The 57,671-nt window shown below is 29.3% G+C and carries 48 protein-coding genes, 2 riboswitches and 3 other annotated features (1 of these 53 running past the window's edge); of the genes, 38 read left to right on the top strand and 10 right to left on the bottom strand.

The annotated features are described in order from the left end of the window. Positions 1–2,119 carry the 3' portion of a DEAD/DEAH box helicase gene (locus CLTEP_RS02325; RefSeq protein ID WP_066822038.1) on the top strand. The gene continues 1,121 nt to the left of window position 1, outside the view, so the window shows 2,119 of its 3,240 coding nt (coding positions 1,122–3,240); its start codon lies beyond the left edge, outside the window; the stop codon is at positions 2,117–2,119. 201 nt (positions 2,120–2,320) lie between these two features. On the opposite strand, the gene CLTEP_RS02320 is transcribed toward CLTEP_RS02325, so the two are convergent. The 6 genes from CLTEP_RS02320 to CLTEP_RS02295 all read right to left on the bottom strand — a co-directional run bounded on the left by CLTEP_RS02320 (position 2,321) and on the right by CLTEP_RS02295 (position 7,643). After that, positions 2,321–3,109, bottom strand: coding sequence for a hypothetical protein (locus CLTEP_RS02320; RefSeq protein WP_066822035.1), 789 nt, complete (start codon positions 3,107–3,109; stop codon positions 2,321–2,323). Between the two features lie 14 nt (positions 3,110–3,123). Continuing rightward, positions 3,124–3,822 carry an ABC transporter ATP-binding protein gene (locus CLTEP_RS02315; protein ID WP_066822032.1) on the bottom strand — a complete coding sequence of 233 codons (699 nt, stop codon included), beginning with the start codon at positions 3,820–3,822 and terminating at the stop codon, positions 3,124–3,126. A gap of 2 nt (positions 3,823–3,824) precedes the next feature. Then, a complete protein-coding gene (locus CLTEP_RS02310; protein WP_066822030.1) occupies positions 3,825–4,193 on the bottom strand; it encodes a GntR family transcriptional regulator in 369 nt (122 codons plus the stop codon). Between the two features lie 139 nt (positions 4,194–4,332). Continuing rightward, positions 4,333–5,556: a hypothetical protein gene (locus CLTEP_RS02305; RefSeq protein ID WP_066822029.1), complete on the bottom strand. Its 1,224-nt coding sequence runs from the start codon at positions 5,554–5,556 to the stop codon at positions 4,333–4,335. Further along, on the bottom strand, positions 5,553–6,674 hold the full coding sequence (locus CLTEP_RS02300; RefSeq protein ID WP_066822027.1) for a DUF58 domain-containing protein: 1,122 nt from the start codon (positions 6,672–6,674) through the stop codon (positions 5,553–5,555). The genes CLTEP_RS02305 and CLTEP_RS02300 overlap by 4 nt, the downstream gene beginning before the upstream one ends. A gap of 12 nt (positions 6,675–6,686) precedes the next feature. Continuing rightward, positions 6,687–7,643 (bottom strand): AAA family ATPase, encoded by a 957-nt coding sequence (locus CLTEP_RS02295; protein WP_084364562.1) that lies wholly within the window; start codon positions 7,641–7,643, stop codon positions 6,687–6,689. A gap of 225 nt (positions 7,644–7,868) precedes the next feature. On the opposite strand from CLTEP_RS02295, the gene CLTEP_RS02290 reads away from it, so the two are divergent. From CLTEP_RS02290 to CLTEP_RS02280, 3 genes are all read left to right on the top strand, one after another. Next, on the top strand, positions 7,869–8,810 hold the full coding sequence (locus CLTEP_RS02290; RefSeq protein ID WP_066822025.1) for an ABC transporter permease: 942 nt from the start codon (positions 7,869–7,871) through the stop codon (positions 8,808–8,810). Between the two features lie 169 nt (positions 8,811–8,979). Beyond that, positions 8,980–10,056 carry a M24 family metallopeptidase gene (locus tag CLTEP_RS02285; protein WP_066822020.1) on the top strand — a complete coding sequence of 359 codons (1,077 nt, stop codon included), beginning with the start codon at positions 8,980–8,982 and terminating at the stop codon, positions 10,054–10,056. A gap of 104 nt (positions 10,057–10,160) precedes the next feature. Continuing rightward, the gene (locus CLTEP_RS02280; protein ID WP_066822018.1) at positions 10,161–11,834 is read left to right on the top strand and encodes a methyl-accepting chemotaxis protein; all 1,674 of its coding nucleotides are present in this window, start codon (positions 10,161–10,163) and stop codon (positions 11,832–11,834) included. Positions 11,835–12,428: 594 nt separating this feature from the next. On the opposite strand, the gene hflC is transcribed toward CLTEP_RS02280, so the two are convergent. Together hflC and hflK are read right to left on the bottom strand one after the other, a co-directional pair. Then, positions 12,429–13,490 (bottom strand): protease modulator HflC, encoded by a 1,062-nt coding sequence (gene hflC, locus CLTEP_RS02275; protein ID WP_084364558.1) that lies wholly within the window; start codon positions 13,488–13,490, stop codon positions 12,429–12,431. A gap of 1 nt (position 13,491) precedes the next feature. After that, the gene (gene hflK, locus CLTEP_RS02270; protein ID WP_161938342.1) at positions 13,492–14,520 is read right to left on the bottom strand and encodes an FtsH protease activity modulator HflK; all 1,029 of its coding nucleotides are present in this window, start codon (positions 14,518–14,520) and stop codon (positions 13,492–13,494) included. 509 nt (positions 14,521–15,029) lie between these two features. Here hflK and CLTEP_RS02265 point away from each other — a divergent pair. The 23 genes from CLTEP_RS02265 to CLTEP_RS02150 all read left to right on the top strand — a co-directional run bounded on the left by CLTEP_RS02265 (position 15,030) and on the right by CLTEP_RS02150 (position 41,595). Then, positions 15,030–16,370 (top strand): MATE family efflux transporter, encoded by a 1,341-nt coding sequence (locus CLTEP_RS02265; RefSeq protein ID WP_066822016.1) that lies wholly within the window; start codon positions 15,030–15,032, stop codon positions 16,368–16,370. A gap of 129 nt (positions 16,371–16,499) precedes the next feature. Further along, positions 16,500–17,174, top strand: a complete 675-nt coding sequence (locus CLTEP_RS02260) for an HAD family hydrolase (RefSeq protein ID WP_161938341.1) — start codon at positions 16,500–16,502, stop codon at positions 17,172–17,174. A 434-nt stretch (positions 17,175–17,608) separates the two neighbouring features. Continuing rightward, positions 17,609–18,217, top strand: a complete 609-nt coding sequence (locus CLTEP_RS14605; RefSeq protein ID WP_066822014.1) for a hypothetical protein — start codon at positions 17,609–17,611, stop codon at positions 18,215–18,217. A gap of 226 nt (positions 18,218–18,443) precedes the next feature. After that, entirely contained in the window at positions 18,444–19,160 is a 717-nt protein-coding gene (locus CLTEP_RS02250; RefSeq protein WP_066822012.1) for a zinc dependent phospholipase C family protein, read from the top strand. Next, complete coding sequence (locus CLTEP_RS02245) at positions 19,129–19,980, top strand: MBL fold metallo-hydrolase (protein ID WP_066822010.1); 852 nt, start codon at positions 19,129–19,131, stop codon at positions 19,978–19,980. The genes CLTEP_RS02250 and CLTEP_RS02245 overlap by 32 nt, the downstream gene beginning before the upstream one ends. Before the next feature lie 206 nt (positions 19,981–20,186). Then, positions 20,187–20,597 carry an arsenate reductase ArsC gene (locus CLTEP_RS02240; protein ID WP_066822007.1) on the top strand — a complete coding sequence of 137 codons (411 nt, stop codon included), beginning with the start codon at positions 20,187–20,189 and terminating at the stop codon, positions 20,595–20,597. Between the two features lie 190 nt (positions 20,598–20,787). Further along, positions 20,788–20,974: riboswitch (cobalamin riboswitch) on the top strand. A gap of 558 nt (positions 20,975–21,532) precedes the next feature. Beyond that, positions 21,533–22,498 carry a FecCD family ABC transporter permease gene (locus CLTEP_RS02235; protein WP_161938340.1) on the top strand — a complete coding sequence of 322 codons (966 nt, stop codon included), beginning with the start codon at positions 21,533–21,535 and terminating at the stop codon, positions 22,496–22,498. Between the two features lie 248 nt (positions 22,499–22,746). After that, positions 22,747–23,496 (top strand): ABC transporter ATP-binding protein, encoded by a 750-nt coding sequence (locus tag CLTEP_RS02230; RefSeq protein ID WP_066822001.1) that lies wholly within the window; start codon positions 22,747–22,749, stop codon positions 23,494–23,496. A gap of 348 nt (positions 23,497–23,844) precedes the next feature. Continuing rightward, positions 23,845–24,858, top strand: a complete 1,014-nt coding sequence (locus CLTEP_RS02225; RefSeq protein ID WP_066821999.1) for an ABC transporter substrate-binding protein — start codon at positions 23,845–23,847, stop codon at positions 24,856–24,858. A 288-nt stretch (positions 24,859–25,146) separates the two neighbouring features. After that, positions 25,147–26,664 (top strand): cobyric acid synthase, encoded by a 1,518-nt coding sequence (locus CLTEP_RS02220; protein WP_066821996.1) that lies wholly within the window; start codon positions 25,147–25,149, stop codon positions 26,662–26,664. 259 nt (positions 26,665–26,923) lie between these two features. Continuing rightward, positions 26,924–27,892, top strand: coding sequence for an adenosylcobinamide-phosphate synthase CbiB (gene cbiB / locus CLTEP_RS02215; RefSeq protein ID WP_066821993.1), 969 nt, complete (start codon positions 26,924–26,926; stop codon positions 27,890–27,892). Positions 27,893–28,009: 117 nt separating this feature from the next. Then, on the top strand, positions 28,010–29,080 hold the full coding sequence (locus CLTEP_RS02210; RefSeq protein WP_066821990.1) for a pyridoxal phosphate-dependent aminotransferase: 1,071 nt from the start codon (positions 28,010–28,012) through the stop codon (positions 29,078–29,080). A 254-nt stretch (positions 29,081–29,334) separates the two neighbouring features. Further along, positions 29,335–30,696 (top strand): cobyrinic acid a,c-diamide synthase CobB, encoded by a 1,362-nt coding sequence (locus tag CLTEP_RS02205; protein WP_066821987.1) that lies wholly within the window; start codon positions 29,335–29,337, stop codon positions 30,694–30,696. A 437-nt stretch (positions 30,697–31,133) separates the two neighbouring features. Beyond that, positions 31,134–31,757, top strand: a complete 624-nt coding sequence (locus CLTEP_RS02200; RefSeq protein ID WP_066821985.1) for a precorrin-8X methylmutase — start codon at positions 31,134–31,136, stop codon at positions 31,755–31,757. A gap of 22 nt (positions 31,758–31,779) precedes the next feature. After that, a complete protein-coding gene (gene cbiD, locus CLTEP_RS02195; RefSeq protein ID WP_066821983.1) occupies positions 31,780–32,859 on the top strand; it encodes a cobalt-precorrin-5B (C(1))-methyltransferase CbiD in 1,080 nt (359 codons plus the stop codon). 221 nt (positions 32,860–33,080) lie between these two features. After that, positions 33,081–33,716 carry a precorrin-6y C5,15-methyltransferase (decarboxylating) subunit CbiE gene (gene cbiE / locus CLTEP_RS02190; protein ID WP_066821980.1) on the top strand — a complete coding sequence of 212 codons (636 nt, stop codon included), beginning with the start codon at positions 33,081–33,083 and terminating at the stop codon, positions 33,714–33,716. Between the two features lie 14 nt (positions 33,717–33,730). Further along, positions 33,731–34,294, top strand: coding sequence for a precorrin-6Y C5,15-methyltransferase (decarboxylating) subunit CbiT (cbiT, locus tag CLTEP_RS02185; RefSeq protein WP_066821977.1), 564 nt, complete (start codon positions 33,731–33,733; stop codon positions 34,292–34,294). 218 nt (positions 34,295–34,512) lie between these two features. Continuing rightward, positions 34,513–35,184: a cobalt-factor II C(20)-methyltransferase gene (locus CLTEP_RS02180; RefSeq protein ID WP_066821974.1), complete on the top strand. Its 672-nt coding sequence runs from the start codon at positions 34,513–34,515 to the stop codon at positions 35,182–35,184. Between the two features lie 3 nt (positions 35,185–35,187). After that, the gene (cobM, locus tag CLTEP_RS02175; protein ID WP_066821971.1) at positions 35,188–35,958 is read left to right on the top strand and encodes a precorrin-4 C(11)-methyltransferase; all 771 of its coding nucleotides are present in this window, start codon (positions 35,188–35,190) and stop codon (positions 35,956–35,958) included. Between the two features lie 487 nt (positions 35,959–36,445). After that, a complete protein-coding gene (gene cbiG / locus CLTEP_RS02170) occupies positions 36,446–37,693 on the top strand; it encodes a cobalt-precorrin 5A hydrolase (RefSeq protein ID WP_066821968.1) in 1,248 nt (415 codons plus the stop codon). Between the two features lie 116 nt (positions 37,694–37,809). Continuing rightward, the gene (gene cobJ, locus CLTEP_RS02165; protein WP_066821964.1) at positions 37,810–38,547 is read left to right on the top strand and encodes a precorrin-3B C(17)-methyltransferase; all 738 of its coding nucleotides are present in this window, start codon (positions 37,810–37,812) and stop codon (positions 38,545–38,547) included. A 384-nt stretch (positions 38,548–38,931) separates the two neighbouring features. Beyond that, a complete protein-coding gene (locus CLTEP_RS02160; protein WP_066821962.1) occupies positions 38,932–39,714 on the top strand; it encodes a cobalt-precorrin-6A reductase in 783 nt (260 codons plus the stop codon). 302 nt (positions 39,715–40,016) lie between these two features. Then, positions 40,017–40,240: riboswitch (cobalamin riboswitch) on the top strand. Between the two features lie 404 nt (positions 40,241–40,644). Next, positions 40,645–41,595 carry a sirohydrochlorin cobaltochelatase gene (locus tag CLTEP_RS02150; protein ID WP_242863852.1) on the top strand — a complete coding sequence of 317 codons (951 nt, stop codon included), beginning with the start codon at positions 40,645–40,647 and terminating at the stop codon, positions 41,593–41,595. Between the two features lie 244 nt (positions 41,596–41,839). On the opposite strand, the gene CLTEP_RS02145 is transcribed toward CLTEP_RS02150, so the two are convergent. After that, entirely contained in the window at positions 41,840–42,421 is a 582-nt protein-coding gene (locus tag CLTEP_RS02145; protein WP_066821958.1) for a hypothetical protein, read from the bottom strand. Between the two features lie 149 nt (positions 42,422–42,570). Here CLTEP_RS02145 and CLTEP_RS02140 point away from each other — a divergent pair, with 149 nt between their 5' ends. After that, on the top strand, positions 42,571–44,607 hold the full coding sequence (locus CLTEP_RS02140; RefSeq protein WP_066821949.1) for a methyl-accepting chemotaxis protein: 2,037 nt from the start codon (positions 42,571–42,573) through the stop codon (positions 44,605–44,607). Positions 44,608–44,921: 314 nt separating this feature from the next. Here the strand turns inward: CLTEP_RS02140 and CLTEP_RS02135 are convergent, their stop codons facing one another. After that, positions 44,922–45,620 carry a DUF6873 family GME fold protein gene (locus CLTEP_RS02135; RefSeq protein ID WP_066821946.1) on the bottom strand — a complete coding sequence of 233 codons (699 nt, stop codon included), beginning with the start codon at positions 45,618–45,620 and terminating at the stop codon, positions 44,922–44,924. Between the two features lie 128 nt (positions 45,621–45,748). Between CLTEP_RS02135 and ytxC the strand changes: the two genes are divergently transcribed. The 10 genes from ytxC to pheT all read left to right on the top strand — a co-directional run bounded on the left by ytxC (position 45,749) and on the right by pheT (position 57,478). Next, a complete protein-coding gene (gene ytxC, locus CLTEP_RS02130; protein WP_066821943.1) occupies positions 45,749–46,897 on the top strand; it encodes a putative sporulation protein YtxC in 1,149 nt (382 codons plus the stop codon). Positions 46,898–46,929: 32 nt separating this feature from the next. Next, positions 46,930–47,164: a binding site (T-box leader), on the top strand. Between the two features lie 222 nt (positions 47,165–47,386). Further along, a complete protein-coding gene (gene thrS / locus CLTEP_RS02125) occupies positions 47,387–49,300 on the top strand; it encodes a threonine--tRNA ligase (RefSeq protein WP_066821940.1) in 1,914 nt (637 codons plus the stop codon). A gap of 64 nt (positions 49,301–49,364) precedes the next feature. Then, positions 49,365–49,489, top strand: a sequence feature (ribosomal protein L20 leader region). A gap of 20 nt (positions 49,490–49,509) precedes the next feature. After that, a complete protein-coding gene (infC, locus tag CLTEP_RS02120; protein WP_084364550.1) occupies positions 49,510–50,037 on the top strand; it encodes a translation initiation factor IF-3 in 528 nt (175 codons plus the stop codon). A gap of 18 nt (positions 50,038–50,055) precedes the next feature. Continuing rightward, a complete protein-coding gene (gene rpmI / locus CLTEP_RS02115; RefSeq protein WP_066821937.1) occupies positions 50,056–50,253 on the top strand; it encodes a 50S ribosomal protein L35 in 198 nt (65 codons plus the stop codon). Between the two features lie 29 nt (positions 50,254–50,282). Continuing rightward, entirely contained in the window at positions 50,283–50,645 is a 363-nt protein-coding gene (gene rplT, locus CLTEP_RS02110; protein WP_066821934.1) for a 50S ribosomal protein L20, read from the top strand. 107 nt (positions 50,646–50,752) lie between these two features. Continuing rightward, positions 50,753–52,102: a TrkH family potassium uptake protein gene (locus tag CLTEP_RS02105; RefSeq protein WP_066821931.1), complete on the top strand. Its 1,350-nt coding sequence runs from the start codon at positions 50,753–50,755 to the stop codon at positions 52,100–52,102. Between the two features lie 11 nt (positions 52,103–52,113). Beyond that, complete coding sequence (locus CLTEP_RS02100) at positions 52,114–52,773, top strand: potassium channel family protein (protein ID WP_066821929.1); 660 nt, start codon at positions 52,114–52,116, stop codon at positions 52,771–52,773. An 18-nt stretch (positions 52,774–52,791) separates the two neighbouring features. Next, on the top strand, positions 52,792–53,577 hold the full coding sequence (locus CLTEP_RS02095) for a TrmH family RNA methyltransferase (protein ID WP_066821927.1): 786 nt from the start codon (positions 52,792–52,794) through the stop codon (positions 53,575–53,577). A gap of 83 nt (positions 53,578–53,660) precedes the next feature. Further along, positions 53,661–53,880: a binding site (T-box leader), on the top strand. A gap of 142 nt (positions 53,881–54,022) precedes the next feature. Then, positions 54,023–55,042, top strand: a complete 1,020-nt coding sequence (pheS, locus tag CLTEP_RS02090) for a phenylalanine--tRNA ligase subunit alpha (RefSeq protein ID WP_066821925.1) — start codon at positions 54,023–54,025, stop codon at positions 55,040–55,042. A 57-nt stretch (positions 55,043–55,099) separates the two neighbouring features. Continuing rightward, the gene (gene pheT, locus CLTEP_RS02085; protein WP_066821923.1) at positions 55,100–57,478 is read left to right on the top strand and encodes a phenylalanine--tRNA ligase subunit beta; all 2,379 of its coding nucleotides are present in this window, start codon (positions 55,100–55,102) and stop codon (positions 57,476–57,478) included. The last annotated feature ends 193 nt before the right edge of the window (positions 57,479–57,671 follow it).

The raw sequence follows: 57,671 nt of genomic DNA, 5'->3' as shown, positions 1-57,671 counted from the left end.
TTTAAAACGAGAGATTTATTTTGATATGGAAAATGATAATTTAGTAGCAAAAGTCAAATTTGTATATGGAGATATAATGATAAATCCATTTTTACATGATGAGAAAAATGTTACTGGAGATGAAAGAATATTAGTAAGAGATATGGAGGGAGAAGCCAAACTTCTTAAAATAATAGAAGAAGTTGGATTTAAAGTTTTAAATGGTCATATATATCTTGAAAATGATGATTATATATTTGATTTTTTGTATTATACACTACCTAAAATTCAAAATTGTGCGGATGTATTTTATTCTGATACTTTTAAAAATACTAAAATTAAGGATGCATCATCATTTAAAAGTGGAATTAGGTTGAATAAAGAAAATGATATGTTAGAATTTAGTTTTAGTATAGATGGAATTTCTGATGATGAAATCAAGGAAGTATTAATGTCTTTTAAAGAGAAAAAAAGGTATTTGAAGCTTAAGGATGGAACATTTATACCTTTTGATGTTCCTGAGATGAGGGCAATAAGTGACATAATTGAAGGATTAGATATAAATGTTGAAGATTTTGAAGATAAAGTTGCAAATATACCTAAATATAAAGCATTATATTTAGATGAAAAAATAAAGAATACAGGTAAAATGAATATTAAGAGGAATCTTCAATTTAAGGAATTGGTTCAAAACATTAGAGAGCCTGGAGATATTGATTATTCTGTTCCAGAAGAATTAAATGCTACTCTTAGAGATTATCAAAAATTTGGATTTAAATGGCTTAAAACATTATCTTGCTACGGTTTTGGTGGTATTTTAGCAGATGACATGGGTCTTGGAAAAACATTACAAGTATTGACGTTTATTCTTTCTGAAAAGAATGAAAAAGGTTGTGCACCAAGCCTTATTGTAGTACCAACTTCATTAGTATACAATTGGTATGCTGAAGTTGAGAAATTTACACCTCAGCTTAGTGCACTTATGATTTCAGGAAACAAGAATGAAAGGATTGAAGCGTTAAATCATGTTAACGATTATGACTTGGTAATAACGTCATATCCATTAATAAGAAGAGATATAGATTATTATAAGGATATTAATTTTAGATTTTGCATCTTGGATGAAGCACAGTACATAAAGAATCCTCAATCGCAAAATGCTAAATCTGTAAAAAAGATAAATGCAAAGGGGCGATTTGCTTTAACAGGCACTCCTATAGAAAATTCACTCACGGAACTTTGGTCTATATTTGATTTTTTGATGGAAGGTTATCTTTCAAATCATAAGAAATTTGTTTCAAAGTTTGAAAAACCTATTGTGAAAGATCAGGATAATAAAGCGGCTGAAGAATTAAGGAGGTTTATACGTCCATTTATTCTTAGAAGATTTAAAAAAGATGTATTAAAGGAATTGCCTAATAAAATAGAACATAAATTGATGGCAGAACTTACTAAAGAACAGAAAAAAATATATGTTGCATATTTAAATAAAATAAGAGGCGAATTAGAACAGGAGATAGCAGAAAAAGGGTTTGAAAAAAGTCAAATTAAGATTTTAGCAGCATTGACAAGGCTTAGGCAACTTTGTTGTCATCCTTCGTTATTTATTGATGAATATGATGGAGAAAGTGGAAAATTAAATCTTTTATCTGAAATTATTGATGAGTCATTAGAAAGTGGTCACAGAATACTCTTATTTTCTCAATTCACAGGTATGTTATCTATAATAAAGGATATGCTTTTAGAGAAAAATATTGATTTTATGTATTTAGATGGTTCAACAAAATCTAAAGATAGAGGCAAACTTGTAGAGGATTTTAATAAGGGAAAGGGAAGCATATTTTTGATATCACTAAAAGCTGGAGGTACAGGGCTTAACCTTACTGGAGCTGATGTTGTAATACATTTTGATCCATGGTGGAATCCAGCAGTTGAGGAACAGGCAACAGATAGGGCTTATAGAATAGGGCAAAAGAATGTTGTACAGGTAATGAAGATTATTACAAAAGGAACAATAGAGGAGAAGATTTTTGAACTCCAGCAGAAAAAGAAGAAAATAATTGATGCTGTAATTAAACAAAATGAAACATTGATAACAAAAATGAGTGAAAAAGATATTATGGAACTTCTAAAAATGTAATTGGGTATATGAAAATTAAGGCATTTGAAAGAAAATAACAAGTCAAAGATGCAATATAAAGGGGGTTACTATTTACTTGAATGAGTTTTAAGTGAATATATGTTAATAATGTAAGAGCCATTGTTAACATAATCGTATTTATTAACATACGCTTTAAGTAAATATATGATAATAATGCACCCTGTTTGGGTGCATTAATTTTTACAAATCTATTTTATTTTCAATCAAATAAGAAGTTGCAATGAACATACCTACAAAAATTAATATACTGAATATAGTTCCAGCAATATTCAGTTGCACCACTCCATGACTAATTGAAATAAGAGAATTATTGTTAAATGAAATACTAAATACTGAACCAGACAACATTTGCAAACTATCAGATTTAAATGATAAACTATAAGGTGAAATATTTATGATGAACATTTGCAATCGAATTATAATGAAGTTCAATATTAAAAATGCTATAAATGCCACAAAACCGCTTAATTTACCAGATTTTAAGCCAATTCTTGTTATTGTAATAGAAAAATATATCATTAGAATAAAAGTGAATATATGTAACAAACTTGAAAATATTGATACAATCATAAATGATTTAGAATAAAGTAAATTTTTTAGTAGCGATAGTATGTTCTGTGATAATGAATTTTTAGCTATCATATCAATAGAAATTATAGATAATATATAACAAAATGCAAACCATACAAAAGCAACAATCATCTTGCTTGCTAAAAATTTTCTACCACTAACAGGGAGTGTGAATGTTAGGTATCCTCTTTCTTCATAAAGCTCATTTTTAAAACTACTTATACTGAATATTAAAAGTATTACATATACTGCAAACCAAATCAATATTCCAAGGCTGAATCTTAATTCACCATTATCAACTCCAACTAGTAATGCAAGACATAATAATATTGCTGAAATAAAAACACCAAAAAAAAGTTTGAAATTTCCTTTAAATTCGTATTTGAGAAGCTTACCCATTATATTTCCCCCTTTTACTCTGCAAATATTTCTCTGTATATTTCATCTATAGATTTATTATTTTGAATTCTGAGTTCTTCTGCATTTCCCTCTTTAATAATGCGTCCATAGGATATGAATGCAACATCATCAAAAATTCTTTCAATATCTTTAACCAAATGAGTTGTTATTATCATAGAGCTGTTTTCAGCATAATTGTTTATTATAGCATCTAATATTTTTTCCCTTGCAACAGGATCTACCCCTGCGATAGGTTCATCTAATACATAAAGCTTTGCTCGTCTAGATAAAACCAAGCTTAGATTTAACTTCTCAGTCATTCCTTTTGATAATGATGTTACTTTCATATTTTTATCAAGTTTCATGAATTTAAGAAGTTCATTCATTTTGTTTTCATCAAAATCATCATAGAAATCCTTAAATAATTGTACTGCATCCTCTATTTTCATCCATTTGTATATATAATTTTTATCAGGAAGGTATGAAACGATTTTTTTGCTTTCAACACCAGGTTTCATTCCAGATACTAAAATTTGTCCACTAGATTCTCTTAATAGACCTGTTATTATCTTTATCAATGTTGTTTTGCCACTACCATTTGGACCTAGCAATCCTAATATTTTCCCTTTTTCTAATTTTAAATTTAGTTTAGTAAGTGCTATTTTTTTACCGTAATTTTTACATAAATCCCTTGTTTGCAATACGTAATCCATTTTTATCCCTCCTGCTTATATTCATTAGAAATCATTTCAAGTATTTCATTTTTGTCAAAGCCTAAATGTTTCATTTCTTTAATAAAATTAGAAAGAATATCTTTACCCATATCTATTTTTAATGATTTTATTGCATTTTCATCTTTAGTAACAAACTTACCCATTCCTCTTTGAGTGTAGGTTAATCCTTCTCTTTCTAGTTCTGCATATGCCCTTTGTATAGTATTGGGATTAACCTTTATTTTAAGAGAAAGTTCTCTTACAGATGGCAATTTATCTCCTCCTTTGATTTTGTTTGAAGCTATTTGTCCCTTAATGTAATTAACTATTTGAATATAAATAGGTTCTATATTGTTAAATTCAATGTTCAATTTATCACCTCTCTTGATGTATTAGTGTACTATACATATAGTACACTAATACATTGGTAATGTCAACAGTTTTTTTGGTATTATAAGTAAGATATTAAATATTTTGATTCATGTGGAATAGGGCTCCGCATTGAAGAGTTCAGTTGTTTGATTTCCTATTAACATGAAGTTTATTATATTGGTCAATGAATTTGGCAACATCAGTATCAGTTACAGCAGAATTCGTATATCTGATTTTTATATAAATTTTTCTCATGCTGTCAATTACATTTAAGTCAAAAATATTTTTAGATTTTTTATTTATATCATAAGATGTATCACTTTTATTTAAACAAATATTTTCTTTTATACACTTTTTCATATATTTATAATAATAATGTCTAATTTTATTGCGATTATTTTTAGGAAAAATATTCTTTTTGAGAGTATTAATTAAATTATTCTTATGTTTAAGAATATCTAAATTAAAAATGAACTCAGAGGTTTCAATATACTCTTCTGGTGAATTGCTTAAAATATGATTTTTTTGTAGATTCTTGATTATTTTAATTATTTTTATTATCAAAAATATTATCAATATAATAGCAATAGTTAATAAAATATAGTTGAAAATAACTGTGTTGTGATGATTCTGTATGATTTTATTATGTTTAAAACCGGTGTGGTAATCAGCCTTATAAGTTTTCGAGTCGAATTTTGGATAGAATTTGTCTAAATGCAATAATTTTAATATGAGCAACACAATATATATGAGTAAATACTCTAATAGTGAAATAAATTTACTTATCATAAGGAAGAGAGTTTTCCTTACGCTGTTTATGCTTAAAATGAACACTATTGATAAAACACACAAAGAAGATACAATATTAATTATTCTATTTTTATTGGTTAAAACAGTGTTTCTTGTGTTTTTTGCTAAAATTATTGATGATACTAAATAAACTAAAAAGTAGGGGAGTAAAACATTTTCGAATCTTGTAATATCATAGGCAAAATGAGAAAATAAAAATATTATAAATACGACGAATATACCTTTAGATAGCCTAGTTTTTGATGAATAATAAATTGCTTTGTATCTATCTTTTAAAATAAAAACAATAGAAAATATGCTTATAATTGCAACCAGAATTATATCATTTATTTTAGTCATAAATAATGCTGGAATACACATTAGTACCAATGGTAGAATAAAAAAATTTGTTTTTTTGTCTTTGAGAAGGCATGAAGTAAAAACCAGTAATATAAACCACAAGAAAAGAAGTAAACTTAGCACGAAATTATTACCAGTAAAAATTAAATAATTAGAAATTCCAAACAAAAATGAATATTTACTTAATATTTTTAAGAAATATCTTTCTTTCATAGCATATTACCACCTTCGACATATGTTAATATATTATTTGATATATAATTGATATTTTTATCACTGAGAGTTATTAATATTACTTTATTTTCTAGGTTAGATAGATTATTTATATAATTTATGTCTTCTTCAAATATAATGGGTGTTATGATTACATATGTTCCACAATTGCAATAACTATTTATAATATTATCTAATAATTCGTTAAAGGAGATTTCAACATTGTATACTATTTTACCTAAACTTTTTAATATTGTATTATGGTGTTGAGGATTTGAACATATATAGGCTTCTTTTGATATGTCTTTGTTATTTTCTGATTGAGCATTTGTTATGAAACCATAAGGAATATTTTCATCTTCAAAATCATCTATAATTGTTCTAGCTAGTGAAATACATTTTTCGATTTTATTTGAGTCTATTTTTAGCCAAAGAGGTCTATATGTTTCTATGTTTAGAATAATCATTGCAGAATTATCAGAAGTATAATCAAATTGTTTTACCATTAACTTGCCAGATTTTAATGATGATGGCCAGTGAATGTTCTTTTGGGGTTCAAAACCGGTATATTCTCTTATTCCAACAATTAATGTTGGGTCATCCATAATCCATCTTTTAACTGAAATATCACCATTAGTACTACCACGTGGTTCTATGAGTTTATTTAATGCTATTTTTTTTGGAAGAACAATAATTTCATTATCAAATTTGATTTTTTTACTAAATGTTTTGAAGCCAAGGAAATCACCTGCTTTTAAATCGACGTCATTCATAAAATATCTACCTCGTTTTGTGAAGTATACTCTATATTTCCTTTGTACCCTTTGAAAAGGTAATACTGATAATGTTGATGTGTGGTAAATTTCCTCTGAGGCATTAGTAATGTTAGCTTTTAATTTATAAACAATATCTTTAGGGAATTTTTCGACAAATTGCACAAATGTAACAGGAAGTATTTTGTTATTTTCTAAAGTTACAATAATGTCGAATTCATCCCCAATTTCCACTAAATTTTTTGTTATTATCCTGTTTGAATTTAAATTATAAAGGGCAAATTTTTGCGATAATCTGTCGAATATTAAAGCTACAACAATCAAAAAAAGAACAAAATATGACACACAAGCACCCCCTTAGATATCTTCTACTGGTGCATTGACAGTATTTAAAAGTTCATGAATACTAGAATATATATTGCCTAATTTATTATATTTTTTATTTATTACTCTATGATTCAGTACATATAATGCCATTTTTTTAACATCTTCAGGTATAATGTAATCCCTTCCATTTATAGCAGCACATGCTTGACTGGCTTTAAATAATGCAAGTGTTCCTCTTGGGCTGACACCTAATTCGAATAATTGAGTATTTCTTGTTGCTTCAACTATATCCATAATGTATTGAAGAATATCTTGAGAAGCATTTACCTTACAGAAATTATATTTAACATATTTTATTTCATCTTCTGTTACAATGCTTTTTAAGTGTTCTACAGGATTTCCTTCTTTAAATCTTTGAATTATGGCTATTTCTTCACTGCGAGTAGGATACCCAATGCTTATTCTCATAAAGAATCTATCTAGTTGTGCTTCAGGGAGAGGAAAAGTACCGAAGGATTCTACTGGATTTTGAGTAGCTAATACCATAAAAGGTTCTGATAATTTTCTTGTTTCTCCATCAACTGTTATTTGCTTTTCTTCCATAGCTTCTAGTAAACTTGATTGTGTTCTTGGAGTGGCTCTGTTGATTTCATCTGCTAGAACAATATTTGAGAAAAGAGGACCTTTCCTGAATTCAAAATTTAAACTTTTTTGATTATAGAAGTTAATTCCTGTTAAATCCGACGGTAAAAGATCAGGTGTAAACTGTATTCTTTTAAAGTTACATCCTAAAGTATTTGAAAATGATTTTACAAGAAGTGTTTTACCCAGTCCAGGAACATCTTCGAGGAGAACATGTCCACCACATATGAAGCTTATTGTTATCAAATCAATTATATTTTCTTTTCCTATAATGACCTCTGATACACTTTTATTTATTTTATCTTTTAAGTTTACAAATTTATTAATATCAATACTAATATCCATATTTATCACCTCATGTATGATTATAACATATTTGAAATTGGTAATGATTATTTTATCTTGTAAATTATAATTACGTTTTTGTAAGGTGTGTCTTACAAAAATGTAATATGTATCTTACAGAATATTCAATGTAAATTTAATGAAATATGGTAAAATATAAGGAGATATGTTTCTATAATGTATTTTGTAATGTATTTTGTAATGTATTTTGAGGAGATGATTTGTATGAAATCTTATTTACTAAAGAGAACTTTAAGTTTGATACCGATTTTTTTTGGAATATTGTTGATATTGGGAATAATGTTTGCTGCTCTTCCAGGTGATTGTTTGAGTGCTAGTATAGGAATGGATCCCAAAGTAAAACATCAGTTAAGAGAACAGCTTCACCTCAATGATCCAAAGATAGTTCAATTTGGATATTGGCTAAAGAGTACCATTAATGGTGAATTTGGACATGATGCATGGGGAAATGATTATAAACCTATGTTAAAAAGAGCCATAAAGAATTCTTTAATATCATATTCAGCTGCATTTTTATTAAGCTTTATTATTTCCATTCCTTTAGGAATGATAGCTGCATGTCATGTGAATGGAATATTTGATAGAATTATAAGAGTGTTTATTTCTATATTTTCATGTATACCTGAGTTTATGGCTGCATTGCTAATTGGATTGTTTGTAAATTATGGTGCTAAAATTTCTCAGGTATATTCTGATACTGCTTATTTAACACCTATACCTAAAACAAAATTCACTATGTACTTAGCTATGGTTACTACACTGGTTTTAGTAACTTGTTCTGGATCGTTAAGATATGTTAGGACGAGCATAATTGATATAATAAATAAAGATTATATAAGAACTGCTAGATCAAAGGGTCTAAAAGAAAAAATTGTTTTGTATAGGCATGGACTTAGGAATGCTCTTATTCCAATAATTACACATATGGGTAATACTCTTATAGTAATGATATCATCATCTATAACTATGGAAATTGTTTTAGGATATTGGGGTATTGGATATGCAATGTATATTGTAATTTTGAGAAGACAATATTGGTTAATGCTATCTCTTACATTTTTTGTTGTGATTTTTACACTTTTAATTAATTATTTTATTGATATTTTGTATGCGATAATCGATCCTAGAGTTAGATATAACAGATAAATTTGTATCTAAAAATTATTTTAAAAATAAAGAGGAAATAATATAAGCGTGCAGAATAGAATAAGAATAGATAGCTGAAGAAGCTGAAGATATATTGATTTTAAACACATATGGACAAGTATTGCTAATAAAAGTAATGAACTGTCCCCAAGAAGGAGTGACTTATTTTATGAATAGACAAAGATTAAATAAAGTATTAAAAGAGATGGAAAGAAAGAATATACCTCAAATGTTGATTTCTGATCCATCGGCGATATTTTATCTTACTGGAAAGTGGATTCATTCAGGGGAAAGGATGTTGGCACTTTATATTACATCATATGGAGAACATAAATTATTTATAAATGAATTGTTCCCTGTACATGAGGACTTAGGTGTTGAAAAAATATGGTTTGATGATACACAAGATGCTGTGGAAATAGTTTCAAGATATGTAAATAAGGGAAAGTCAATGGGAATCGATAAAAATTGGCCAGCACGTTTTCTGCTAAGACTTATGGAACTAAAAGGTGGAAGTACATTTGTTAATGCTTCTGAAATAATAGATAGAGTCAGAATGTGTAAGGATAGTGAAGAGAGAGAATTAATGAAGGAAGCATCTAGAGTTAATGATACTGCAATGGGCAAAATTATCGATTTGATTCCTCAAAAATACACTGAAAAGAAAATGGGACAGATTTTATTGGGTGTATATGAGGAATTAGGAGCAGAAGGATATTCTTTTGATCCAATAATAGCATATGGAGCAAATGGGGCAGATCCTCATCATGAATCAGACAATTCAGTAGTTAAAGAGGGAGATAGTATAATTATAGATATTGGATGCAGAAAAAATTCATACTGTTCAGATATGACTAGAACTGTATTTTATAAATCTGTTTCGGATAAATCCAGAGAAGTGTACAATACTGTCTTAGAAGCAAATAAAAGAGCTATCAGTATTGTAAAACCAGGAGTAAGATTCTGCGATATTGATGCTGCTGCTAGAGAGTATATTGAAAATGCTGGATATGGAAAGTACTTTACTCATAGGACTGGACATTCTATAGGAATTGAATGTCATGAATTTGGGGATGTTTCTTCGGCAAATACTAAAACTGTTGAGCAAGGAATGATATTTTCTGTTGAGCCAGGCATATATATACCTGGAGAAGTTGGTGTTAGAATAGAAGATTTAGTTCTAGTAACTGATGATGGCTGTGAAGTATTAAATAAGTATAATAAAGAATTAACTGTAATTGAGTAATTAAGGCATCTTCAATAAAATAACTAGTCAGTATGTTACTTTCTTTCATATGTCTAGTTTGATAAAAATTGAGAAAAATTAAGGCTTGGGTGGTGGATGTATATATGTTAAATTCAATTAATAAGAAGATTGCAATGTTACTTTTCTTGGTTTTTTCAGTTTTCATTGTTACTATGTGTCAACTTTTATATACATTTAATTCTTTAAACGATGATGGGGTAGCTATTAATTTATCAGGTAGTCAAAGAATGAGGACAATGCTTTTAAGTAACTATTCTTTGCTGTATAAAGATGCAAGTAATGGGAATATTAGTTCGGATATTAAAGATATTAAAAATACTCTCACAAAAGAGCTGGCTATGTTTAAAAAAATTAACAGTGCTCTTATAAGTGGAGATGATAGTTTAAATATCTCAGAAAACAAAAATATGACTATTGTAACGGAGCTGAAAAGAATTCAACAAAATATAGAAAAGTATGAAACTAGTGTTGATAATGTAATAAATAATGTTGATGTAGATACGAATGTGGAATATATTTATAATAATGCTTTAGAATTAAAAGGTATGTTTAATACTATTGTTTTGATGTACCAAAAACAATATGATAATAAAATTTCAAGATTTAAGATTATGCTATACGTATATCTTATGATAGGAATAATTATTTTATTTATTGGAATTGGAATAGCTAAGAAGACAATAGTCATTCCAATTAAAAAGATAACTGAAAAACTTGGCGAGATTGCGTCTGGTAGCGGAGATTTGACCAAAGAAATTGATATTAAGAGCAATGATGAAATTGGTGTTCTTGCACAAAACTTCAATGCATTCTTAAAGGATATACGAGAAATGGTAGCTACTATAGATTCAAGTTCGAAAGAAATATTTGAATCCATAGATGTGCTTGTTTCTTCAACTAATGAAGTTGCAGTTACTTCGAATAAGCTTTCGGTTGCAACTAATGAAATTGCTGTTGGCTCTAATGAACAAGCACAGGATGTTTCTGCAACTGCTGAAAATATTATAGATTTAGGTAATGAAATTAATTCAATTAGAAATTTATCGCAAAACATGAAAGAATATTCCGAGAAGATTAGGACATTAAATGAAAACAATAAAAATAATATGGATATGTTATATAAACATAATCAAGAAAACTTTGCAGCTGCAACAGATATTTATCAAGCCATTGAAAAACTTTATGAGAATACACTTAATATAAGTACAATTACTGAGGTTATTACAAATATTGCAAATCAGACTAATATGTTGGCACTAAATGCTTCTATTGAAGCTGCAAGAGCAGGTGAACACGGTAGAGGTTTTGCTATAGTGGCAAATGAAGTAAGTAATTTGGCTGATCAGTCTGAACAATCTATTAGTCAGATAGCTGAATTGATTTCAGTGATTCAGGAAGATGTTAAAAACACAAAGATACTTATGGAAAAAATAATGAAGCTTACTAAAGAACAATCAAAAGCTGTTGAGGTAACTAAACAAGACTTTGAAGTTATTACAGATTCATTAGGACGTATTATTGATAAGATTGATGATGTGACAGATAAAGTAACAATTGTTGATAAGAATAAAAATAATATCATTGAAACTATTGAGAATATTTCAGCTGTATCAGAAGAAACAGCTGCATCAACGGAAGAGTTTGCTGCATTTTCAGATAAGTTTAATGTTTCTGTTAGAGAGATAAATAATATTACAATTGCTCTTAAACATGCAAGTAAAAATCTTTCAGATTTAATAGGACAATTTAAATATTGATTATTTGGAAATTAATTGTATGTAAATAAATTTTGAGCCTGTAAATATTTTAGTGCGATTCTCAAGCATAGTCTAGTACAGGAAAACAGTAAAATTCAGTATTACAAATTGAGTTGTCAAGTCATTTGTAACTTATTGTAATGATTTTTGCTCATTTAAAGTATTTATAATATATGTTTATCATAGCTATTTATCATATATAGTACAATGAAAAAATGCAGCATGTAGAGATTTTCACAGTGAACATTGATGCAAAATATATGTACATTAAATATAAATATTGCATATTACGAATTGAAGTAAGTTATTTGTAAGTTATTGTGATAATTTTTGCTCGTTTGCAATATAGTAATAGAACTAGACAGTAGTAGCAAGGGGGAAGTTACTATTGTCTAGTTCTATTATTTTGTAATATGCTTGTTGAACAAAATTGTATAAACAAAACTTTCATTAAAAAGGAGTTTACTTATTGAGCAAGTGTTTAACAAATACTATTATTTTATTCATTTTACCACCGATAAGAATGGTTTACTTACTGAGTAGGTATTTAGCAAATCAAACTTACTTGCTATTATTACTGCTGCTCTAGTGAGTTTACTTACCGAGTAGGTATTTAGCAAATGGTGAATTTGAATCTATTATGATTTTGGTGTTGTTTTTCAATGTTTTTTTGTAAGTTTGCAATGTTTTATAGAATTCATAGAATTCAGGATCTTTATTGTAGGCCTCATTATAAATTCTTGTAGCTTCAGCATCGCCTTCACCTTTTATTTTTTCAGCTTCAGCGTAGGCTTTTGCTTCAATTATTTTTGCTTGTTTATCAGCTTCAGATTTTATTTTTTGAGCTTCTTCTAGACCTTCGGATCTATATTGCTTAGCTTTCTGTTCTCTTTCAGTTTTCATCCTATTAAATATATTTTTACTGTTTTCTGATGGTAGATCGGTTCTTTTTATTCTAATATCAATAACTTTAATACCATAATCTTTAACAGATTTATTTACTTCTTTTATTATTGTGTCAAGCATTTCATTTGTGTATGCTTTATCAGAGATAAGCATATGTGCTTCTGTTTGTCCAATTTTTTCATTCATTTTTGAAAACATAATATCATCAAGTCGTGTATGAGCAGTTTGTTCATTTCTCATTGCTGTGTGAAACAAAAGAGGGTTTTCTATTATCCATTGAGCATTATTATCTAAAATAAGCTTTTTCTTGTCTTTTGTGATTACTTCTCTAGGATCGGTATCATAGGTAAGCAATCTATTATCGTATTTTTTTACATTGTCCAAGAAAGGTACTTTAAAAAACAAGCCTTTTCCTTCAAGTATTTTTACATTTTTAAATTTGGTTCTTTTTACAGTTGATTCTATATCATGAGTTTTTTCATCTACTATTATTTTTGTAACTTCACCAAATCTTGTTACAACAGCTTGTTCAGTTTCGCTAACTGTAAATGTAAATGATGGAATAAATATAAGTGTTGCTAGAAGTATAACGATACCAATAATTGTTTTTTTAAACGCTTTTATTTCTTTATTGCTATTGCTGTTTGGACTTGTTTGGGTATTTTTAAAATTATTCATTGTATTATTCGATTTATCAATTTGTGATTGATTTGTAATATTGAAAGTAATATTCGAATTATTATTATCCATATTACTTGTCCTCCTTGCTCGATAAGTTCAATTTGTTATTTAGATTTAAAATATTTAATGTATTGCCATCTTCGCTCAATATATATTTATCCATATTTGGTAGTATTTCTTCTAAAACTTCTAAATACATACGTGTTTTAGTTACTGTTTTACCATCTTTATATTTTTCAAGTATTTGAACGAAATTTGCTACATCACCTTTTGCTTCTTCGATCCTCTGGGTTTTATATGCTTTAGCTTTATTAACCATTTCAGCTGCGTTACCACGAGCTTTTGGTATAACTTCATTTTTATAGCTGTTTGCTTCATTGATATAACTGTTTTTATCTTCTCTTGCACTTGCAACATCTTTAAAAGCAGCATCTACTTCTTGTGGTGGATTTACATCTTGAAGTTGTATTGCTGTTATTGCTATGCCAAGTTTATATTTATCAACTAATTTTTGAAGGTCATCTTTAATTTCCTGCTGAATTGCAAGCTTATTATCTGTCAATACATCATCAAGAGTGTGACTAGCAATGGATCTTCTTATAATTGATTCAGATATTATCTTTAATGTATCTACTGGATCATCAACTTTAAAGAAGTAATTTTTTGCATCTTTTATTTTATATTGTATTATAGTTTCTGCATTTACTAGATTTTCATCACCTGTAAGCATAAGGCTCTCTTTAGTGTTTGATGTATATCTTGGAGTTTTTCTTGTGCTTCCTTCTGATAAAGTCCTAAATCCAAATTCTAATCTGTGTACCTCATTCATATTAGCCTTGTATACCTTATCAATAATTGGAATATGCCATTTTAATCCAGCATTTGAATTAGAAGATACATGTTTACCAAATCGAAGTATTACTGCTTCTTCTCCAGTTTTAATGGTATAAATTCCCGATAAAAGGAATATAGCGATTATAATCATAGAAAAAACAGATATAATCGATTTTGTGTTTGTTCTTGGTAGTTTTGTTTTTGGCAGTTTTGTTTTAAGTGGATTATTCAACCCGGTACTCCCTAGAAAATTTGTACTTTTCATTATAACACCTCTCCTACTAAAATTTGATTTAATTAACTTGTTGATATTATTATATAATATAGTATTTAATAACGCAATATATATTTTAATATACATTATTTAATATTATGTATTACGACCAAATTAGCATTGAATATCTTTGGTTTACTTAAAAATGCTAATAATTACTAATATAATTACTCAGTTATTACTCATTAATCACATTAATCACAAAGTTAGTACTTAATTACTGATATGATTGCTGAGATAATGAATGCTGAAATAATGTGATATTTTTGATATGATATACTGATACTGATATACTGTGATACTGATATACTGTGCTGTGATATTTTTTATATGTGATATTTTTTATATGCTTTTGATATGCTTGTTTAAAATAAAGAGGAAATTATAACTAAATGTAGAATTAGAGTAAAGAAGTAGAGAAGAAATAAGGGACGGTTCATTTTTATAAGATTAATTGGCAAACATTAACACAAAAGAATAGTAAAAATATGAGGTGAAATATGATTAATAGAGAAAACGTAAAAGATGTGTTGACATTAGCTCTCCCTGCAGTGGGAGAGATGATTTTGTATATGATGATATGGGTTTTTGATACCATGATGCTTGGGAAATATGGGGGTAAATTGGCAGTTTCTGCAGTGGGATTAAGTTCAGAAATAATATACACTTTTGTTAATATTCTCATTTCAACCAGTATAGCTGTTGGAGTAACTTCTTTAGTAGCGAGAAGGGTAGGAGCAAAAGAATATGATGGTGCAGAAGAATATGCAACTTTGAGTTTAGTAATTTCAATTGGTATTGCATTGGTATTGTCTGCAATATTTTTTATATTTTCTAAAGAGATATTGGTAGTAGCTAAGGCAGATAATAGCATATTATCTCTTGGGGTAATATATATGAAAATTTGTTCAATAGGAATATTTTTTAGTATGCTGACTACTGTATTAAATGCTGTATTAAGGGGAACAGGAAATACGAAAACACCTCTTATTGCTTCTTTTATAATAAATTTAATAAATATTACATTAGATTGGTTACTTATTTTTGGACATTTTGGATTACCTAAGTTAGGAACAAAAGGAGCTGCAATAGCTACATCTACTGCAAATTTTATAGGGTTTTTATTTATATTTATTTATGTTTTTAAAAGATGTAAAATTAAGCCGAGAATTAAATATATTAAAAAGTTTAATATAAAAGAGCTAAAGGAACTTTTAACATTATCTATACCATCAGGGTTACAGGAGTCTGCATTTAGTATATGTAGATTGATTAATATGGTTATGATTATGACTCTTGGGGATATTGCATTTTCAGCAAACCAAATAACAACAACAATAGAATCATTATCATTTATGCCAGGTTGGGGATTTGCTGTTGCAGCAACTACTTTAGTTGGTCATAAGATAGGTGAAAAGGATTACAAAAAGGCAAAGGAATATGGTGATACATGTATATTTCTAGGTATGTCTATAATGGCAGTATGTGCAGTCTTATTTGTACTATTTCCTAATTTTTTAATCAGTCTATTTATAAAAGAGGATGAAATACAGGTAATTAAATTAGGAGCTTCATGTTTAATGATTGCTTCATTAGAACAAATACCTACTGCAATATCAATGGTGGTTGGAGGAGCACTTAAAGGTTCAGGAGATACTAGAAGACCTTTCTTAGTTGCGTTTATATCTAATTGGGTTATTAGATTACCTCTTATGTATTATTTCATTTATTTGCATAAATCACCAGTAACATATGTTTGGTGGATTACGGCGATTCAATGGACATTTGATGGTTCGCTCATTTTTATAATGTATAGAAGGAAGTTTAGTAAAGCTTACTAATAAGTTTTGTTGTTATCACTAGCTTTCAGTGATTTTTATGTCAAAAAGTTTAGTAAAACTTACTAATAGATTATATAAGCAATATATATAATTTTACAAAGTTAAAATATAAAAGGATGGTTGATAAAAGTGAGTATAAGCAAAATATCAACAATTATATTTGATGCAGGTGGAGTGCTTTTGTATATTAAGCGAAGAAGAAATGATATAGTTAAAGAGCTATTGTTATCAATGGGATATAACATTGATAGTATAAATAATGCTATTATGGCAGGAAATGAATTTGATGAAAAATATTTTAGTAACGAAGCACGGATTTATAATTGGAAGGATGAGAAAAATTGGTTAATAGGGCATTACAATGCTATAGCAAAATGTGTCGATGAAAAAAATGATTATTTAGCAGATAAATTGTTTATGTTAACATTTGACACGTATGAGTATGTTATTTATCCAAAAGTTATAGAGGTGTTAGAAACATTAAAAGATAATTATAAATTAGGTATAATTTCAAATGCATTACCAAGTTTGGATTGGGCGTTTGATACTTTAGGGATTAGAAAATATTTTGACAATATAATAATATCAGCGTATGAAGGAGTAGAAAAACCAGATGAAACTATATATTTTTCAGCAGTCGACAAATTAGGATGTAAATTTGAAGAATGTATTTTTATTGACGATAAAATTGAGAATGTACAGGCTGCTGAGAAGTTAGGTATGAAAGGATTTTATCTTGATAGAAAGGAGTATACACTGAAAGCAGTATTGGATTTATTGGATGACAAATTTGATGTTGCTTAATATTAATGACGATGCTTAATATTAATGATGTATGCCCAACAATATGTATGTTAAAGGAAGAAGTATTTCTTATGTGAATTCTATATTGATATAGCAAACAAGTTGCAGTTGAAATATTATAAGAATATGATAAAGGATGTGCTAACTAAGAAATATAAAGGTAATTAAATAGAAATATAATTGGTTCTTACCAAAGTTAGTTGAGAATCATTTAAGTAACGGTTTAATTTTATACGACAAAGCAAAATAAATTCAATTAAGTATGTAAAGAAACATATAATTGTTTAAGATGTAATGGTGAATTTACAAACATAGCTAACATGTTGTGCGGAAAGAACCAAATAATTGTTTAAGAGAGGCAATATGCGTAATGGTAAAATGTAATAAATGAAATTGGATGGTAATATAATTGTTCCAAAAGGGGGTGGGGTATAATGGAAAATAATACATCGGGGCATGGCAAGTTTGCAGAAGTACCAGCTAACGTTAACAAATGGAATTGGGGTGCATTTTGGTTGACTTGGATATGGGGAATATTCAATAAATCTTATATTGCATTATTGTCATTACTACCGATTTTAAATTTTATAATGCCATTTTATTTGGGGTTTAAAGGAAATGAATTGGCATGGAGAAACAATGAATGGTATGATGTTGAAGAACTTCATAAAACACAGAAAAAATGGAGTATTGCGGGTTGGATTTTTGCATTGATAGTTATTGCATGTATAGCTGGAAACGAAATAATTAAATATAATGAACTTAAAGAATCTGAAAGGATAAAGAATGAAATATTGTATATATTAAATAACAATAAAAAAGTTGAAGAGTTTATAGGAAAAGATTATGATATTATTACTCAGGGATACACTATGGAAATTAAAAATCAATATAAAGCGAGTGGATTTGTACTTAAATCTAGCAAAGGCATATTTTTTCTAAGATGTGAATTAAATAGAAATAATAAGATTGAAAGTATTAGAATTTCGATGCCTAATGATAATAAAAACAAGAAGAGTAAGAGTATGGATATATATCCATAATTATGAAGTTATAAAGAGTTTCCTCAGAGAATAATTTTTCAGAGGTAATGTTTAAACATATTATAAAGGATATTTTATTGATTCTACAAGACTCCCACTTCTATAAGTAGGAGATTGAAGTACGGATGTTTTGCGTTAGCAAAACGAGTTCACTGGGAAACGACTATGATTTAATATTTTACAGAAAATATACTTTGATTTTAGGGGAGAAAGTGGGGAAAATAATATGGCGACTTGGATTGCTCATTTGAGAATAGCAGAAAATATATTAAATAAGGGATATAATTTTGAAAAGATTCCTTTTATAGTAGGAAATATTGCTCCAGATTCTGGGGTGCCAAATGAGGATTGGAGTAACTTTAATCCACCCAAAAAGATTACTCATTGGATAGAAGATGATGGGACTATTAATGCTTACAAGTTTTGGGACGAGTATTTAAAATATCAGAATTTCGAAGTAAACATAGAAAGAAGCACAAAAGGTAACAATGATAGGGTGTCTTTTCTAATTGGATATTATATACATTTGATGGCTGATATAGAATGGTCAAAATTATATGAGTTAAAGAAAAAAGAAGATTTATATAAGCAAGGACTGAGTAGAGATACAAAATTTATTTGGACTATTAAAAAAGATTGGTATGGACTTGATTATTTATTTTTAAGTAAACATAAAAATAGTATATTTTACACACTATTTAAAGATATAAAAGAAATACCAGACTATCTCGATTATTTTCCAAGAGGAGCTTTTGAAAGACAAGTAAAGTATATAACTCAATTTTATTTAGGAGACAATGATGAAACAAAAGAAAATTTTGTTTATTTAACCGAAGAAGAGATGGACAATTTTGTTTCCCGTACAACGGAAATAATTGATAAAGATATAAAAGAAAAGATAGGAGGACTGTATGAAAAAAGATTTATTTGGCACAAAGAATGAGACTGCTTATCATTTTAAAGTGGGAGATTTTACATGTATTATTGTTAACGATGGATATGCAACTTTTCCAACCAAGGATTTATTTACAGGATTATCAGAATGTGAAATTGAAAAAGCTATATGCCAATATGGTATAGGTAAGTATGTTACTGAAATTTCGTTTTTGTGTTTATATGTTGATACAGGAGAACATAAAATAATTATTGATACAGGATTCGGAAAAGATTATGTTCAAACATCAGGTAATTTGGTTGAAAATCTCAAACAAAACGGCATAAATCCAGAAGACATAGATATTGTGATATTATCGCACGCTCATGAAGATCACTGTGGTGGTAATGTTGATGCTGAATGTAAACCAAATTTTCCTAATGCAAAGTATATTATATCTCGAAAGGAACTTGATTACTGCACTTCAGATGATATGCTATCAGATAATTGTTATGCCAATTTTATTGAAAAATATATTATGTCTTTGAAAGATAAATTGTGTATTATCGATAAGGATGAGGAAATCTATCCAGGTATAAAGCTGTTATTGACACCTGGGCATACACCAGGACTATTAGCAGTCCAAATTTCATCTAATGGTGAAAGTTTATTCTGTGTAACAGATAATATTTCCCACCCAATATATATTGAAAATCCAGAATGTTATATGAATTATGATGAAGATGTAAAAAAAGCAATAGAAACAAGGAAAAAGATTATGAGTATGATAGTTGACAACAATATGTTGACTTTTGCCTATCATTTTGATTTTCCGGGACTTGGTTATATTAAAAGAGATAAAGAAAGATATTTTTTGAAAAAAATATAGGGACGAAAATAGGGACGAAAAAAATATAGGGACGGTTCATTTGTTTTACTTGTTGCCTTGGCTTGTCCAATTATGTATAATTTTTTTAGTTAGTGAATAGTTACTTTTTTTAGCTTGATTTTAGTTTGCTTATTAGTTTAGTAAAATCGATAAAACAAGATGCTGGGTTGGGATAACATAGAATCAAAATGAAAGGAATGACAAAGATGAAATATAAGGTTGCATTCGTATGTGTTCATAATTCTTGTAGGAGCCAAATGGCTGAGGGTTGGGCAAAGAAATTAGGTGGTGATATTTTTGAAGTCTATTCAGCTGGAACTGAAAAATATCCAGAAGTTAAGCCACTTGCAGTACAGGTTATGGAAGAAGTTGGAGTAGATATGAGTGAGCATAAACCAAAATTAATTTCGGATATTCCGGAAGTGTTAGATATATTGATTACGATGGGGTGCAATGTAACATGTCCTTTTGTGCCTAACAAACATAAAGAGGATTGGGGACTTGTCGATCCTTCAGGCGGTTCTATAGATGATTTTAGGAAAACAAGAGATGTAATTAAGAGAAAAGTAGAAGAATTAATTGAACGTGTAAAAAATGGAGAACTATTGTTGAATTAAATTTAGGGGACGGTTCATTTGTTTTACTTCAATTTATTAGTTTGTCCTAATAAATTGAAGCTAGTAAATAATGAACCGTCCCATGTTTTTAGTTTTAAATTTTACATTGGCACTATAAATTACATTGACAGCATAAATATACTAGTATATACTTAGCTTGTACTAAGTTTGCTAAAATTAGTGTTAAAATTTAATATTTACGATTTTAGGTGCCTAGCTGTAGGTGAAAAGGGAATGTGGTTAGAATCCACAACAGCCCCCGCTACTGTATTTGATTACGAACCTTCATTAACCACTGAAATGCTATTAGCATTTTGGGAAGGGAAAGGTGAGGATAAATCATAAGTCAGGAGACCTGCCTAAAAACGTTTGACGTAAGCTTTCGGAGGGAAATGCTTATCCAAAATAGTGTTGGTTAACTATAGAAGATAAATTCTCGGCTTATGTCGAGAATTTTTTTTGAGTGAGTGTACGCAGCATGGGTATAGCCTAGCGGGTTAAGGCTAAGGGACAGTTCACTTTTTTATCTTTTTAGTTTAGTTGTTTTATAGCCTGTACTTTTAGTTTATCTGAATTTTTAAATGAGAGAATAAATATCGAGTGAACTCGTTTTGCTAAAGCAAAACATCGGTACTTTAGGCGGAGACTTTATTCCACCTGAACTAAAAAGCTTCAATCTCTCGCTTATAGAAGAGGGAGTCTTGGAGAAACGATAAATAATAAAAGTAGTGAAAATAATGAACTGTCCCAAATAAATAGAGAACTAGTGCAGATTTTTCTAAGTAAATAAAGTTAAGTAGCTTATTTACAAATACATTTTTTTCTTAATTGATTTGTAATTAAAAAAGTCTGCACTAGATTGTCTAGCTGAAACTAAAGACGTAAAAGTAATGAACCGTCCCCACAAAATAGCTGGAGCTAAGGAGGTAAAACTAATGAACCGTCCCCATAAAATTACTTTAGTAGTAATTTTAATGATTTTAGTATTGGTGTTAATGTTTATAGCAGCATTAGCTTGTGGTAAAGTTAATTTGCTTACTATTGATAAAGAGTTGGGTTCAACTATATTGTTCAAGGTAAGACTACCGAGAATAATTTTAGCTATTATTGTTGGTATGGCTCTTTCTGTAAGTGGGGTGGTTTTGCAGTGTCTTTTGAATAATCCACTTGCAGATTCTTATACACTTGGTATTTCATCAGGAGCTGCATTCGGAGCATGTTTAGCAATATATATAAATATTACTTATGATATAAATATTCCAACTCAACCTATGGCAATATTGTTTTCATTAATGGTGTTAATAATTGTAATTTGGATGGCAAAAAGCAAGGGATATTTGACAACTTCTAGTTTGGTGCTGGCAGGTATAATTGTTGGTTCTGTATGTTCAGCAGGTGTGAGTTTTTTAAAAGCATTAGCCGATGAAAATGCTACTGCCATGATATTTTGGTTGATGGGTAATTTAGCATCGAAAAGCATGAAACAGGTTTTATCATTAGGAATCGTGATTTTATTTGGTATAGCGATATGTATGTATTATTCTAAAGAATTAAATATTATGACTATGGGTAGAAGAGAATCTCTTTTAGTCGGAGTGAATTACGATAGAATTTATAAAACATTACTTGTTGTATGTACTGTTATGACAGCATTTTGTGTATCACTATGTGGAATAATTGGATTTGTTGGATTGGTAGTACCTCACTTAACTAGGCTCATGGTAGGAGCTGATAACAGAAAAATTATTCCTATAAGTACATTGATGGGAGCTTCATTACTTCTTGCAGCAGATACGATAACAAGGAGTGCACTTGCACATGAACTTCCAGTAGGCGTTTTAACTACTCTTATTGGGGGGCCATTTTTCTGTTACATATTTATGACTAAAAGAGTAGAATAAGTTTTTTTAATTTTATAAATGTGATTTGATAAATAGTAATGAACTCGTTTTGCTAAAGCAAAACATCAGAACTTCAGGTAGAGACTCTACTACATCTGAAGCAAAAGGCTTCAATATTTCACTTATACTTATATGAGTGGGAGTCTTATAGAATTAATAAATATTATATGTATGTGATAAATATTATATGTATGCGATAAATCTTATATGTATGCGATAAATCTTATATGTATGTGGGGATTAGTATTATGAAGGGTATTATGATTGATAATTTAACTGTTAAATATGGTAAAAGGGACATATTGAAATGCATTAATGCAGAATTTAAAAAAGGGAAAATGTATGGTATTATTGGACCCAATGGAGTTGGAAAAAGTACATTGCTTTCTGCAATCACAAAACTTATAAAGATTGAAACTGGAAAGGTATACATCAATGGTAAAGATAATAAAAAATATAGCATAAAAAATTTAGCAAGGGAAATTAGTTTTATGTCTCAAAGTTTTGAGTTGAAATTTCCATATACTATTGAACAAGTAGTCGCTATGGGAAGATATCCTTTTAGTGAGGGAAAATTAAATAGTGAAGATATCATACTTGTCGAAAAATCTCTTAAAGAGGCGAATTTGTATGATATGAGACAAAAAAAGGTAAATGAACTTAGTGGTGGAGAAAAGCAAAGAGTGTTATTTGCAAAAACTATGTGTCAAAATACTGATTTAATATTGATAGATGAAGGTATAAGCAATGCAGATATATATTACCAGATAAAGTTTATAAAGATTTTAAAGGATAAGGTAATTAAAGAGAACAAAACAGTTCTATTTATAATGCATGATTTGGCTTTAGCTAGAAAATTTTGTGATGAAATTTTAATTCTGAAAGATGGAAATGTATATGATTTTGGGACAAGCAAAGATGTATTAAATGAAGAAGTTCTTTATGATGTTTTTAATGTAAAGGGGAGATTTATAGGAAATGCATTGGAAATAAATTGATTATGGACTGAAAGGGGAGTGAAATTTACTAGTTTATAGTTTAGTATGTAGTATAAGTATTATAGTACGAATTACAAAATTTTCAATTCGTAATTTAGATTTTTAGCATATATATTAAAACGAAAAAATGCAGTATGCAGAGAGTTTTATAAGTGAATATTAATGCAAAATATATGATAGTAAATAGTTATAGTGCATATTACGAATCGAAGTATAAAATTTGATAAGTATATATCAGTATGTATAAATGATTATTTTTAGGGCTACTATGTAAATTTAAATATATGGTAGTGTAAAAAATATATTGCATAATAAATAACCAAAATATGTAAAGGGAGGCAAAATAACATGAAAAAGAAGTTAGCATTTAGTATTGTATTAATGGTTACTATGATTTTTTTACTATCAGCGTGCGGAAATGGTGGTACGTCTGATACAGGTAAGAGTAACAATACAAAAGAGGTTTCTGTAAAAGATAATGTAAATAAAAATATTAACAATGACAATGTAAAAGTAATAAAGTTTGTTGATGATATGGGGAAAGAGGTTGTTATGAAACAACCAGCAAAAAGGATAATTTCACTATATTCAGCACATACAGAGAATTTATTTGCATTAGGATTAGATAAAGAAATAATAGGAGTTAGCAAGAGTGATAGATTTCCTGAGGCTGTTAAAACAAAGAAAGCTTATAGTTTTAAAGATGATCCCGAAACTATAATTGCAGCAAAACCTGATTTAGTATTGATAAGAACAATGATAGCGAAGGGGTATCCTGATTTTGTTAAGGCACTAGAGAATGCAGGTATAAATGTTGTTACATTATATGTAACTGATTTTAACGATTTTGATGATTACATTAATAAACTTGGAATGCTTACTGGTAAAGAAAAAGAAGCAAAAGAAAAATTAAAAGAATTCCATAAGACTATTGATGAAATCAAAGCAAAGGCAGAAAAAATAACTAAAAAGAAAAAGGTATATTTTGAAAGCAGGAAGAAGAACTATCAGACTGCAACACCAAATAGTTTTGCTGGTACTGCACTAAAATTGGTTGGTGCAGAAAATATTGCAAGCGATTTAGAAGTTTCAAAAAAATCTTCAACTGTTGTTAGCTATGGTGAAGAAAAGTTGCTTTCTAAAGCTAATGATATTGATGTTTTTGTTGCACAAAAAGGTGTTATGAATAAAACAGTTAGCATTGATGAAATTAAATCAAGACCAGGATTCGACAAAATAAAAGCAGTAAAAAATGGTGACATTTATATTATTGACGAAAAATTGATATCAGCATCGAATTTTAGATTTGCTGAAGGACTTAAATTATTACAAAAGATGATCTATCCTGAGCTATATAAATAGTATTATCATACAAGTATTATATAGGGCGTTTAAAATAACAAGTATAACAAATCAAATTGTAATGTATATTTTGTGCCAGACGGTGAGAGAGATTTTGTTGATACAAAAGTATTTTATAATTTTTATTAACTCATAAAGTCATAAAGTCATCTCTCATTGTCAAAGTTTTATTGATATAATAGGGATTTTATAACTTGACAAGTATATATAGGAGACACGACGGGTTTAACTTTAAACCGAGGGAATACGAATTTTATAACATGATAAGTATATATAGGAGAGATAAATATGGCTAAAATTATGCTTCAAGGTACAGCATCTTCAGTTGGGAAAAGTATTTTGGTAACAGCACTATGCAGAATTTTTAAACAAGATGGTTATAGAGTTGCACCATTCAAATCGCAAAATATGTCGCTAAATTCTTATATTACTTTAGACGGCAAAGAAATGGGAAGGGCACAGGTTCTTCAGGCTTATGCTTGTGGATTGCAACCAGAAGCTTATATGAACCCAATATTATTGAAACCTACATCTGATAAAAAATGTCAGATAATAGTTAACGGTAAAGTATGGGGAAATTCTACTGCAATGGAATATCACAATATGAAGCTTAAATTTAAAGATATGCTTACAAAACAGTTTAATGAGATGGAGAAAAATTTTGACATAATAGTTATGGAAGGAGCTGGAAGTCCTGCTGAGATTAATTTACGCGATAGAGATATAGTTAATATGGGGATGGCAGAACTTGTAGATGCACCTGTACTCCTTATAGGTGATATCGATAAAGGTGGTGTTTTTGCATCATTAGCGGGTACAATGCTTTTGTTAAAAGATGATGAGAGAAAAAGAGTAAAGGGAACTATAATAAATAAATTTAGAGGGGATGTTGAAATATTAAAACCAGGCTTAAATATGCTTGAGGATATCATTCATATTCCATGTGCAGGGGTTGTACCATACTTCAAACTAACGCTAGAGGATGAGGATGGTGCTGTAGAATTTAATAAGTATATAAAAGGAAAGATAGATATTGCTGTAATAAAGTTACCACATATGTCGAATTTTACCGATATAGATGCACTACATATTGAAGAAGACGTATCGGTAAGATATGTATCTTCAAAGAATGAATTTGGTGTTCCTGACTTAGTTGTTGTACCTGGAAGCAAAAATACCATAGAAGATTTGAAAGCTATAAGAGAAAATGGATTAGAAGAAGTGATTAAAGAATATGCCAATTCCACAGAAGGTTTAATAATAGGTATATGTGGTGGATATCAGATGCTTGGCAATGTACTTAAAGATCCGTATAAAACTGAATCAAGCCTACAAGAAATAGAAGGTATGAAATTATTAGATATAGAAACAACTTTTGAAAATGAAAAGGTTATGGCTAGGATTGAGGGGGTTTTCAGTAGAGAAACAGCTAAATGTGCAAAATTTTCATTATTTGAGGGCAATATTTATGGATACGAGATTCATATGGGAAATTGTATATATGGAAATAATGTTCAGCCTATGTTTAAAATAACCAATAAAAATGGAAACAAAGTTGAATATATTGATGGAGCTGTAAATAGTAAAGGAAATGTGATGGGAACCTATATACATGGAATATTTGATGGAGTGGAATTTAGAGAATATGTTATTAACATGCTCAGAATTAAGAAAGGGCTTAAAACTAGAAAATCAGTTGTATACGAAAGTTTAAGAGAGAAAGAAATTGATAAACTTGCTGATATTGTAAGAAATAGTTTGGATATGGAATTTATATACAAAATAGTAGGGCTTAAAGATGCTTGAGAATCGTACTAAAACATTATTTTATATATGATGGATTTTTATCGATTCTATAAGACTCCCACTTCTATAATTAGGAGATTGAAGCTTTTGCTTCAGGGGGAGTAGGGTCTCCAACTGAAGTCCCGATGTTTTGCTTTAGCAAACCGAATTCACTTGCTAATCTACAGATATTTGCAATTTGTAAATATTTTAATAATTTACATATGTGTAGATAATTTGATTTTATATTATAAAGAACTCGTAGAGAGGAATTTCAATTATGTTTTATGTACTTGATATAATTGTTGCTGTAATTATTGATTGGATTGTGGGTGATCCTTATGGATTGCCTCATCCTGTTATATACATAGGAAAATTAATAAAATTATTAGAAAGAAATGGTAGAAAGGTATGTAAAACCGATAAGACATTAAAAATGTTCGGTGGATTAATAGTTCTTATAGTAATGAGTGTTAGTTTTGTTATACCGTTTAGTATATTATTCATAACAAAATCAATGCCAATAGTACATCATGTTATTAATATATTGATACTTTGGACTACTCTTGCATGTAAATGTTTAAAAGATGAAGCTAAAAAGGTGTTTAATTCACTTAATAAGGGTGATATTGAAGATGCAAGAATAAAGTTATCTTATATTGTTGGCAGGGAAACTAGCAATTTAAATGAAACAGAAATAATAAGAGCGGATATTGAAACCGTAGCAGAAAATGCTTCAGATGGTGTTATTGCTCCATTAATATTTGCAATTATAGGTGGAGCACCTCTTGCAATGATGTATAAAGGAATAAATACTATGGATTCAATGTTGGGATATTTAACTAAAGAATACAAGTATATTGGATTCTTTCCTGCAAAAGTTGACGACATATTTAACTTTATACCTGCAAGATTGACAGGAGTTCTTATGTGTTTGTGTGCACCATTGATTGGAGGAAATATTTTCAATAGTATAAAAATTATGCTTAGGGATAGAAAAAATCATAAGAGTCCTAACTGTGCATATCCAGAAGGAGCAGCAGCAGGAGCTATGGGTATACAACTAGGAGGGACTAATACTTATTTCGGTGAAGTTATATATAAGCCAACTATAGGTGATAAAATAAATGAATTAAAAAAAGAACATATTAATTATTGTATTAGATTAATGTATGCTTCAGAAAGTTTATTATTGATTATTTATTGTGGATATAAGTTTATCGATTCTATAAAATTCCCACTTCTATAAGTGGAGATTGAAGTGTTTTGCTTCAAGTGGAGTAGACTCTCCACATGAAGTCCCTATGTTTTGCTTTAGCAAAACGATTTCACTATTGGTTAGAGTAAATTGTTGAGGAGATGTTTTATGATACATGGTGGAGATGTTTATACAGATGGAATATTAAAAGGGATAGAATTATTAGATTATAGTTCAAACATAAATCCTCTTGGTATACCATATTCCTTTATAAATAATATTAACAGTGCTATCAATAATTTAGTTAGATATCCAGATATCGAATATAGAAAAGTTAAATATTCATTAAAGGAGTATACAAATGTATCGTCGGAAGAATTTTTTGTTTTAGGGAATGGTGCGGCTGAAATAATTGATTTGGCAATAAGTATGCTAAAAAGAATACTCATAGTTGTTCCTTCCTTTGTAGAGTATGAAATTAATGCAAAAAAATGGGGATGCAAAATCGAATATTCGCATTTAATTGAGAGGAATTATGACAAAACGTTACATGATTTTACATATGATTATAAGGATATACTGAATAAGCTTAAATATGTTGATGGTATTATAATTGGACATCCAAACAACCCAAACGGAAGTATTATAGATAAAGATGAATTTAAAAATATATTAATGTATTGTGAAAATAATGGGAAAATAATAATAGTTGATGAAGCATTTATCGAATTCACAGGAAATATTGATGATAGTTTCATAAGTGAAGTAGAGAAGTATAAATGTTTAATAATAATAAGAGCACTTACAAAATTTTTTTCCATGCCAGGTATAAGATTTGGATATGGAATAAGTAGTAATAAGAAACTTGTCGAATTAATCAAAATGAGACAAAACCCATGGAATATAAATGCTTTTGCTGAAGTTGCGGTTCAAAATGTGCTTAAGGATAAAGAATATATACACAATACTTTAGAATGGATTAGAGAAGAAAAAGAGTTTATGATTGATAAATTGAAAAGAATATATTTTATCAATAAAGTTTACAGAACAAATGTGAACTATGTATTGTGCGAGACTAAAAATATTGATTGCTATAAATTGTATGAAGAATGTTTAAAAAGAAATATTCTTATAAGGATGGCTGATAACTATAGAGGATTAGACAAATATTATGTTAGATTTGCTATAAAAGATAGGGAGTCTAATGTTAGATTTTTAAATGTACTTAGTAGTATATAAAAGTTTTTAATATTTCATTGGTTTTATAGATTCTAACTTTTATAAGTGGGAGGTTGAAGCTTTTGCTTCAGGTGGAGAGGAGTATCCACCTAAAGTACCGATGTTTTGATTTAGCAAAATGAGTTCACTTGTACATTAGGCATTTTCAAAAAAACTAGTTAGTATGCTAGTCTATTATGAATAAGTTAGTTGTGTGTATGAATAAGTTAGTTGTGTGTATGAATGAGTTAGTTGTGTGGTGGGGGTAAAATTTTATGAAGTCAATAATAATTTCGTCAAACGCCAGTGGTGGGGGAAAGACAATAGTTACATTAGGACTGATGAAGGCTTTAAAGAATAGAAATTATAGTGTACAGGGATTTAAGGTAGGACCAGATTATATTGATACAGCGTTTCATTCAAGGATAACAGGAATTGATTCAAGAAATTTAGATCTATACCTTATGAGTGAAGAGGGAATTAAGGCAAGCTTTTCTAGGGGAAAAGGTGATTTTGGTATTGTAGAAGGTGTAATGGGATTATATGATGGCAAGGGAATAGATGAAAGATATTCTACATATCACGTAGCTGAATTGCTGAATTTGCCTATTGTACTTGTGTTATCTCCTAAAGCACAGGTGGCAACATTATGTGCAGAAATAAATGGAATAATTAATTTTAGAGATGCAAATATTGCGGGTGTAATATTAAACAATATAAGCGAATCTTATTATAAGCTACTTAAGAGGAGTATAGAGGAAAATTGCAAAATTAAAGTGTTTGGATATTTGCCTAAAAATGACGAAATAGTTCTAAAAAGCAGACATCTTGGTCTTATTCAAAGCAGTGAAATATACGATTTAGAAAGGAAAATTGAGTTATGTGCGCAACTCTTAGAAAAAAATGTAGATATAGATGCTTTAATTAACTGCTTTAAACAAGCTGAAAAATATGAGGATACGTATCATATTGAGAATAAAGACATTAGAATAGGTGTAGCTAGAGATGAAGCTTTTAGTTTTTACTATAAGGAAAATTTAGAATTACTAAAGGAAGCTGGAGAAGTAGTGTTTTTTAGTCCTATGAGGGATAAAAAGCTTCCAGAAGACCTAGACTTTATATACTTTGGGGGAGGATATCCTGAAATATTTGCAGAGGAACTTTCTCAGAATAAGGATATGCTTGTAAGTATAAAACAGGTACTAGAAAATGGGACAAGATGTTATGCGGAATGTGGTGGGCTTATGTATTTGACTAAAGGAATATCTTATTCAACTGAAGAAACATCCGCACTGGATTGTTATTTTACAGAACAAAATTTAGTTGGATTTTTTAATGGATATACACATATGACTAAGCGTCTTCAAAACTTTGGTTATGCAGAGTTGAAAATAGTTAATGATAATGAATTGATACCTTTGGGATTAAAAATCAATTGTCATGAATTTCATAAATCTTGCGTGAATTTAGAAGAAAAAGTTATTTATAGTGTAACAAAAACAACATATGATGGTTCAGAAAAGAAGTGGAATTGCGGTTATGTAAAAAATAATACACTTGCAGCTTATGCACATGTACACTTCTTTGGAAATCTGAAATGGCTTGAATGTATGTTGAATATACCCAAAATAGGCTAGGGATGATGTATTAGGTACTGGGTACTAGGTTCTAGGACTAATCAAGTTTGACAGAGGGCTGGAGGGCTAGGCTACTAGTGCAAATTTGACATCTGCTTGCTAGTATTTGTACTCTAGGGACTATAAGGTGCTAGGTGCTAGATTGATTAAGTTTGATAGTTTATCGATTCTACAAGACTCCCACTTCTATAAGTGGGAGATTGAAGCTTTTGCTTCAGGTGGAGTAGAGTCTCCACCTGAAGTCTCGATGTTTTGCTTTAGCAAAACGAGTTCACTAGAGGGCTAGGCTGCCAGTACAAATTTGATATCTGCTTACCAGTATATGTTTCAGCTACTAGGGAACAGGTACTAGGTGCTAGGATTGATCAAGTTTGCTTATTTATAGATATATATTGTAATTATCAAAATATAGACTATGGAGGTATAAAGAAGTTAAAATGAGATATATTAGAGTTCCAATGGATATAGAAAAAAAGAGTTTTGAGATAATTGGTAAAGAGATGGGAAAAAATAATTTTAATGAAAGAGAACTTGCAATAATAAAAAGAACAATTCATACTACAGCTGATTTTGAATATAAAGACATTGTATATATAAGAGATGGAGCAATAGAAACCGCTCTTGAATTGCTAAAAAAGGGTACGACTATTTATACTGATACGAAGATGGCTCTTTCTGGAATAAATAGGACATCTCTAGAAAAATTAAATTGTAAAGTTGTATGTTATGTAAGTGATAAAGAAGTTGTAAATATTGCTAAAAAAAGAGGTATAACGCGTTCGATGGCTGCGATTGAAAAAGCTGTTAATGATGGAGTTGAGTTTTTTGTATTTGGAAATGCACCAACAGCACTTTTTAGATTAAAGGAACTCATTGAAGAAGGAAAAGCAAATGCAAAATTTATCGTGGGAGCACCAGTTGGTTTTGTTGGAGCGGCAGAATCTAAAAAAGAAATAGAAAAAGTTGATATTCCTATGATTACTGTTAGGGGAAGAAAAGGTGGTAGTACTGTTGCAGCTTCAATAGTCAATGCATTAATGTACATGCTTATAGAAAGATAAATATATATTGGAGTAGATGTTTATGTTGGATTTATATGTATATAGTAATGGTAAAAAATTAAGATGTGGATATACAACTGGTTCTTGTGCTGCAGGAGCAGCTAAGGCTGCGGCTTATATGTTATACAATACTTCTAAAATTACTGACGTAAAAATTGAAACGCCAAAAGGAACTCAGCTTTTTCTTCCTATTGAGAAAATAGTAAAAGGGGAAAACTATGTCGAATGTTGTATTGTGAAAGATGGAGGGGACGATCCGGATATTACAAATGGTATTGAAATATGGGCGAGAGCTGATAAAAAAGAAAGAGGATATTCATTAAAGGGCGGTAAAGGTGTAGGAGTGGTAATGAGTGATGGATTATATGTGCCCAAAGGGGAATATGCCATAAATCCTGTGCCAAGAAAAATGATAGAAGATGCAGTAAAAGATGTTTTACCTAAAAACAGAGGAGTTGAAATAACAATATTTGTACCAAAAGGAGAAGAAATAGCTAAGAAGACATTTAATCCAAGATTAAATATAATTGGTGGAATATCTATATTAGGTACGACAGGTATTGTTACTCCAATGTCAGAAGATGCTATGAAGGAATCTGTAAAATTAGAAATAAGAACTAAAGTAGCTAAAGGATATAAAGATATAGTGTTGGTATTTGGCAACATGGGTGAAGATATGGCAAAAAAAATTGATATAGATAGCGAAAAGATTGTTGTTATGTCAAATTATGTTGGATTTGCATTAGATTGTTGTACTGAGTTCAATATTAGAAAAGTACTAATTGTAGGACATATTGGAAAGATAAGCAAAATATCTGCTGGGTGTTTTCATACACATAGCAGAGTTTGTGATGTTCGATTAGAGGTGATTGCACTAGAATTAGCATTAATGGGTGCACCAACTGGACTTGTTAGAAGAGTTTATGAACAAAGAACTACAGAAGGAGCAGTAAATATTATACCAGAATACTATAATGATATTTATAAAAATATAGGTAATAAAATAATTGATAGAATAAAAATATATTCACATGAGAGTATTGATTCAGATGTTATTATGTATTCTATGGGTAAAGGTGTTTTATATAATAGCATGCATTAATATCATTCGAATGATTTTAATAAAATGCAAGCAATGCTATATGTTCTCTTCAATTCGTAATATGCAATATTTATATTTAATATACATATATTTTGTATTAATATTCACTATAAAAATCTCTACATGCTGCATTTTTCGTTGTAATGTATATGATAAAAATCTAAATTACGAATTGAAGATATGTTCTATTTAGGCATGCATTAATATCATTTTTTTATGTGATGAATTACATTGAAAAAGAGGTGATTTTTATGAGTAAAGTTTATGTAGTTGGATTGGGACCTGGCAATAAGGAATATATTCTTCCTAAAGCGATTAGTACCTTAAAAAAATGCGATTTAATTATAGGATTTAGAAGAGCAATAGAAAGTATCGAATTTTTGACAAAAAACAAGAAAATTGTAAATTCACTTAAAGAAATATTAAACATAATAAAAACTAACAATGATAAGAATATTGGCATTGTAGCCTCTGGAGATCCATGTTTCTATGGTATAACAGGATATTTAAGCAAAAATATCAATATTGATTTAGAGATTATTCCAGGAGTAAGTTCTTTTCAATATTTAATGAGTAAAATTTCTATGCCCTGGCAAGGGGCATATTTAGGGAGTATGCATGGTAGGAAAGAAGAATTTTTAAATTCTGTGAAAGAAAATGATATTTCAATTTGGCTGACAGATAATAAAAATACACCAAGCGAACTATGCAAAATTTTAATCGTAAATTCTATTGATGCTGTAATATACGTTGGAGAAAATCTCTCGTACGATGACGAAAAAATCATAGTTGGGAAAACAAGTGATATAGTGAATATGACGTTTTCAGATCTTTGTGTTGTAGTAATTAAAAGGTGATATGAGGTGAAAATTTGATTTATATAAGAGATGAAGAATTTATAAGAGGAAATTGTCCTATGACTAAAGAGGAGATTAGAATACTAAGTATTTCCAAAATGAAGTTAGATAGTGGTTATAATGTATTGGACATAGGAGCAGGTACAGGATCAATAAGTATACAAGCTGCAAAAATATGTAACAAAGGTCATGTAACTGCAATAGAGAAAAATGATGAAGCAATAGATATAATCAACAAGAATAAAGAAAAGTTTTCAGTAAACAACTTAAAAATATTAAAGGGAGAAGCAGTAGAATTGCTGAATTCTATAAATGAAACATATGATGCAATATTTATTGGCGGAAGTGGTGGAAATTTAGAGAAAATAATTGAAAGTTGTTATGCAAAGTTGAAAAATGGCGGTAATATTGTGCTTAATTTTATTACAATTAGTAATGTTTATAAAAGTATGGAGACACTTAAGAGGCTTGGGTTAAATGCTCAATGTACTCAGATTTCTATAAGCAAGACTAGAAATAAAACATATATGCTTATGGCAAATAATCCTATTTTTATTGTGAGTGCAGAAAAGGTTTAAATTTCAGAAGAACTTTTATCAATTTTACAAGATTATCACTTCTATTAAATAGGTGATTTTGGCTTTTGCCTCAGGAAGAGTGGAGTTTTTACATGAAATCACGATTTTTGGTGCTGACAAATCAGCATTTCTAAGTTCACAATACAGTAGAGTCCCGCATAAAGTTACGATTTTTGCTTTAGCAAAACAAGTTCACTATATGAATGGAGGTGTTATGTATGGCAAAATTGTATGGAGTAGGAGTTGGACCAGGTGATAAAGAGTTATTAACAATAAAAGCAGTTAGAATAATTGAGAATGCAGATGTTATAGTAGTTCCTACGGCTGTTGCAAATGGTAAAAGCATAGCATATGATACTGCAAAGGATTTTATAAATGAGGATACTTATGTGTTTTTTAAACATTTTCCCATGGGAGGGGCTGAACAGGAAGAAAAGATATTTGAAGCATTTAGGTGTATACTAAAATATTTAAAGGAAGATAAAAATGTTGTTTTTTTGACTATTGGGGATCCATTTATTTATAGCACATATATATATTTATTAAATTATATTAAAGAATGTGGTTATGATATAGAAACAATACCTGGAATTACATCATTTTGTGCTTGTGCTTCTGTTTCAAATGAACATTTAGTGATAGGTGATGAACCTCTAAAGATACTTCCAGCATCAAGATTGGATAGTATAAATGATGAAAAATTTTTAGTTATAATGAAAGTTTATAAGAATGAAAGTAATGTTATAAATTTTTTAGAAAAAAGGGGCTACGAGTATACATATATCAAAAGAGCAGGAAGAAAAGGACAAACTATATTGAAGAAAAAAGAAGACATAATGAATAGCTGTGATTATATGAGTTTGATTATTGCTAGAAAGAAAGGGGATTGAGAAATGCTTTATTTTATAGGAGCAGGTCCTGGAGATGTAGATTTGATTACTGTAAAGGGTAGAAAAATATTAGAAAAAGCTGATGTCGTAATTTATGCAGGATCATTAGTGAGTAGTAAGCATCTAGAATTCTGTAAGGAAGGCACAGAATTTTATAATTCTGCAAGTATGAATTTGGAAGAGATAATAAATGTAATAAAAAATGCTAATGAAGAAAATAAAACTATTGTTAGACTTCATACAGGAGATCCTTCAATATATGGTGCAATAAAGGAACAAATGGATGAACTTGATAAAAGTAAAATAACATATGAAGTTATTCCTGGAGTGAGTTCATGTACTGCAGCTGCAGCAGCAATAAAAAAGGAATTTACACTTCCGAGCGTAACACAAACACTTATTCTAACAAGGGTTGAGGGAAGGACACCTGTACCTAAAAATGAAGATTTGGAGAATCTTGCTAGAATAGGGGCGTCTATGGCAATATTTCTATCGATAGGCATGATAGATAAAGTTGTTAAAAAATTAAGAAAAGGATACGGAAGAAATGTCCCCATTGCAGTTATTGAAAGAGCTACATGGGAGGACGAGAGAATAATATTGGGAACTTTAGACGATATTGAAAATAAAGTAAAAGAAGCAGGAATTGAGAAATGTGCACAGATTTTAGTTGGTGATTTTATAGATTGCGAATATGATAAAAGTAAACTTTATGATAAGTATTTTACTCATATGTTTAGGAAAGGAAGTACTAGCACAGATTTTCCTAAGTAAATAAATTAGTTGAAGTAGCTTATTTACAAATATATTTCTTTTTTTGTTAATTTCACAAGAGTATCACTTTAAAAGTGATGTATTGTCAAAAGTGATGTATTGAAGAAATCTTCTACAAACAAATTTTACAAATTTCGTATTGAATAAATTACTCATAGCCACGGATTATAATATAGTTTCTTGTCCAACTTTTATGAGTAGTATATGCAGAAAGTACAGGATATATATTGCCACTACTGTGTTTCTTGTCGTGCAGGTTTTGAGATATGCAGATGGGACGGACTGTGTTCATTGTCCCACTTATATGAATAGTATATTTAAGCTTTCTGCTTTAGATAGAGTAGAGTTTTTACTTTAAGTGCCGATATTTTACTTTGACAAAACGAGTTTATTTAATTATTTGAGTGATTAAAAGAGAGTTTGTGTTATGTAATTTACATAATGCGTATGGATATAGGCGATTAATGGCGAATATGGGTGATAAATGATGAATATAGGTGATAATACCAAGTTAGCTATTATTTCTGTTACAAATAATGGAGATAGAATTGCGCATAAAATAAGCAATTATTATGATGCTGATATATACTCAAGGATGTATATTAAGAAAAATGGAATAAAAAAGATTGTGGCAAAAGCTTTTAAAAAATATAGAGGTATAATATTTATAGCTTCGACTGGTATTGCTATAAGAGCTATAGCTCCATTTTTGAAAAATAAAAGAGAAGATCCAGCGGTTATTTCAATAGACAACAGCGGTAAATATGTTATAAGTCTTGTAAGTGGTCATTTGGGCGGAGCAAATGAATTGTCTTTAAAAATTGCAAATATTATAGATGCTGAGCCAATAATCACTACTGCTACGGATAATTTGGGAATTATTGCACCTGATATTATAGCAAAAAATAATGGGCTAATTATAGATGATTTTAGAATTTGTAAACATATAGCTTCACTTTTGGTATATGGCAAAAAGGTACTGTTTATTGATGAAGATGAAATTATAAGACTTCCAGTAGGATATGTAGGTAGATTTAAATATGATGGGTGTGATTATGGTAAATGTGAATATAATAATAATAGATATATACATAATAATGGTGAATGCATAGATTATAAAAATGAGTATAAGGATAAAAATAAGGATAAAAATAGGGAATATGTAGACAAAAATAATGAATATGATTATGTATATGAAGATAATAAATGTGTATATAACTATTATGGAAAAATTGAAGGAGTTGTACTTATTACAAATAAATTAAATACGAATGATGTACTTGTAAGAGAAATTGGCAATATGCATATAGGCACCAATATTCCAATATTAAAACTTATTAGAAGAAATATAGTGTTGGGTATAGGCTGCAGAAAAAATTATGATAGTTTAAAAATGAAGGAAAATGTTCTTTTAGAATTGGAAAAGTACAATATTGATAAGAAAGCAGTAAATATTATTTCGACTATAGAAATAAAAAAGGATGAGAAAGCAATAATTGAATTAGCAAATTATTTAAAATGTAGCATAAATATTTTTACTGTAAATGAAGTAAAAAATGTTCATAAAAACTATATAGGTAGTGATTTTGTTGAAAGGGCAATTGGCGTAAGAGCTGTATGTGAACCGTGTGTTGAATTGACTAATGCACACTTATTGACTGGTAAAATAAAATGCGATGGCATGACATTGTGCTTGGGCAAAATTAAATCCAAAAGATTTAAAGAAATACTTTAGAAACATATATCGATATTATATTTGTAGATGAAATTAAATCCAGAAGGCGCAAAGGCACTTTTCACTACGTTAGAGTATTATGCTGGAATAAATTTAGTAAGAAAGGGGCAGTTGATTTGGCAAAGCTGTATGTAATAGGGTTAGGTCCAGGAGGAGTTGAGTATTTGACAATAAGGGCTAAAAAAGCGATCGAGGAAAGTGATATTATAGTTGGATATACGAAATATATACATATGGTTAGACCATTATTGGAGGGCAAAGAGATTTTTTCGACAGGTATGAGAGGGGAAGAAGATAGGTGCAGAAAGGCTATTGAACTTTCAAAAGATAAAATAGTCTCAGTAATAAGTACGGGAGATTCGGGAATATATGGTATGGCTGGACTAATTCTGCAATTGAAAAATGATAATGATGTGGAAATAATCCCTGGAGTGACAGCATCTTCATCAGCAGCTTCAGTACTTGGTGCACCTTTAATGCATGATAATTGTAATATAAGCTTAAGTGATTTAATGACTCCATATGAACTTATAAAAAAGAGAGTAGAACTTGCAGCAAAAGGAGATTTTGTTATATCACTATATAATCCAAAAAGCAATGGAAGACCACATTATTTAAGAGAATGTATGAATATTATCAGAAAATACAGGACAAGCAATACACCTGTTGGTGTTGTTAAAAATGCTTTAAGAGATGGACAGAAAATAAGTATTTTTACTATCGAAAATTTTGATGATAGTATTGTAGATATGCTTTCTATTGTAATAGTTGGTAATAGCCAAAGCTATATCAAAAACGGAAGAATCATTACTCCAAGAGGGTATAAGATTGAAAACCTGGGGACGGTTAATTAGTTATAGATGTCAATTAGTAAAATTTTTACATTCAATGAGAAAGATCCAAGAAAAAATTAGGGACGGTTAATTAGTTATATGTGCTAAGTAGGAAAATTTTACATACAAAGCAAAGAAAAATTCAGGAAAAATCACGTGCTTTTATGTATTATATGATGCTTAAGAATTGTACTAAAATGCTATTTTATATTTAATGGATTCGATTATTTATAGATATTAAGGCATTGTTTTGCATACAATCTTTTACATATAATGAATTAAAATAAAAAACTAGTTAATAAAAGTCAATAGTTTATTAGATGAAAAAAGTTTTATAAAATTGATAAATAAGTCTATAGCAGTTATCTAACTGAATATAAACTTATTATATAAGGGGAAAATGTTATGATTGGACTTATTTTGGGTACTTCAGAAGGTAAGAAAATTGTATCTTTATTAAATGAATTTACGGATGATTTATTTATTTCTACTGCAACTGCTTATGGTGGACAACTTCTTGAAAAATACAAATACAAGATTTTAAATTCAAAGCCATTAGACGTAAATGGTATGATACATGCAATAAATACTAATAATATACATATTTTAATTGATGCATCTCATCCTTATGCAGTAGAGGTAACAAAAAATGCTATTGAGGCTAGTAGAGTTTGTCGTATACAGTATGTAAGATATGAAAGACCCTCTATTATTGATAAGTATATTAATAGCAAAAATATAATAATTGTAAACAGTTATAAGGATTTGTACAAGTATCTAATAAATATTAGAGGTAATATATTAAATACCACTGGTAGCAGGAATATAGAAAAAATATTAGATATGAATTTGCCTAATAGAATAATACATAGAGTTTTGCCATCATCTAATGTTATAGAAAAATTATATAAACTTGGGATTAGAACAGAGGATATAATTGCAATCAAAGGGCCTGTGAGTTATGAGTTGAATTATGCTTTTATTAAAGAATACAAAGTTGTAGCTGTGCTTATGAAAGATAGTGGTATACAAGGAGGAACAGAAGAAAAGATAAATGCAATACTTGACTGTGGAGCATACGCCTTTGTTATAGCGAGAAAAAACATCCAGTATGATACTCAGCATGATAAAGTCTTTAGTTGTGAGAGAACACTAGTTGAGTATATAAATAAAAAATTTAGAACTTAGGGACGGTTAACAAGAAATATACAACAAGAACAAAATATAATGATATAGTATAAAATACTTTATATTTCGACGATCAATATTTTGCGAGCAATGAAATCAATTTTTTAAATATGAAATTATTTCCTTTTCAAGTTGGTATTTTTAAATTGCAAAGAAGAGACTAACTGTTTATATGAATTTAATTAACTTATATACATTAAATTGATACTAGTAGAAAAATATAAAAAAATAAATGAACCGTCCCCTAATTTTCGGTTTTTATTGACAATATGTAAAAAATTTTGTACAATATGCAGTGTAAAACTTAATAGTTCTTTTTAGGTGCCTAATGTAGATTATGTTATTTATATTAGGGTAAAAGGGAAAGTGGTAAAATCCACTGCAGCCCCCGCTACTGTGAAGGTAGACGAATCTTGTTAACCACTGACTATGATTATGCTGACTACAAAGTTGTGACTATAAAGTCGGGAAGGTAAGAGGAGAATGAAACCTGAGCCAGGAAACCTGCCTAAAAAGTGTGTTTTGTTATCTTTCGGTGGGAGAGATGTGCAAAAGTTGAGAGTTTAATATAAGGAATTTCGCATTGATTGTATTATGGCTAATATATATTGTTGGCATATTTTTAATAAAAAGATTTATTAGCCATGAAAAGCCATGTGAAATTGCGAGGTTTGCATATACTTGTAAAATTCTTAGAATAGTGCAATTATATAAACGAAAATATGAATTTTATAAATTGATAAGTATATGTGATTTAATAACGTGTGGTTGTGCTTGTTGAAAAGGACTAAACAGGTTGCAATTATGTGTTTAATATTAAAAACTCTGACAAATAAATATGCATATACTCCTACGGTTTCGAAAGAAACCGTTTTATTATTGTGTTAAAAATGTTGCTAAATGGTTTTTCGAGAAAAAGGAGGAACAAGAATGAAAAAGATAATTACAAGTATTGCAATGTTATCTATTATTTGTGGTGTTTTTACAGGATGTACTAATAATAAGTCAAATAATTCGAATGTGAGTGGCGAAAAAGAAAAGACAAATGTTCGAGTTTCATCAAATAAGAAAGGTAATAAAAAGGGTATTCTTGTAGTAAGTTTTGGTACAAGCTATGGTGATACAAGAAAGGTAACATTAGATGCTATACAAGAAAAAATAGCAAATAATTTTAAAGAGTATATTGTAAAAAGAGCTTATACTTCAAGTATCATTAGAAAGAAGTTGAAAAATAGAGATAATATTATAGTTGATAGTCCAGAAGAAGCATTAAATAGAATGAAAGAAGAGGGATTCAATGAAGTAATAATTCAACCACTCCATATAATACCAGGTGAAGAATATAATGAGCTTAAGGAATCAGTTGAAAAGTTCCAAAAAAACAATTCGTTTGATAAATTGGTAGTTGGAAGACCACTATTATACAGAAGTGAAGATTATAAAAAGGCTATAGAAGCTTTAAAATATCAACTTCCTAAATTGGATGAAGGACAAGCTGTTGTATTGATGGGACATGGTACAGCTCATCCAGCAAACTCTTCCTATGCACTTTTTCAATATATATTAGAAGAAGAAGGAATGAATAATGTATATGTTGGAACTGTTGAAGGATATCCTACTATAAATAATGTTATAAGAAGACTAAAGAAAGATAATATAAAGGAAGCAACATTGATGCCTTTCATGGTTGTGGCTGGAGACCATGCTAATGAGGATATGGCTGGTGATGAAAATGATTCATGGAAAATGGTGCTAAAAAGTGAAGGGTTTAAAGTAAACACGTATATTCACGGCCTCGGTGAAAATGAAGGTATTAGAAAAATTTATGTTCAACATGTAAAAGATTGTATAAATGATAACCCCTTTATGAAAGATAAATAATATATATTTTATGAGTTAAAGTTCCTTTATTGTGTAAGGAACTTTAACTCTAATTAAAAATCTTCGATTCGTAATTTAGATTTTTATCATACATAATTACAAGGAAAAAATGCAATATGCAGAGATTTTTATAGTGAATATTAATAAAAAATATATGATATTAAATATTTATATTGCATATTACGAATTGATACAAATTGAAGGTTTTTATAATAATTAATGTAATATCTTTTTAGACTACTTTTTAGTTTAATTCTTTTTTAGTCCCTATTTCCCAGTTGCTAATTTTCCAAATATCATTTTCGATTTTCATATAAATTGAAATTCTATTTTGGTAATGAGTATTTAATTTATATTTATATTTATTAAGAAAGCCTTGAGTTGCATTTTTTAAAGTATAATTATAAATTAAATCAGCTCTGCATTCTTCGTTTCCTTGTTTTGTATAAAATTTAATACGTTTGACTTTTGTTGAGTCACAGTGTTCAACAATCTTGTATAGATTATAATACTTTTCAAGTTGTTCATATTGCTTATTTTTCATAGCATTTTCATAAAGGTCATTAATATAATATTTATATTCTTTTGTGTAATCAAATGTATTATAATCTACGTTTAACCTAACTTTGCAAAATTCTTCTGAAACTTTTTTTGCATTTGAAACTTTTGCGTTATTTTCATCAAGATATACAGGATCACCATCAATGTCTAGTGAATAGTAAGGTGTTTTAGTAATAGTGTTCTTTGAAGTTTTATTAAATGTTATAAAAATTGTTGAAAAAATCAAAATAATTAAAATTATTATAGCAATAATTTTACCTTTCATTTAAGTTTCACCTACCTCATAGAATTAATATTTTCATAAAATATCATTTTTATAAAAATATTGAATATTTTATTATGTCGTATTATAATATCAATTGTATATATGTGTCATCTATAGTAACATAATATACTAATTGGGAGATTATTTCAATGGCTAGTTATAATTATATTATAAAAAATAACAAATTAGGTGGTGCTTATATGAAATTTTCACTGAAAAAGAAGTTAATACTACTTAGTGCTAGTATACTTCTTATTACAACTTTGAGTTTGGGCTATATAAGTTATATAAAATCAAATTCCATTATTCAAAAAACGCTTGTGAATGAAGCATTTGAAAAAATAAATATGGCAGATCAAAATCTTTTAGATTTAACTAATAATTTTGAAAAACTTTCCAATGTTTTAATTCATTCAGATTTATTCAAATTAAACTGTACTAATGATGATCTTGAAAAAATAATTAATTACTTTAAAAAAATTACAAAGCAATATCCAAAAATATTGAATATATACATGTACACGGAAGATTATAGATTCGTTTCTTATCCTGAAAATAAGTATTATACAGATTATAATGTTACAAATGAAGATTTTTATAAAGAGCCAATGAAAAGTGAAAAGCCAACATGGATTAAACCGTATATTGATGCTATAACAGGCAAATGGTGTGTGACTCTAAACAATAGAATACTTGATGCAGAGGGTAAACCAATAGGATTGCTTTGTATAGATATTTCATTGGAAACTATTATGAATTTTATTGATAACATAAAGTTGGGAGATAGTGGATACTTTTTCATATGTAATAATTTAGGAGGAATTGTTGCTCATCCTAATAAGAACATGCTAGGGATAGACATTCCAAATAAACAATTAAGAAGTAAAATACTTAAGGAAGATTCTGATACATTAGAAATTTCTAGTAATAATAAGAATAAATTCATAGTATTTTCAAAGTCTAAAAATTCTAATTTTAATTGGAAATTCGTAGGTTTAATTTCTACTGAAGAGAAGAATTTAGTTTCAAAGCAATTATTAATACATATATGTTTTTATGGTTTGATAATTATGATTATAAGCATATTAATATATATTGCTGTAATAAATACTATAATTAAAAATATAACTTTATTTATTGATAGTATAAATTGCATGGGTAATGGGGATATGACTGTAAAATGTGATATTAAATCAAGCGATGAAATAGGTAAGGTTGGAAGAGTGTTTAATGATATGGTCGAACGACTTAATAATGTTATAAATAAGACCCAGAAACTATCCGTTGAAATTGTTGAGCAATGTGCAAGTTTAAATACTGCTTACACTGATGCAATAAATTCATCAAAAGAGATTGAGAATGCAATTGAAAATGTTAGTTCTTCTTCTGAGATACAAGCTACTGAAACTTTGAAAAGTGTTGAAAAAATTAATACTTTGTCTTCAAATATGGAAATAATATCAACACATATAGAGAATTTGATGACTTTATGTAGTGAAACACAGAATATAAATAAAAAAGGAATAAATACGGTAAATGAACTTATACAAACGAATATAAATAGTAATGAATCGTATGATAACTTAGGAAAGGTTATTAATGAAATTGCCGAAAGTTCTGGTAAAATTTATGATATTGTTGATGTGATTGATTCTATTGCTAAACAAACAAGTCTTTTATCACTAAATGCTAGTATAGAAGCGGCACGTGCAGGTGAGCATGGCAAAGGTTTCGCAGTTGTTGCAGAAGAGGTGAGAAAATTAGCAGAACAGTCAAGCAATGCTACAAATATGATTAAAGAAATTATTGATCAAGTAAAGGAACAAACTGATACTGCTGTTTTTGAAATGAAGAATACAAATTTAAATATGGATATTCAAAATAAGTCTGTAAAAGATACAGGTGATGCTTTTAATTTGATTTATTCTACTATAGAAAATTTAATAGAACATATTGATAAAATTGAAAAATTAAATAATGATATGATTTTATTGAAAGATAATATCGTAGAAAGTATTGAAGAAATATCAGAGATGTCACAGCAAAATTCTGCAACAACCGAAGAAATTACAGCATCAGCGGAAAATCAAATAAATACAATGGATAATGTTAATGAAGTTGCAGAAAAACTTAAGAAATTTGCTGAGTTATTAAAAGCAGAAATTTCTATATTTAAAACTAAATAAATTATACCTGATGTTTTGTTTTAGTAAAACGAATGTTTTGTTTTAGTAAAGCGAGTGCTCTGATTTTTCAAGGGGGACTATACATTGGCAAAAATTGCCAATGCATAGCTCTTTGAGGTTTCCAGTTCTTTAACTCAACGTTGAAATCACCAATCGCCAAACCAAATTGTGACTTAGTTAGATATTTAAAACCTAGCCTCTAGTACCTCAAACAGATACTAGCTCTCAAGTTGCAAATATGTAATAAAAGTTGGAGCTTAATCCTAGCTTCTAATCTCAGTCCTAATTACTACTCCTTTTTCCTTTGTTTTTAATTATATTCTAAAAATGCTTCCTCTATCTACTAGTTTACCTTCTCTAAGGAATACTGGTTCAACATTATGTTTTTCTAAGAATTTAATCACTTCTTTTCCATATTTATAATATTTTAAATTACCATAGAAAGCTAAATGATTATCATCTAGAAGTCCACAAGTACCACCTATAAATCCATAATCTAAACCAGGTAAAAGTATATCTCCTGGGGGCAAAAATAAGATGTCGATTTTTGTGTTGCTTAAAGCAGCATTTATAGATGGATCACTGGTAATGATAGCAGTATCCGTTACTATTGCTGTTGAACATTTTGTATATCCTTGTTTAACGTTTATAAGAGTTTTGTTCTTAACAAATTTTTTTAAAACTATGTCAGTGTTATACAATTTATGTATAAAGTAATCATGTAAATTAACGGCATTTAGGAGTATGTCGTGTGGATAAATAGGTTTTAAAATTGAATGACTTTTTATTACATTGTAATTTAATTTTTTTAGTAAATTAATGAAATGTGATGGCATATCTTTATGCACAATTATATTTTCATAATCAATTTTGTGTAATAACATATCTGGGTGTCCACATACAGCTTCATATAATCTATTGCAAGGAGGACATTTTATTATATTGTAATTTAATTTTTCTAAAGAATTTGTTTCTTCGCTATCTATTCTGAAATCAACTAATACGTGTTTCATTGTTTTCACCTCAACTATAATTGTAGAAATACATTTAAAAATTTTCAATACATTTTGTCGATAATTGTTTATTTTATTTTGTATATACATTATTTAATAACACATACTATTATCAAGGAGTGTGAGAAATGTTATTATTGACAGTAGTATATAATAGAGAAATTGAAGATGTAATAAATGCAGCAATCAATGAAATAAAAGAATTATTTGAATTCAAGAATATTAAAATAGGTTTTTCAGAAAGTATAAGCAATAATATGCATTTTATTAAAATATATTGTAATGAATTGGACAAAAGTGAAAATATCAAAAATACATTTAATTTATATTTCGCTAATTATTTATATAGAATGGCTATAGATAAATTTGTTAATTTTTATATTGATGAATACATATTCGATAATTATTTTTTTCTAAGGGTAAGTGAAGTTGAAAAAATAAAATTTATGATAAAAAGAGCTTTACTGTGTGAAGGTGAAATAGTAGATAGAGAAATGATATACTATATAAACAGAAAGAATGAAATTCTGTCAAAAATAATTGATTGCATTAAAGAAAATGAAATAATCAACATTAACGGATTCCTCACGTTCAGGATAAAAGAATTTAAATATGAGATATATTCAGTAGTCGATAAAGTAATTGAAGAATACATGATGAAAAAGGAATATGATGAGTTTGTAAAGTTATTACGATATTTTGTAGATATTCAAGAAAGTAAAATAGACGAAGTGAATATAATAATTAATGGAGATGGAAGTTATGACATAACGGATAAAAAAGGGGATAATATATTTGAACTTATGACATATGGTTTAAAAGAGTCAAATTTTACAGGAATCGCAAATATCGAAGATGTTATAATTAGTGGATTGATAACTAATGCACCTAAACGCGTCATAATACATGGGGCTGAAAGATGTAGAAATAAGGAAATGATTGAAACTATTAAAAATGTTTTTTTAGATAGATTAGCATTTTGTGATGGATGCGAATTGTGCGAAAATAATTTTATTGACTCTAATATTAAGTTTAATATTGATGACGAGGATGACGAGGCTAAATTTAGAGAGTGTAGTGAGTTTGAGAATGAATCTAATATTGGGCCAAAGTCTGATATTGAGGCTAGCCTTAAGGCGAATAATGAGTGTGATGTTAATCTTAATAGTGAACACAATACAAAATATAGACTTGTACCTAGAATGAACAGTGATGATAAAAAATCAAAGAATAAGCTAAAGAAGAATAGTTTTAGTATTGACAATAGGTTTGATTAGTAATATAATTTTTTTAAAATTAATAATATATTTTAAAGACTATGAAGAGGAAGAGTAGATAAGGTACTGTTCACAGAGAGGAAAAACCATAGGCTGTAAGTTTTTCTGAATAAGTTTTATTGAAAACCACCTCTGAGTTATATGCTGAACTAAGTAGTAGGCATTTTCGCTTGCAAGCGTTAAAAGCATTGAGTGGACAGCATGAATACGGTAATTTTAATGTTATGTTGTCAATTTGGGTGGAATCGCGATATACTCGTCCCATGTTTGGGAGGAGTTTTTGTTTTATCTAATAATAAGGCATTTTCAAAAAAATAACTAGTCAGTATGCTAGTCTATTTTGCGAACTACTTCATCGTCGGAACCCGTTGATAGGACCTACTATCAGCGGAACCCAACTCTTTGTATTTCACAAAATATACGTCGCATCTTTGACTTGTTATTTTCTTTCAAATGCCTAAATTAGAGAAGGAAAGGTAGGGTGATAATATGGTTAAAGTAACTTTAAAAGATGGAAAGGTTATTGAATTTGAAAATGGAATCAAAATAAGTGATATTGCTATGAAAATCAGTCCAGCACTTTACAAAAAAGCAATGGTAGCAAAGGTAAATGGTGAAAGAAAAGATTTAATGACTGAAATAAATGAAGATTGTTCACTAGAAATATTAACATTTGATGATGAGGATGGAAAGTGGACTTTGAGACATACAGCTGCACATATACTTGCACAAGCTGTAAAAAGACTATATCCTGATGTTAAATTGGCAATTGGTCCAGCAATTGATACAGGATTCTATTATGATTTTGATGCAGAATTTTCTTTTACTCCAGAAATGCTTGAAAATATAGAAAAAGAAATGCAGAAAATAGTAAAAGAAGATCTAAAATTAGAAAGATTTGAACTTCCAAGAGATAAGGCAATAGAGTTTATGAAAGAAAAAGGGGAACCTTATAAGGTTGAACTTATTGAGGATTTACCAGAAGATGCAGTAATATCTTTTTATAGACAGGGAGAATTTGTAGATTTGTGTGCAGGTACACATGTTCCATCTACTAAGAAGGTTAAGGCTGTAAAACTTTTATCATTAGCTGGTGCTTATTGGAGAGGTAATGAAAAGAACAAAATGCTTCAGAGAATATATGGAACAGCATTTACTAAGAAAAGTGAATTGGAAGAATATATTCATATGTTAGAAGAAGCTAAAAAAAGGGATAACAGAAAGCTGGGTAAGGAATTGGAGCTATTCGGTGTATTAGAAGAGGGTCCTGGGTTCCCATTTTTCTACCCAAAGGGAATGGTGCTTAGAAATGTTCTTGAGGATTATTGGAGAGAGATGCATGTTAAAGCAGGGTATAATGAAATAAAAACTCCAATTATATTGAATGAAGCTCTATGGCATAGATCAGGTCATTGGGATCATTATAAGGAAAATATGTATTTTACAAAAATAGATGGTGAAGATTATGCAATCAAACCTATGAATTGTCCAGGAGCTATATTAGTTTATAAGAGTTCTATGCATTCGTATAAGGAATTTCCATTAAGATTGTGTGAATTAGGGCTTGTTCACAGACATGAACTATCAGGAGCACTTCATGGATTGATGAGAGTTAGATGTTTCACTCAAGATGATGCTCATATTTTCATGACTAAAGAACAAATTAAAGATGAGATAGTTGGGGTAATGAAACTTGTAGATGATTTTTATAAAGTGTTTGGATTTGAGTACTTTATTGAAGTATCTACTAGGCCAGAAGATTCAATGGGAAGCGATGAAGATTGGGAAATTGCTACAAGTAGTTTAATGAATGCTCTTGATTCATTAGGAAAAGAATATAAGGTAAATGAAGGCGATGGAGCTTTCTATGGACCAAAGATAGATATACATCTTAAGGACTGTCTAGGTAGGACTTGGCAATGTGCAACAATACAGCTTGACTTCCAGATGCCTGAAAGATTTGAACTTGAGTATGTTGGATCAGATGGAGAAAAGCATAGACCTGTAATGGTTCATAGAGTTATATTTGGAAGTATTGAAAGATTTATAGGAATATTAATTGAACATTATGCAGGTGCATTTCCAACTTGGTTAGCTCCAGTACAAGTAAAAATTATGAATATTACAGATGCTCAAAAAGGATACGCAGAAGAGGTTTACAATAGATTAAAAGAAGTTGGTATTAGGGCAGAACTCGATTTGAGAAATGAGAAAATTGGTTACAAGATTAGAGAAGCACAACTTAAAAAGATTCCATACATGATTATATTGGGTAATAAGGAGATGGAAAACAAACAAATAGCAGTAAGAAGCAGAAAACAAGGTGATATTGGAGCAATTGAGTTAAATAAATTTATTGAAAACATTTTAGAAGAAATTAGAGAAAGAAAAAATAATTTATAAAAAATTGTTGACAATATCAAAATAACGTAGTAGAATAGACACTGTTGATAAGTTAATATGTGAGCGAGGTAAGAAGAAATTGTCGTTTCTCACCTTACAGCAAGGCTAGTAAGGTTAAATACGCTTGGTACTTTTATTAGTAATAGTGTATGTTGCGGACGGCAGTGCTGTCCGTTTTATTTTTTATATATAGGTTATAAGCCTAGGAGGTGGATGTCATAGGTACAAAAAAGGATACCCTCTTAAATGAGGATATTAGGTTTTCGGAAGTTAGAGTTATTAGTGATAGCGGTGAGCAGTTAGGTATTATGTCTTCAAGGGAAGCACTTAGGATTGCTGATGAGAGAGAAGAGGATTTAGTTCTAATCGCTCCAGAAGCAAAACCGCCTGTTTGTAAGATTATGGATTATGGAAAGTTTCTTTATGCACAGACAAAGAAGAGTAAAGAAGCTAGAAAGAAACAGAAGGTTATAAATGTTAAAGAAATAAGGTTGAGTGCAACTATTGAAGAACATGATATAAATATTAAAGCTAATAGAGCTAGAAAATTTTTGCTAGATGAAAATAAAGTTAAAGTTACTGTAAGATTTAGAGGTAGAGAAGCCGATTATTCTTATATAGGGAAGAAAATATTAGAAAATTTCTGTTCAAAGCTTGAGGATGTTTGCATTGTTGAGAGACACCCTAAGCAGGAAGGCAGAAATATGATAATGATATTGGCTCCTAAAAAAGCATAAAGGTGAGGAGGAATTATTATGCCAAAAATGAAAACACATAGAGGTGCAGCAAAAAGAATTAAGAAGACAGGAACAGGAAAGTTCAAGAGAGCAAAAGCTTACAAGAGCCATATATTAACTAAGAAATCTCCTAAGAGAAAGAGAAATCTTAGAAAATCTGGGCTGATTTCAGCAAGTCAAGAGAAAACAATTAAGAAAGTATTACCATATCTATAGTAGAGATGGGCACGAGGAGGTAGAAAAATATGGCAAGAGTTAAGAGAGCTGTTAACGCTCGTAAAAAGCATAAGAAAGTTTTGAAACTTGCAAAAGGTTACTATGGTTCAAGAAGTAAATTATTCAGAGTTGCTAATGAAACAGTAATAAGAGGTATGAGAAATGCCTTTATTGGTAGAAAATTAAAGAAGAGAGATTTTAGAAAATTATGGATTGCTAGAATTAATGCTGCTGCTAGAATGAATGGTCTTTCATATTCAAGATTTATGAATGGAATTAAATTAGCAGGCATAGATATGAATAGAAAAATGCTTTCAGAAGTTGCAATTCATGATCCAAAGGCTTTTGCAGAATTAGTTGAGGTTGCAAAAGGTCAATTACAAGCAAAATAGTTTATTGAAATGCAGTTTTTACTGCATTTTTTATTTTATCTTTGACAAAACTATATACAATGATATAATAAAGCATATATTAATGGCTCTCATATGAGGTGGTTTTTATGTTTAGTATAACTAAGAAAAGATTCAAAAATAAATTTACGCCTGTTCAAATATTGGCAATTGGTTTTGCCATATTGATTTTTACAGGTGCTTTTTTGTTAAGTCTACCTATAGCTTCTAAAAATGGTGTGAGAACTAATTTTTTGGATTGTATTTTTACATCTACTTCTGCTGTATGTGTTACTGGTCTTGTAACGTTAGATACGGGGACTTATTGGAGTTATTTTGGGAAGACTGTTATTTTAGTTCTTATCGAAATAGGTGGATTAGGCTTCATGTCATTTGCTACACTTATTTTCTTATTATTTGGTAAAAAAATCACATTAAAAGAAAGATTAGTAATGCAAGAAGCTATGAATTATTTTTCATTATCTGGTCTTGTTAAGATGGCAAGATACATACTTGTTTTTACGTTCCTTGTAGAAGGTATAGGAGCATTACTTCTTTCAACTCAATTCATACCAGAATTTGGATTGATAAAAGGAATTTATTATAGTATATTTCATTCTGTATCTGCTTTTTGTAATGCGGGATTCGATTTGATGGGAAATTTTAGTAGTATCACAAGGTATTCAAACAATGCTGTAATAATGCTTACTATTTCTTCTATTATAGTTGTATCAGGATTGGGATTTTATGTATGGTTAGATATATATAATTATAAGAAGAGTAAGAGGTTATCGCTTCATTCAAAGCTAGTGTTACTTATGACTGCAGTATTGATAGTAATTGGAGCTATATTAATGTTTTTGTTTGAAATGAAAAATCCCAATACAATAATGGGAAAATCAATTAAGGAAAAAATATTATCTTCGCTATTTGCAGCTATTACACCTAGGACAGCAGGTTTTAATTCCATTTCAACTACAGATATGACTAATGCTAGTAAATTTTTAACAATAATACTCATGTTCATTGGTGGTTCACCGGGTTCGACCGCTGGTGGAATTAAGACAGCTACAGCCGGTGTATTGTTTGTTACAGTTATTTCTGTTATAAGAGGACGTGAGGATACAGAGCTATTTCAAAGAAGAATAAGTAAAAACACTGTTTATAAAGCATTTGCTATTATAGTTATAAGCTTAGGCGTGGTTGTTACAGTTACAATGATTTTGTCAATTACTGAATCGACTGCACCTTTTGAAGACTTATTATACGAGGCTACATCAGCATTTGGTACGGTTGGGCTATCACTAGGACTTACTCAAAAGTTGAGTTTTATTGGTAAGATAATAATTAGTATTACAATGTATGTTGGTAGAGTAGGGCCATTAACGTTGGCTTTGGCATTTGGTAAAAAAAGAAATGCATCTATAAGATATCCTGAAGATAAGATATTAGTTGGATAGGGGTGAATTAAATGAGTAAAAAGCAATATGTTGTTATTGGTTTAGGCAGATTCGGTGTTTCTGTTGCTCAAACATTGTTTGAACTTGGAAATGATGTGCTTGCACTTGATTCGAGTGAAGAAAAGGTTCAAAATATAGCTGATACAGTAACTCATGCTGTTCAAGCTGATGCGACAGATGAAAATAGTTTAAGAGCAATTGGAATTAGAAATTTTGATGTTGCTGTTGTGAGCATAGGTGAAGATATTCAAGCTAGTATAATGGCTACATTGCTCCTAAAAGAAATAGGGGTGAAACATGTAATTACAAAAGCTAATAATGCTATGCATGCAAAAGTATTACGAAAAATAGGAGCAGATAAGGTTATTTTCCCTGAAAAGGATATGGGAGCAAGGGTTGCTCACAATTTAGTATCTTCTAATATACTAGAATATATTGAGCTTTCATCAGATTATAGTATTGCTGAATTTGTTAGTCCTGCGAGTTGGTCAGGCAAAAACTTGATTGAATTGCAATTAAGAGGTAAATATGGTATAAATGTTGTTGCGATAAAGAGGAATAATGAGATAGATGTTTCTCCTTCAGCTGATGAAGAAATTGAATCTGGAGATATAATTGTAGCTATAGGAAGTATTGAGGATTTAAACAAATTGGAACATGTAATAGAATAGTGAAAAGGGGAATTTGTTTTGGAAGTAATAAGTAGTAGGGACAATTCTTTAATAAAGCTTATTTCAAAGTTAAAGATAAAAAAACATAGATTGAAAGAAAACAAGTTTGTAGTTGAGGGTTTAAGGTTTGTTGAGGAAGCATTAAATTCAAGTTTTGATGTTAGTTCTATAATAATAAGTAACAGTTTTAAAGAAAAATGGGAACAAAATGCACTTAATGGAAAAGTATGTGATGGAACAAAAATCTATTTGGTTAATGATACTGTATTTAACAACATAAGCAACACAAAAAATCCACAGGGTATAATGGCTATAGTCGAAAATAGGACTGTTGATGAAGGAATTAAATATGGATTTTATATTCTAGCAGATAAGATACAGGATCCGGGGAATCTAGGAACAATTATTAGAACAGCACATGCTTCGGGTGCTTCAGGTGTGATTGTCACTAAAGGTACTGTTGATATATATAATGAAAAGACTTTAAGATCAACGATGGGTTCTATATTTAATATACCTGTATTTGAGGATTTGGATTTGTCACTAGTAAATGACTTAAAAAGCAAAGGTTTTAAAGTTGTAACTAGTTCACTTGGAGCTGATAAGGATTTTTATGAGCTAAATTTGACTGATAATATAATAATTGCTGTTGGAAACGAAGGAAATGGTATAAGCAAAGAAGTATATGAATTAAGTGATATGATATGTAAAATTCCTATGCCAGGAAATGCTGAATCGTTAAATGCATCTGTTGCTGCTGCAGTTATGATGTATGAAGTTGTTAGACAAAAAATATACAATTGAAATTTTTAAAAAATAAAGTTATAATAACTCTTATAGATTATGAAAATTAAAATAATTGTTATTATAAAAGAGGTAAACTTAATATTTAAACTATGATGGAGAGAGTAAGTACAAATGTGCTTAAAGGGAGAGTAAATCATTGACTGAGAGTTTGCTTATGTTTACATTGTACCGAAGTTCACTCCGGAGTTCTAATTGTGAACTAGAGTAGCAATTAGCGGTAAATCCGATATCTTTTTAAGAGAATATATATTTAATTATATGTTAAATAGGGTGGTACCGCGGAGATAGTTCGTCCCTTTGGGATGGGCTATCTTTTTGATTATAAATTATAAATATTATATCTCCAAAATTCATAAAGTCATGTGTTTTGCTTTAGTAAAACGAGTTCACTGGATATTGGAGATTAGCGATTGGTGATTATTTTTAGAAAGGAGCAGTAAACATGAAAGAAAAATTGAATGTGATTAAAAATTCTGCATTAGAAGAATTGAAAAATGCAAAAATTAAAGAAGAACTTGAAGCAATAAGAATAAAATATTTAGGTAAAAAAGGTGAATTGACTCAAATACTAAGAGGTATGGGCAAACTTTCAAAAGAAGAGAGACCTATAGTAGGTAAAATGGCAAATGAAGTTAGAACATCTATTGAAGAAGTGCTAGAAAATGCTATAAAAAAGATTAATGATGAAGAAAAAAAGAAGAGATTAAAAAGTGAAATTATTGATATATCGATGCCTGGCAAAAAACAATTCATAGGTAAAAAACATCCATTAGAATTAACATTGGATAGGATTAAAGATATTTTTATTTCTATGGGTTTTTCAATCGAAGAAGGGCCAGAGGTTGAGTATGATTATTACAATTTTGAAGCATTGAATATTCCAAAAGATCATCCAGCAAGGGGTGAACAAGATACATTTTACATAAGTGATAATATTGTTTTAAGAACACAGACTTCACCAATTCAGATTAGAACTATGGAGAAGCAAAAACCTCCAATAAAGATGATTGCACCAGGTAAGGTTTATCGTTCAGATGCTGTAGATGCAACTCATTCTCCAATATTCTATCAAATTGAAGGATTAGTTATTGATAAAGGAATTACTTTTGCAGATTTGAAGGGAACACTTGAGTTGTTCACAAAGAAGATGTTTGGTGAAAATATGAAGACTAAATTTAGGCCTCATCATTTTCCGTTTACAGAGCCATCAGCTGAAATGGATGCAACTTGTTTTGTTTGCAATGGAGAGGGATGTAAAGTTTGTAAAGGAAATGGATGGATAGAGTTGTTAGGATGCGGTATGGTACATCCTAATGTACTTAGAAATTGTGGTATTGATCCAGAGGTGTATAGTGGATTTGCTTTTGGATTTGGATTAGATAGAATGGTTATGCTTAATTATGGAATTGATGATATTAGGCTTTTATATGAAAGTGATATGCGATTCTTAAATCAATTTTAAGCAATTATAATATTCAAGTATAATATTCAAGGAAAAAATTAGGGAGGTAGCTATAAAATGAAAGTACCTGTTAAATGGTTAAAAGATTATGTAGATATAAATATTTCACCGCAGGAATTGGCAGATAAGTTAACTTTAAGTGGTTCTAAAGTCGAAGAAGTAATAATAAGTGGTCAAGAGATTCAAAAGGTTGTTACTGGAAAGATTTTAAAGATAGAGCCTCATCCAGATGCTGAAAAATTGGTTATTTGCCAAGTTGATATTGGAAAAGAAGAACCTATTCAAATTGTGACAGCTGCTAAGAATATGAAAGAGAATGATATTGTTCCAATAGCATTACATGGTTCAACATTATATGGTGGGCTTAAAATAAAAAAAGGAAAATTAAGAGGAGTAGTTTCAAATGGAATGTTTTGCTCAGAAGAAGAATTGGGCATAGCAGATGGAAAACCAATTGAAGGACTTATGATATTACCTTCTGATACTCCTGTTGGCAAGGATATTAAAGAAGTATTGGGACTTGAGAGTGCAGTAATTGATTTTGAAATAACTTCAAACAGACCAGATTGTTTAGGAATTATAGGAATAGCAAGAGAAACTGCTGCTACACTAGGAAAAGAGTATAGAATTCCTAATGTAGAATACAAAGCTTCATGTGCTGAAAATATAGAAAATGAAATTAGTGTAGAAATTCAAGATAAATTATGCAAAAGATATATGGCTAAAGGAATTAAAAATGTAAATATTAAACCTTCCCCAGAATGGATGCAGGAAAGACTTATTGAAGCAGGTATTAGACCTATAAATAACATAGTAGATGTAACTAATTTTGTTATGATTGAATTAGGTCAGCCATTACATGCTTTTGATAGAAGACAAATAACGTCTAATAAAATAGTAGTTGAAAGAGCGGAGAATGGAGAAAAGTTTACAACATTAGATGGAATAGAAAGAACATTAGATAAAGAAATTCTGTGCATAAAAGATGGAGAAAAAACCATTGCATTAGCAGGTATAATGGGTGGAGAAAATTCAGAAGTCAAATGTGATACAACAGAAGTAGTATTAGAGTGTGCTAGTTTTGATGCTGTAAACATAAGAAATACAACAAGCAAATTAGCTTTGAGAACAGATGCATCATCAAAATTTGAAAAAGAGATTGATATTAATGGTGTTAAACGTGCTATGGATAGAGCTTGTCATTTAATACAGGAAATTGGTGCTGGTGAGATTATGCAGGGATGTATAGATATTTATACTGAAAATGTTTCAGAACATACAATTACTGTTGATGCAAATTGGATAAATAGTTTCTTGGGTACTAACATAGATAAAGAAAAAATGAAAGAATATCTTGACAGATTAGAGCTAAAAACAGAAATCAAAGATGATAATTTGGTTGTTTCTGTACCTACATTTAGAGTCGATATAAACATAAAGGAAGATATAGCAGAAGAGATTGCGAGACTTTATGGCTATAATAATATTCCAGCAACAATACCTAGTAGTGAAACTCTTAGAGGTGGAAAAAGTCAAAAACAAATTTTAGATGACAAAACTATTCAAACTTTGATTAACAGTGGATTAAATCAATCTATAAGTTATTCATTTGTTAGTCCAAAAGTGTTTGATAAAATTTTAGTTCCTGCTGAAAGCAACTTAAGAAATGTTGTAAAGATTAAGAATCCTTTAGGAGAAGATTTTAGTATAATGAGAACAACCACAATTGCTTCTATGATGGAAGCAATGTCAAGAAATTATACTAGAAGTAACGAAAGTGCTAGACTTTTTGAAATTGGAAAAATATATATACCTAATAAAGACGAAAATAAACTTCCAGAAGAAAAAAATATTTTAACCATAGGTATGTATGGAGGAGTAGATTATTTCAATTTAAAAGGTGTTGTAGAGAATATTATTGATGCATTAGGAATTGATAAAATTAAATTTGAAAGAGAACAAAATAATCCATCATTCCACCCTGGAAAAACTGCTGCAATTTATATTAAAAATAAATTTATAGGTGTATTAGGAGAAATACATCCAGATGTGTGTGAAAATTATGGAGTTGAAGAAAGATGCTATATTGCAGAAATTGATTTAGATATTTTGTATGCAAATTCAAAATTAGATAAAAAGTATACACCACTACCTAAATACCCAGCAGTGACAAGAGATATTGCTATTCTTGTGGATGATACTGTTTTAGTTCAATATATAGAAGATATAATAGCAAAAACTGGAGGAAATATAGTTGAAAGCTATAAATTATTTGATGTTTATAAGGGTAAACAGATTCCAGAAGGTAAGAAGAGCATAGCTTATTCTATAGTATACAGAGTAAGTGATAAGACATTAACAGATAAAGAAGTTAACAAAGTACATGATAAGATATTGAGGACACTTGAATATAAATTAGGTGCTCAATTAAGATAATAATTATAAAAAGATGTTTTCCAAATAGAGGGAAACATCTTTTTATAAAAATAGAATATATTGTGTCAGCTCTAAAGATTAAAAATTCTTCGCATTAAAATGTTATAAATATGTATATGTACTCAACGAATATTATTAGTGGAATACTAATTTATATTGTTTGAGGAGGTTTAAATAATTGAGGAAGACTAGA

It is taken from the genome of Clostridium tepidiprofundi DSM 19306 (assembly GCF_001594005.1).
Lineage (GTDB): Bacteria > Bacillota > Clostridia > Clostridiales > Clostridiaceae > Clostridium_AC > Clostridium_AC tepidiprofundi.
The sequence above is the reverse complement of the archived record's forward strand: the minus strand, read 5'-3'. Positions and strand labels throughout refer to the sequence as shown.

Coding starts and splice junctions, on each gene's coding strand:
- cbiG (WP_066821968.1), top strand. CDS start 36,446: ATGAATATAGGTGATAATACCAAGTTAGCTATTATTTCTGTTACAAAT.
- CLTEP_RS02250 (WP_066822012.1), top strand. CDS start 18,444: ATGGCGACTTGGATTGCTCATTTGAGAATAGCAGAAAATATATTAAAT.
- CLTEP_RS02145 (WP_066821958.1), bottom strand. CDS start 42,421: ATGAAAGGTAAAATTATTGCTATAATAATTTTAATTATTTTGATTTTT.
- pheT (WP_066821923.1), top strand. CDS start 55,100: ATGAAAGTACCTGTTAAATGGTTAAAAGATTATGTAGATATAAATATT.
- CLTEP_RS02140 (WP_066821949.1), top strand. CDS start 42,571: ATGGCTAGTTATAATTATATTATAAAAAATAACAAATTAGGTGGTGCT.
- ytxC (WP_066821943.1), top strand. CDS start 45,749: ATGTTATTATTGACAGTAGTATATAATAGAGAAATTGAAGATGTAATA.
- CLTEP_RS02290 (WP_066822025.1), top strand. CDS start 7,869: ATGAAATCTTATTTACTAAAGAGAACTTTAAGTTTGATACCGATTTTT.
- hflC (WP_084364558.1), bottom strand. CDS start 13,490: ATGGATAATAATAATTCGAATATTACTTTCAATATTACAAATCAATCA.
- CLTEP_RS02240 (WP_066822007.1), top strand. CDS start 20,187: ATGAAATATAAGGTTGCATTCGTATGTGTTCATAATTCTTGTAGGAGC.
- CLTEP_RS02160 (WP_066821962.1), top strand. CDS start 38,932: ATGATTGGACTTATTTTGGGTACTTCAGAAGGTAAGAAAATTGTATCT.
- CLTEP_RS02315 (WP_066822032.1), bottom strand. CDS start 3,822: ATGGATTACGTATTGCAAACAAGGGATTTATGTAAAAATTACGGTAAA.
- CLTEP_RS02320 (WP_066822035.1), bottom strand. CDS start 3,109: ATGGGTAAGCTTCTCAAATACGAATTTAAAGGAAATTTCAAACTTTTT.
- CLTEP_RS02150 (WP_242863852.1), top strand. CDS start 40,645: ATGAAAAAGATAATTACAAGTATTGCAATGTTATCTATTATTTGTGGT.
- rpmI (WP_066821937.1), top strand. CDS start 50,056: ATGCCAAAAATGAAAACACATAGAGGTGCAGCAAAAAGAATTAAGAAG.
- CLTEP_RS02205 (WP_066821987.1), top strand. CDS start 29,335: ATGAAGTCAATAATAATTTCGTCAAACGCCAGTGGTGGGGGAAAGACA.
- cobM (WP_066821971.1), top strand. CDS start 35,188: ATGCTTTATTTTATAGGAGCAGGTCCTGGAGATGTAGATTTGATTACT.
- CLTEP_RS02295 (WP_084364562.1), bottom strand. CDS start 7,643: ATGGATATTAGTATTGATATTAATAAATTTGTAAACTTAAAAGATAAA.
- CLTEP_RS02265 (WP_066822016.1), top strand. CDS start 15,030: ATGATTAATAGAGAAAACGTAAAAGATGTGTTGACATTAGCTCTCCCT.
- CLTEP_RS02280 (WP_066822018.1), top strand. CDS start 10,161: ATGTTAAATTCAATTAATAAGAAGATTGCAATGTTACTTTTCTTGGTT.
- CLTEP_RS02285 (WP_066822020.1), top strand. CDS start 8,980: ATGAATAGACAAAGATTAAATAAAGTATTAAAAGAGATGGAAAGAAAG.
- pheS (WP_066821925.1), top strand. CDS start 54,023: ATGAAAGAAAAATTGAATGTGATTAAAAATTCTGCATTAGAAGAATTG.
- CLTEP_RS02100 (WP_066821929.1), top strand. CDS start 52,114: ATGAGTAAAAAGCAATATGTTGTTATTGGTTTAGGCAGATTCGGTGTT.
- hflK (WP_161938342.1), bottom strand. CDS start 14,520: ATGAAAAGTACAAATTTTCTAGGGAGTACCGGGTTGAATAATCCACTT.
- CLTEP_RS02235 (WP_161938340.1), top strand. CDS start 21,533: ATGAACCGTCCCCATAAAATTACTTTAGTAGTAATTTTAATGATTTTA.
- CLTEP_RS02105 (WP_066821931.1), top strand. CDS start 50,753: ATGTTTAGTATAACTAAGAAAAGATTCAAAAATAAATTTACGCCTGTT.
- CLTEP_RS02210 (WP_066821990.1), top strand. CDS start 28,010: ATGATACATGGTGGAGATGTTTATACAGATGGAATATTAAAAGGGATA.
- CLTEP_RS02245 (WP_066822010.1), top strand. CDS start 19,129: ATGAAAAAAGATTTATTTGGCACAAAGAATGAGACTGCTTATCATTTT.
- thrS (WP_066821940.1), top strand. CDS start 47,387: ATGGTTAAAGTAACTTTAAAAGATGGAAAGGTTATTGAATTTGAAAAT.
- CLTEP_RS02135 (WP_066821946.1), bottom strand. CDS start 45,620: ATGAAACACGTATTAGTTGATTTCAGAATAGATAGCGAAGAAACAAAT.
- rplT (WP_066821934.1), top strand. CDS start 50,283: ATGGCAAGAGTTAAGAGAGCTGTTAACGCTCGTAAAAAGCATAAGAAA.
- CLTEP_RS02230 (WP_066822001.1), top strand. CDS start 22,747: ATGAAGGGTATTATGATTGATAATTTAACTGTTAAATATGGTAAAAGG.
- CLTEP_RS02180 (WP_066821974.1), top strand. CDS start 34,513: ATGGCAAAATTGTATGGAGTAGGAGTTGGACCAGGTGATAAAGAGTTA.
- CLTEP_RS02225 (WP_066821999.1), top strand. CDS start 23,845: ATGAAAAAGAAGTTAGCATTTAGTATTGTATTAATGGTTACTATGATT.
- CLTEP_RS02220 (WP_066821996.1), top strand. CDS start 25,147: ATGGCTAAAATTATGCTTCAAGGTACAGCATCTTCAGTTGGGAAAAGT.
- CLTEP_RS02200 (WP_066821985.1), top strand. CDS start 31,134: ATGAGATATATTAGAGTTCCAATGGATATAGAAAAAAAGAGTTTTGAG.
- cbiB (WP_066821993.1), top strand. CDS start 26,924: ATGTTTTATGTACTTGATATAATTGTTGCTGTAATTATTGATTGGATT.
- cbiE (WP_066821980.1), top strand. CDS start 33,081: ATGAATTACATTGAAAAAGAGGTGATTTTTATGAGTAAAGTTTATGTA.
- CLTEP_RS02305 (WP_066822029.1), bottom strand. CDS start 5,556: ATGAAAGAAAGATATTTCTTAAAAATATTAAGTAAATATTCATTTTTG.
- cbiD (WP_066821983.1), top strand. CDS start 31,780: ATGTTGGATTTATATGTATATAGTAATGGTAAAAAATTAAGATGTGGA.
- CLTEP_RS14605 (WP_066822014.1), top strand. CDS start 17,609: ATGGAAAATAATACATCGGGGCATGGCAAGTTTGCAGAAGTACCAGCT.